Here is a 54468-nt window from a genome sequence, read left to right on the forward strand (position 1 = left end):
GCACTGCGCAGCCGCTTGCCGAGGCCGGGCGGCTGGATGGCGCATTTCCGCCGCTGGATGGCGCTGCCGATGGGCGTGACCGCGCTGGCGGTGCTGTGGCTGGCCGTGCGCATCGGCGGCTGGCCCTTTGCCGCCATCGGCCTTGCCATCGCGCTGGTGGTGATCGCCATGCTGATGGGGGCCGGGCGCCGCCAGCGCGGCGGCAGGCCCGTGGGCGGCGGGATGATCGCGGGCGGGCTCGCCGTGGTCCTCGCGCTGGCCGTCGTCGCGCCGCGCTGGATCGACGAGGTGGAGGCCGACGCCGGCGTGCTCGACCCGGCGGATTTCAGCGAGGCTACCCTCGCGCAGGCGAAGGCGACGGGCCGGCCGGTCTTCCTGTGGTTTACCGCCGACTGGTGCCTGACGTGCAAGGTCAACGAGAAGGTCGCGATCGAGCGCGAGGCCACGCGCGACGCCTTTGCCGATGCGGGCGTGATCGCGATCCGCGGCGACTGGACGCGCAGCAATCCTGCCATCACCCGCTACCTCGAAAGCAAGGGCGTGGCGGGTATCCCGCTCTATGTCTGGATCGACCGGGACGGTGAGGAACAGGTCCTGCCGCAGGTGCTCGGCCCCGACAGCCTCATCGATCTGGCAGGGGCGAGCCCGAAGACCCCGGCGCGCGGCACTCCGCAATAAGCCGGCCGAGAAGCGGGCTGGCGGGCAGGTCCAGCCGTCCGCCGCCGGGCAGTGTGGCGTAAAGGTCGCGGCTTCCGGTCAGCGGGTCGAGATCCGGCGAATCTGCCGCGACAGTCCCTTCCCAGCGCCAGCGATTGCCGCGCCAGGTGGCATCGACCGGGATGCGCGCCATCGTGCCGTTGCCGATGAAGGCGAAGAAAGCCTGCGCTTCCGCATCGGCGGCCAGGTGGCGCACGATGCGCACGGCGTTCGCGCCGCGCTCGCCCGGTTCGCAGGCGATCGAAAGGAACGGGCGCTCGCCGATATTGCCGAACAACAGCTGGCCGTCCGGCCCCGGGGACCAGATCGCTTCGCTCGTGTCGGGGGACTCGATCGGATCGGTGGCGCCGGCGTAGGCTTTTTCGAGGTCGATCCGCTGCTGCGCATTGTCCTGCTCCGGCTGCTGGCACGCGGCGAGGAGGAGCGGGAAAGCGAGGAAAGACAAGCGCATCGCGCGCCATCTAGGCACGCGGATTGCGATGGCCAAGCAGGCAGGCAGCCGCAGCGGCGGATAAGTGCTCAGCGCGGACCGAAGCGCTTCTTCTGCGTGCGGCCGTAGCGTGTCTTGCGCGTGCCCGGCTTGCCTTCGTTGCTGCGGCCCACGAGGGGGGCCTTTTTCTCGCCGTCGGGCAGGCCGAGCTCGTCCGCTTCCAGCTTGCGGATTTCGTCGCGCAGGCGGCCGGCTTCCTCGAATTCGAGGTCGGCTGCGGCAGCGCGCATCTTCTTTTCCAGATTTTCGATATAGGCGCGCAAGTTGTGGCCGACGAGGCTGGGCGCCTCGTCCTTCTCGATCAGGCCTTCCCCTGCCGGGCTGTGGGCGACGATATCCTGGATGCCGCGAATGATGGTCGTCGGCGTGATGCCGTGCTGCGCGTTGTATTCGCGCTGCTTTTCGCGCCGGCGTTCGGTTTCCGCCATCGCGCGCTCCATGCTGCCGGTGATCCGGTCGGCATAGAGGATGACCTTGCCATCGACGTTGCGCGCCGCGCGGCCGATGGTCTGGATCAGGCTGGTTTCGGACCGCAGGAAGCCTTCCTTGTCGGCGTCGAGGATACACACCAGCCCGCATTCCGGGATGTCGAGCCCTTCGCGCAGCAGGTTGATGCCGACCAGCACGTCGTAGACGCCGAGCCGCAGGTCGCGGATCAGCTCGATACGCTCCAGTGTTTCGACGTCGGAGTGCATGTAGCGGACCTTCACGCCCGCCTCATGCATGAATTCGGTAAGGTCCTCCGCCATCCGCTTGGTCAGCGTGGTGACGAGCGTGCGATAACCCTTCGCAGCGGTTTTCTTGCACTCCTCGATGCAGTCCTGGACCTGGTCCTCGACGGGGCGAATTTCGACCGGCGGGTCGATCAGGCCGGTCGGGCGGATGACCTGTTCGGCGAACACGCCGCCGGTTTGCTCCAGCTCCCACCCGCCGGGCGTGGCGGAGACGGCAAAGGTCTGCGGGCGCATCGCGTCCCACTCGTTGAAGCGCAAAGGGCGGTTGTCGATGCAGCTCGGCAGGCGGAAGCCGTATTCGGCCAGCGTCAGCTTGCGGCGATGGTCACCCTTGGCCATCGCACCGATCTGCGGCACGGTCTGGTGGCTTTCGTCGACGAACAGCAGCGCGTTTTCCGGCAAGTATTCGAACAAGGTCGGCGGCGGTTCGCCGGGCAAACGCCCGGTTAGGAAACGGCTGTAATTCTCGATGCCCGCGCACGAACCGGTCGCCGCGATCATTTCCAGGTCGAAATTCGTGCGCTGCTCCAGCCGCTGCGCTTCCAGCAGCAGGCCTTCTTCGTGCAACTCCTTCAGCCGCTCCTCCAGCTCGAACTTGATGGCCTGCGTCGCCTGTTTCATCGTCGGGCCGGGGGTGACGTAGTGGCTGTTGGCGTAGATGCGCACAGTCTTCAGCTCCGCGCCCTTCTTGCCGGTCAGCGGATCGAATTCGTGGATGCTCTCGATCTCGTCGCCGAAGAAGCTGACGCGCCAGGCCATGTCCTCGTAATGGCTGGGGAAGATTTCCAGGCTGTCGCCGCGCACGCGGAAGTTGCCGCGCGAAAAGCCCGCATCGTTGCGCTTGTACTGCAGCGCCACGAGCTTGCGGATCAGCTCGCGCTGGTCGACGCTCTCGTCCTTCTTGATGTCGAAGATCATGGCCGAATAGGTCTCGACCGAACCGATACCGTAGAGGCAGGAAACCGAAGCGACGATGATGACGTCGTCGCGTTCGAGCAGGGCGCGCGTGGCCGAATGGCGCATCCGGTCGATCGCCTCGTTCACCGAGCTTTCCTTCTCGATGTAGGTGTCCGACCGGGGCACGTAGGCTTCCGGCTGATAGTAGTCGTAATAGCTGACGAAATATTCGACCGCATTGTGCGGGAAGAAGCTCTTCATCTCGCCATAGAGCTGCGCGGCGAGGATCTTGTTGGGGGCGAGGATCAGCGCGGGCCGCTGCAGTTCCTCGATCACCTTGGCCATGGTGAAGGTCTTGCCGCTGCCGGTGACGCCCAGCAGGGTCTGCGTCTGCTCGCCATCCTTCGCACCTGCCACCAGTTCGGCGATGGCGGTGGGCTGGTCGCCGGCAGGCTCGTAATCGCTCACCAGCTCGAAGCGCTTGCCGCCCATCGATTTTTCCGGCCGCGCGGGCTTGTGCGGCACGAAGTCGCCGGTGGTGTCGGGCTCTTCCAGGCCGCGCCTGATGATCAGTTCTGCCATGGCGGACCATATGGGGAACGCGGCCGGATGGCGCAACATGGGACAGGGGGAAGGGCGCGCGGAATTCGGCCTTAGCTTTGCGGGCATTGTCTGCCATAAGGCACGCCAAGCCGCTTTTGGGCGCAAGAATAATCAGGGGAGTTTCACATGAACAAGTTTGCATCGATCGCAATCGGCCTGCCGCTCGGCCTTGCCCTGGCAGCCTGCGGCGGGAACGACGAAGCGGCGGAAGGTGCCGGCGAAACGGCATCGGCAGAGGCCGTGATGGCGCAGCCGGGCGAATATCGCACCACTGCCACGCTGGCCGACCTCAACGTACCCAGCGCCGATGCGGGCCAGCTGGAGCAGATCCGCGCCATCCTCAGCGAAGGGTTGGCCGAGGGCAAGACCTTCTGCCTCGCTGCGCAGGATGCCGAGGCCGCCGGCCGCGAACTGGCGAAGCAGCTGGCCGAAGGCGATTGCTCGGTCGAGGAATTCGCGCTCAACGGCGGGAACATGGACGCATCCATGATGTGCACCATCGATCTGGGCGAAGGCCGGACGTCCGAAGGCCCGGTCAGCGTGGAAGGCACGGTGCGCGAACAGAGCTCGTCCATGACCGTGGCAATGGACCAGGTGATGCCGGGCGCCGGCGGATCCGAAATGACCGCCAACATGACCATTCGCATGGATTCCCAGCGGATCGGCGAATGCACCGCCGACGCGGGTTGAAGGGAAAGATAATGAAAAGACTGGGTAAGTTCGTTCTGGCGGCCGCCGCGCCGGCCATGATGCTGGCAGGCTGCAACGCGAGCGACGGGTCGGCCGATGCCGACGGCGATGGCACCATCTCCGAAGAGGAAATGGCCGGCGCGACCGAGGGGCTGACCAAGCTGCAGCCGGGCGAATACAAGATGGCGATGGAACTGGTCTCCATCCAGGATGCCTCGCTGAGCGAAGAGGAAATCAAGCAGGCCAAGGAAGGCTTCGCGATGATGTCCAACATGGCGCCGCCGCGATGCATCACTGCCGAGGAAGGCGATGAAGGCATCATGGCGCTCGCCAAGGAAATGCAGCGCGGCGATTGCGAAACTACCAAGATGGTTTCCGACGCGAACAAGTTCGATGCCGAAATGACCTGCAAGGGGCCGCAGGGCGACGCGACCGTCGCCATGGAAGGCACCGCCACGGAAACCTCCTCATCAATAACCATGACCATGAGCCAGCCTGCCGGGCAGGACGCCGATGGCCCCAAGGGCGCGGTGATGCGCGTTTCGATGGAACGGACCGGCGATTGCGGTGCAGCGTCCGGCGGCGCGGCCAAGAAGGCCGGCTGATCGGCGCGCTGTCGCAACTTTTCTCGGAAACCTCGCCGCCCTGCCGCGTTCGGTCAGGGTGGCGGGTATGAATGGACAGACCGGGCCGGGCGCAATGCCCGATGCCGATAGCGGCGCGACTTCGGTCGCGGCGCTTTCGCATATGGCGCGCGAACGCCTGCGGCTGGCGTCCGAACCCTGCGAGGACGAGCGCGCCGGCGGTCCGACCCTGATCCGTTTCCTTGGCGAAGCGGGATGGATGATCGAGCCCTTCCGCCGCCCGTTCCGCACCATCGATATCGAACCGGCCATCGTGCCCAAGCGCGTGATGCTGCTGCCCGGTTTCGCCACCCACCCGGTGCGCATGCGCTATCTCGCCCGCCAGCTTGAACGCGGCGGCCATCGGGTCAAGCGCTGGGGGCTCGGCTTCAACTGGGGCCCCACGCAGGAAAATTTCGACAAACTCAACCAGCGGCTCGAGGATGTCTACCTCCGCAAGGGGGAGAAGCTCATCCTCGTCGGCTGGAGCTTGGGCGGGCTGTTCGCGCGCGAGCTTGCCAAGCACCATCCCGACAAGGTGGCCAAGGTCGTCACCATGGGATCGCCCTTTTCCTACAGCCCGCGCGCCAACAACATTTGGCGCATCTACCAGGCGATCGCCGGGCACCGGGTCGACGACCTGCCGATCGAGGCCGAAGTCGCCGAAAAGCCGCCGGTCCGCACCGTGGCCCTGTGGAGCCCGCGTGACGGCATCGTCCATTCGCGTGCAGCCTGCGGGCAGGCCGGCGAGCGCGACCGCGCCGTGGCCCTGCGTTGCACGCACATGGGCTTCAACTACCACCCGCAGGCGATCATGGCCGTTGCGCGAGAGCTCGACGCCGAACGCTATTTCCCCGACGAAGCAAGCGAAGACAGCGAGGCCACGACCCACTGATGGAAGACGGCGGCACCTTCGATGAAATGCACCGCGACGATGGCGACGTGCGCGAACCCTATCGCCGCTATGCCGAATGGTATTCCGAAGCCGACAAGAAATGGCTGCGGACCAAGGGCAAGGAAGCCGAGCGGCAGTTTCGCAAGACCGGCATCACCTTCAACGTTTATGGCGAGGACGATGCCGAGGAGCGGCTGATACCCTTCGACATGATCCCGCGCGTGATCGGCGCGGACGAATGGCGGCGATTGAGCAAGGGCATCGAGCAGCGGGTCAGCGCGCTCAACAGCTTCATGCACGATCTCTACCACCGGCAGGAGATCATCCGGTCGGGCCGCATCCCGCGCCGCCTGTTCGAGAACAACGAGGCATGGCTGCCGCAGATGGCGGGGTTCACCCCGCCGGGCGGCGTCTACACCCATATTGTCGGCATCGACCTCGTCCGCACCGGGCCGAATGAGTGGTACGTGCTGGAAGACAATGCCCGAACGCCCAGCGGCGTTTCCTACATGCTGGAAAACCGCGAGACGATGATGGCCATGTTCCCGGAGTTGTTCCAGCGCGCCCGGGTGGAGGAAGTCTCCAGCTATCCGCGCCGGCTCGCCCGCAGCCTTGCCGCCTGCGCGCCCGATTGCGCGGGCGAGAAGCCGAATGTCGCTGTGCTGACGCCGGGCATCTACAACTCGGCCTATTTCGAGCACGCCTTCCTTGCCGACCAGATGGGTGCGGAGCTGGTGGAAGGGAGCGACCTGCGCGTGATCGACGGCCGCGTCGCCATGCGTTGCACCACCGGATATGCGCCGATCGACGTATTGTATCGCCGCGTGGACGACGATTTCCTCGACCCGCTGACCTTCAATCCGGACAGCATGCTGGGCGTGCCCGGCATCATGGACGTGTACCGCGCCGGCGGCATCACCATCGCCAACGCGCCCGGCACCGGCGTGGCGGACGACAAGGCGATCTACAGCTTCATGCCGGAGATCGTGGAGTTCTACACGGGCGAGAAACCGCTGCTGCCGAACGTGCAGACTTGGCGCTGCGCAGAGGAAGACAGCCTCGCCTACGTCCTCGACAATCTCCACGAGATCGTGGTGAAGGAAGTCCACGGATCGGGCGGCTACGGCATGCTGATCGGCCCGACGGCCTCGAAGAAGGAAATCGAGCAATTCCGCGCCAAGCTTAAGGCGAAGCCGCACAATTACATCGCCCAGCCAACCCTGTCGCTTTCGACCTGTCCGATCCTGACGAAGCAGGGCCTGGCCCCGCGCCATGTCGACTTGCGGCCCTTCGTGCTCGTATCGCCCGAAGGGATCGACATCACGCCCGGCGGGCTGACCCGCGTCGCGCTGAAGGAAGGCAGCCTGGTGGTAAATTCCAGCCAGGGCGGCGGGACGAAAGACACGTGGGTGCTGAAGGAATGAGCGGGGGGGCAAGCTGATGCTGGGGCGGACCGCCAACGGCCTGTTCTGGATGTTCCGCTATCTCGAGCGGGCGGAGAACACCGCGCGCCTGCTCGATGCGGCGATGCGCATGGCGCTGACCCGTGACGATACGGCGGCGGAGGCGGAGTGGCGCTCCATCGTGGAGACGCTTTCGCTGCGGGAAGTCTACGAATCCGCGCACGAAAGCTACACCGGCGTGCAGGTGTGGAACTTCGTGCTGCGCGAGAAGAACAACCCGCGCAACGTCCTCTCCATGATGCAGAACATGCGCCAGAACGCGCGGCTGGCCCGCAACGCCATCAGCCGGGAGCTGTGGGAAGCGGTCAACGAAAGCTGGATGGAGCTGGAAAAGGCGCTGAAGCGCGCAGTCACGCCCGGCCAGCTGGGCGACGTTCTTGCGACCATCCGCCGAGCGGGCACCCAGGTCCACGGCGCGATGGAAGGCTCCATGCTGCGCGACGAAGGTTACCACTTCGCTCGCGCCGGCACGTTCATCGAACGCGGCGATGCCACCGCGCGCCTGATCGACGTGAAATATTTCCTGCTGCTGCCATCGCTGTCCTATGTCGGCTCCAGCCTCGACACGGGGCAGTGGGACCATATCCTGCGATCCGTCGGCGGGGACCGTTCCTACCGCTGGATCCACGCGGGACGGATCGACGCGCGCGGTATCGTGGAATTCATCATCCTCGACGACCGGTTCCCGCGCGGTCTTGCCTTCTGCCACGCCGAGCTGCGGGATTCGCTGCGCGAACTCGCCCGCATCCATGGGGAGGAATACCGTTCCAACGAGCTCATTCGCTCGGCGGACCAGAAACTTTCAGAGACCACTGTCGACAGCGTGTTCGATCGCGGGCTGCACGAATCGCTGGTCGATTTCATCGCCCGCAACAACGAGCTCGCCGGCGCCATTGCGGAGGATTTCCGCTTCACCGTCTGACTTATCAGGCAGAAACGAACACACCCATGCGCCTATCGATCCGCCACACCACCAGGTACGAATTCGCCCGCCCGGTCGCCCACGGCCTGCAGCGCCTGCGGCTGACCCCCAAGGAAACGCAGGGCCAAAAGATCCTCGACTGGACGATGGAATATTCCGGCGCGCGCGAGGAGCTTTGCTATGAAGACCAGCACGTCAACACGGTGGTGCTGGTGTCGGTGGAAGAGGGCGCGAGCGAGGTTACCGTGACGTGTCACGGGAAGGTCGACACCGAAGACCAGGCCGGAGTCATCGGCTGGCATTCGGGCAGCCTGCCGCTGTGGTCCTTCCTGTCGCAGACGGAACGCAGCCGCCCCGGCGCGAAGATGAACGCGCTGATCGCCGATGTGCGCGCGCAGGACAGCGATCCGATCGAGCGGCTCCACAGCCTGTCCGCGATGATCCGCGACCGGGTGGAATATCGCACCCACACCACCAGCGTGAACACCACGGCGGAAGAAGCGGTGCGCGACGGCAAGGGCGTGTGCCAGGACCACACCCATATCTTCTGCGGCGCGGCCCGCTCTCTCGGCATCCCGGCGCGCTACGTGTCCGGCTACCTGATGATGGACGACCGGATCGAGCAGGAAGCGACCCATGCCTGGGCGGAGGCGCATGTCGACGGCATCGGCTGGCTCGGCTTCGACATTTCCAACGGAATCAGCCCCGATGCACGCTATGTTCGCGTCGCCACCGGGCGCGACTATTCCGAGGCTGCGCCGGTCACCGGCATGAGCTATGGCGCCGGCGAACAGGCGCTCTACGTCGATCTGGCTGTAGAGCAGCAGATCGTGGAACAGTAAGGAAAATCAATGACCTATTGCTGCGGCATGGTGCTCGACAAGGGCCTCGTCCTCATGAGCGACACGCGCACGAATTCCGGCGTCGACAATGTTTCGGTGTTCCGCAAGATGTTCACCTGGGAAGTGCCGGGGGAGCGGATCATCTCGGTGATGACCGCCGGCAACCTTGCCACCACCCAGGCCGTCATCAGCAAGCTGGAGGAGCGCACCAAGGCGCCCGAAGACCGCCACGTATCGCTGCTGGAAGCGCCGACCATGTTCCAGGTCGCGACCGAAATGGGCCAGCTGCTGCGCGAGACGGTGCGCAAGACCCAAAGCGAGAACAACACCAAGTCGCGCTTCACCGCCTCGATGATCCTTGCCGGGCAGATCAAGGGCATGGAGCCGCGCCTCTTCATGGTTTATCCCGAAGGCAATTTCATCGAGGCGAGCAGCGACACGCCGTTCTTCCAGATCGGGGAGACCAAATACGGCCGCCCGATCCTGATCCGCGGCTACGATCGCGCGATGACCATGGAAGATGCGGTCAAGCTGCTGATGGTCAGCTTCGATTCCACTTTGAAGGCCAATCTGTCGGTCGGCATGCCGCTGGACCTGCTGGTGATCGAACGTGACGCGTTCGGGAAGAGCCACGAACAGCGCATCGATTCCCATAACCCCTATTTCACCGCGATTTCGGATGTCTGGGGCGAGAAATTGCGCGACGCATTCCACACCCTGCCGGACTTCAGCTTCGACGGATCGGGATAAGCATTAAAATTCCACTGAACCTGCTTGAGAGTATCATCCGTTCTGGCGGTATCGTACACTTGTACTAGGCTGTAATCCCTACGCTTTCCTACGAGATATATCTCCATTCCCGCGCAAACTACCTATGCATCTCTCCTTAATGTGAGGGCAATGCAGCGGAATGACAGGTCGCCAAACAATCCATATCGTCGACCGGGACGCACGCCAGCGTGCGGGCCTGGCCCACCAGCTCTTCTCGCTCGGCCACCATGCCGAGGTTTACGAGACACTGGCCGAATTACTCTCCAGACCGCCCTCGAGCGGCCTGGTTCTGGCCAGGGACGACCAGGCGCGATCGAACGGTATTCGCGGAGCGGCCTCGATCCTCGCGCAGATGGCAGAAGTTGGCGTATGGCTCCCGCTTGTCGCTACCTCGCTGGAGCGCGATGTCGATGCGGTCCGCGCGGCGATGAAGGCAGGGGCGCTCGACTTCTTCCTCCTTCCGCTGACGACCGGGCAGCTCGAAGAAGCGCTCGGCAGCGTCGAGGTGGAGGCGGAGCGCGCGACCGAACGCCAGCGCCGCATCGTCGAGGCGCGCGATGCGCTCGGCCGGCTGAGCAAGCGCGAAAACGAAGTGCTCAAGTTCCTCGCCGAAGGCTTCAGCAACAAGGAAATCGCCCGCGAACTGGAAATCAGCCCGCGCACGGTGGAAATCCACCGCGCCAACATGATGCTGAAACTATCGGCGCGGCACCCTTCCGATGCGGTGCGCACACGGTTCGAGGCGAGGCTGGACAACGACGGCGCGGCTGGCGCTACCCTGTTCCGCAGAGGCCGCCGGACGCCCCCCGGACCGAGCCCGGCGCACTAGCGGCAGAAACCGCCGCCGCCCTGTTCCAGGTGGAAGTGGTCGCGGTGCGCGGCGTTGTAATTGGGGCCTAGCACGGTCCCGAAGCGGCGACAGGCGCTGTCTTGTACGCGCTGGAGGAAGCGCAATTCCGCCCCGCCACGAGCCCAGCCGTCCTTGACCGTGATCCTGCGCCCGTCGGCAAGGACGAAGGCGGCAACGTCGATCGCCTGCGCTCTGGCATGGGCGCTGCGGCGGGAAGAGCCCGCAACGTTGCGACAGCTGTAGCTGCCGAATGTTTCGATCCGCACCAGCCTGCTACCCAGCATCTGCCGCGCCGCACGGTCGACGCCGTATTGCGCCCACGCGGCAAAATCGCTTGCCAGCGGGCAATAGACGGGGCCGAGATTGGTGACGAACAGCTCCCCGTCGTCCGCCGCCAGCGCGGTCAGGTTGACGCTGTTCACGGCAGAACAGCCGCGCTCGTAATAGGCATCCGTCAGCGGAGTGAAGCGCGCCTTGCGCTGCGACAGGTCGGCCAGGCACATGCGGCTTTCCGGGTTGCGCGCGATGGGCGGCGGCAGCGACCGGGTGTCCCGCGCCGTGCTCGTGCGTTCGGGCGCGCGCGATTCGGGCAGGACGGAGCAGCCGGCAGCCAGGATGGACAGGAGCATCATGAGGGTCAGTCGGGCCATGGCCCGATGGTGCAGCGCATATGGTTAAGATAGGCCTAACGGAACATTGCGCCGTCTCGCTGCTTGACTTCCTGCAGTGCAGCATTAGGCCCGCGAACGGGCCACGCGGTCCCAACGCCGCGCGTGCTCTCTGTGAGGAGAGTTTTGAAATGAACGACACGAATACGCCGCCGGCGCAAAAGCCTGCGCGCCCCTTTTTCTCTTCCGGACCCTGCGCCAAGCCGCCGGGCTGGTCTGCCGACAAGCTGCAAACCGACGTGCTCGGACGGTCGCACCGTTCGGGCCTCGGCAAGGCGCGGCTGCAATATTGCATCGACCTGATCCGCGAAGTGCTGGAAGTCCCCGACAGCCACCGCATCGGCATCGTTCCGGGTTCGGATACCGGCGCTGTCGAGATGGCGATGTGGACGATGCTGGGCGCGCGGCCCGTCACCACGCTGGCATGGGAAAGCTTCGGCTCCGGCTGGGTGACCGATGCGGTCAAGCAGCTGAAGATCGATCCCACGGTGATCGAAGCGCCTTACGGCCAGCTGCCCGACCTTTCGCAGGTCGACTGGTCGAACGACGTCGTCTTCACCTGGAACGGCACCACCAGCGGCGTGCGCGTTCCCGACAGCGAATGGATCGCCGCCGACCGCGAAGGCCTTTCCATCGCCGACGCAACCAGCGCCGTGTTTGCGCAGGACATCGCCTGGGACAAGGTCGATGTGCTGACCTTCAGCTGGCAGAAGGTGCTCGGCGGCGAAGGGGCGCACGGCATCCTGATCCTGGGCCCGCGCGCGGTCGAGCGGCTGGAAAGCTATACGCCCAGCTGGCCGCTTCCCAAGGTGTTCCGCCTGACGAAAGGCGGCGCGCTGATCGAAGGGATTTTCAAGGGCGAGACGATCAACACGCCTTCCATGCTGGCCGTGGAAGACGCGATCTTTGCGCTGGAATGGGGCAAGTCGCTGGGCGGCCTGTCGGCCATGAAAGCCCGCGCCAATGCCAATGCGGCGGCGCTCGATGCAATCGTGCAGGACCGCGAATGGCTCGGCCACCTTGCCGCCGATCCTGCGTCACGTTCCAACACCAGCGTCTGCCTGACGGTAGAGGGCGCGGACGGCGACAGGATCAAGGCCATGGCCAAGCTGCTCGAGCAGCACGAGGCCGCCTTCGACATCGCCGGCTATCGCGATGCCCCGCCGGGCCTGCGCATCTGGTGCGGCGCCACGGTCGACACCGCCGATATCGAGGCGCTCGGCCCGTGGCTCGACTGGGCCTACGCGGCAGTGACGGCTGAAGAGCAGCCGCTCCACTCCTAGTCAGCCTCACCCCGGCCTACGCGCCGGGGTCCCGCTCCCATTCTTCCCCGCACGCGACAAGCGGGACCCCGGATCAAGTCCGGGGTGACGCCTCAAGGATATTACACAATGACCAAACCCAAAGTTCTCATCAGCGACAAGATGGACCCCAACGCGGCGCGCATTTTCGAAGAGCGCGGCTGCGACGTCGATGTCATCACCGGCGAAACGCCCGAGGAACTGAAGGCGCGCATCGCCGATTACGACGGGCTGGCGATCCGGTCTTCCACCAAGGTGACGCCGGAAATCCTCGACGCGGCCGCCAACCTCAAGGTGATCGGCCGCGCCGGCATCGGGGTGGACAATGTCGACATTCCCTATGCCAGTTCGAAGGGCGTGGTGGTGATGAACACGCCGTTCGGCAATTCGATCACCACGGCGGAACACGCCATTGCGATGATCATGGCGCTCGCACGCCAGATCCCGCAGGCGAACGCCCGCACCCAGGCCGGCGAATGGCCGAAGAACGACTTCATGGGCGTGGAAGTCACCGCCAAGACTCTTGGCCTGATCGGCGCGGGCAATATCGGGTCGATCGTCGCCGCGCGCGCGCAGGGCCTGAAGATGAAGGTGATCGCCTTCGACCCGTTCCTGACGCCCGAGCGCGCGATCGAGATCGGGGTGGAGAAGGTCGACCTCGACACGCTGCTGGCGCGGGCGGACTTCATCACGCTGCACACGCCCCTGACGGACGAGACGCGCAATATCCTCTCGGCGGAAAACCTTGCGAAGACCAAGCCGGGCGTGCGCATCGTCAATTGCGCGCGCGGCGGGCTGATCGACGAGGCTGCGCTGGCGGAAAAGCTGGAGAGCGGCCACGTGGCGGGCGCGGCGCTGGACGTGTTCGAAAGCGAACCGGCGAAGGAAAGCCCGCTGTTCGGCCTGCCCAATTTCATCTGCACGCCGCACCTCGGCGCCTCCACCACCGAAGCGCAGGTCAACGTGGCATTGCAGGTGGCCGAACAGATGGCTGATTTCCTGGTCAATGGCGGCGTCACGAACGCGCTCAACATGCCGAGCCTTAGCGCGGAGGAAGCGCCCAAGCTGAAGCCGTACATGAAGCTCGCCGAAAACCTCGGCAGCCTTGTCGGGCAACTTGCGCACGGCAACCTCACGAAGATCAGCATCGAGCGTGAAGGCGCGGCAGCCGAACTGTCCGGCAAGCCTATCGAAGGCGCAGTTCTGGCCGGGCTGATGAAGCAGTATTCGGACACGGTGAACATGGTCAACGCGCCGTTTCTTGCCAAGGAACGCGGGCTCGATGTCCGCTCGGTCCGCCACCAGCGCGAAGGGGCCTACAACACGCTGCTGCGCGTCACCGTGGCGACGGAGCAGGGCGACCGCAGCGTGGCCGGAACGCTATTCGGCAACGAAGCGCCGCGGCTGGTCGAGATTTTCGGCATCGGCATCGAGGCGGAATTGAGCGGCCATATGCTCTACATCGTCAACGACGACGCGCCGGGCTTCATCGGCCGCATCGGGACGCTGCTGGGCGAAGCGGGCATCAACATCGGCACCTTCAACCTCGGCCGGCGGGAAACCGGCGGGGAAGCGGTGCTGCTGCTGAGCGTCGATAGCGCCATCCCGCAGGACGTCATCGACAAGGCCTGCGCGCTGCAGGGCGTCCGCGTGGTGAAGGCACTGGCATTCTGAGCCGGGTCGTCTAACCCGCTGCCGCGATGACCGAAACCAACGACCTCCTGCCCGAAGGGCTCGCCGACCGTTTGCCGGCAGCCGCCGCTGCCACCACCCGCGTGATGCGCGACGCGCTGCGGGTGATGGACAGCCACGGCTACGACCGGGTGATCCCGCCGCTGGCCGAATTCGAACAGTCGCTGGCGACGCGGATGGAAGGCGTGGGGACGGAGCGGATGATCCGCTTCACCGACCCGGCATCGCTGCGGACCATGGCGCTGCGCAGCGACATCACCGTGCAGGTCGGGCGGATCGCCGCGACCCGCATGGCCGATGCGCCGCGCCCGCTGCGCCTGTGCTATTCGGGCGAGGTCGCCACGCTCGACGGGCGCCAGCTAGACCCCAGGCGGCAGAAGCTGCAGCTCGGCGCGGAACTCGTCGGCAGCGACACGGTCGCGGCGGCGAGCGAGATCGTGGCGCTGGCGGTCGAGACGCTGCAGGCGGCGGGCGCCGAGGGGCTTACGGTCGACTTCACGCTCCCCGACCTTGTCGATACGCTGGCGCAGGATGGCCTGCCGCTGCCGGCCGACAGGATCGAGGCCGTGCGGCGCGAGCTCGACACGAAGGATGCCGGCGGCCTGCGCGACGTGGGCGGCGAGGCTTACCTGCCGCTGATCCATGCGGGCGGGCCTTTCGCCGACGCGATCGAGACGCTGGCCGGAATCGATGCGGGCGGGGCGCTTGCCACGCGCATCGCAGGCCTGAAGGAAATCGCCGCGCGGATCGATGGGCAGGCGCGGTTGACGCTCGACCCGTCCGAACGCCACGGCTTCGAATACCAGAGCTGGTTCGGCTTCAGCATCTATGCCGACGGCATGCCCGGCACGCTGGCGCGGGGCGGCACCTACCGGATCCGCGGGCTGGACGAGCCGGCGACCGGGTTCAGCTTCTATCCCGACCGGTTGATCGATGCGCTGGCGGAAGCGGGCGAGGCTGAGCCGGTCGTGTTCCTGCCGCCGGGCCACGACGGCGAAGCGGCTGCCCGCCTGCGCGAAGAAGGCTGGCGCACCCGGGCCGCACTGACCGGGTCTGACGATCCCGCCGCGCTCGGCTGCACCCATGTGCTCGAAGGCGGCGAGGCGAAACCGCTCTAGGCGGCCATGAAGCCCAGGTCCGCGCTGCCGAAGCGCGCGATGTTGGGCGCGACGGTCGGCAATTCGACCGGATCGACCCCGAACCAGTTCGCCAGCGTCGCCGACATCTGGTCCACTGCGACCGCCGGCAGCAACCGCCCGCGTCCGACCTGGTCGTCCGTGTCGACCGAGACGGCAGGCGCCCGCCCGTAATATCGCCCGCCGTTGACCGCGCCGCCGACGATGAAGTGGTGCGATCCCCAGCCGTGGTCGCTGCCGTCGCCGTTGGATGCGAGCGTGCGCCCGAAATCCGATGCCGTGAAGGTGGTGACCTGGTCTGCCACACCCAGCGCGGCCATCTGCCGCTGGAAGGCGTCGAGCGCGTAATCGAGCTGCCCCAGCAGCGCGCCGTGGCGGCCGATCAGCCCGTCGTGCGTGTCATAGCCGCCCATGCCGACCATGAAGACCTGCCGCCGGACACCCAGCTGCGCGCGCGCCGCGATCAGGCGGGCGACGATTTCCAGCTCCCCGGACAGGCGGTTGTTGCCGCTGTCGAAATCCACCGACAGGCTTGCGCCGGAAAGCGCTGCGTTGACGAAGCCCTCCAGTTCGATCGACCGGCGGGTGACGCGGCCATAGTCGGCCTGCAATATGTTGCTGCTGTCGGCGGTGATGAGCTGGCGCAGCGCATCGCTGCCCGCGCTCGAGCCATAGAGCCGCCGCGTGAGGTTCTCGACCGGAATCGCCCCGCCGCCCGCCACGCGGTAAGCCAGCGCATCCTCGCCGTTGAGGAACACGGCATTGCCGGTCGCCGAAATGCACGTGAACATCGAATTGGTGTTCGCCCCCAGCGCCAGGTCGCCGATGCGCCCACCCCAGCCGCTCGGCGCGCCTTCCGGCTTCGCGCTTTGCCAGGTCGATTGCTGGTCGTTGTGGGAGAACAACTTGGCCGGGCGCGGGAAGCGGCGGTGGTCGCTGCTGTCGTATTGCGCGCGGGTGAGCGGTGCGATCAACGGGCCGACATTGAGCAGCGGCGCCATGTCGCCGGCATCGAACAGGCGTTTCAGGCGCGGCAGCTCGGGCGCGAGAGCGTACTGGATGTCGTCGGTCAGCACCTGATCGTCAGGCGTCGCCAGCACCGTCCCGGCAAGTTCCGCTCGCGCCCGCGCGACCCCGCCTCCGGCTTCGCCATTGCCGCCGCGGATCGCGCTGTAGCGCGCGTAGTTCGCGGTATCGAAAGGGATAAGCGTATTGGCGTGGTCGTTCCCGCCATAAAGGAACACGCACACCAGCGCCTTATAGTCGCTGCCCGCGCTGAACGCGGCGGCTTCGCCCATGCCGGCAAGGCCGAGCGCGTAGGACGAGGCGACGCCCATGCCGCCCAACTGGGCGGACCGGCGCATGAAGGCGCGGCGGGTCATGTCGTCGAGTTTGGAGATGAACATCGCCCGCGCTCCTATTTCTGCACCAGGTAATCGGGGGCTGCCATCACCAGGAACACGCCGGTGTGGATGCGGCGCAGCTTGGCTTCCGCAGTGCTCGTGGCAGTGACCTCGTGCGCGTCGAGGGCGGCGCGGATGGTTGTCTTCGCGAAGTCCGACAGCTGGCCCCCGGTCAGCAGCAGGTCGAGGCGGTCGAGCAGCGCACCGGCGTCGTCCGCGATTGCGATTTCGTCAGGGTAGGCGCTTGTCACGTCGCGTAAGGTCCAGTGCGATCCTTCCACCGCACGGCGCAGGTAGTTGATGTACGCCGGCACAGTGGTTTCGTTCACGATCTGGAATTCCGGCGCGACCATGTCGTTGACCGAGGCTTGCGAGCGCGGAGGAATGAAGCCGGGCCGGAAGAAGTTGAAGACGGACGGGGAGCGCAGCGGGCTCTGGCCGAGCCTGTCGCTGTTGGACAGGTCGCGCACTTCCCAGTTGCCGCTGGCCGAGCGGACGCGGAACGTGCGCGCCCATTGCGCCAGCCGCACCATCGGTTCGCGCAGGCGGCCGTGGAACGGGTCGGCCACCTTGTCGAGCGACAGCGCTTCCTCGTCGAGCAGGATGGCCCTGAACACCGCGCCCAGATTGCCGCGCGCGCCGCTGCCGTCATTGTCGAAAACCGCGGCGACGCGGCCGACGTATGCGGGGCTGGGGTTGCTCGTCACCAGCCGCTGGATCATCTGCTTGCCGAAGAAGGGGCCGACATTGGGATGCGCGGTCAGCGCGTCGAGCGCGATACGTAGCGATTCAGCCGCCCCGCTTCCCGCGGGGATCACGGTGCCGAGGAAGCGTTTTTCCTCGCCCGAATGATAGGATTCGCCCCGCGGCCAGCGCCACTTCGACGCATCCGCCGTCATCGACTGGGTCACCCATTCGGGGCGCGGAACGGTCCAGTTCGCGTTGTCGGGATGCGGGAAAGTGCCGACGCCGGTGAAATCGAAATCGTAGCCGGTGAAGACCTTGGCCAGGCCTTCGACATCTTCGTTGGTGTAGGTCTCCAGCGGTTCGCCATCGCTGCCCGTCTTCACCGAACCGTCGGCGTTTAATTCATACAGGCCGATGCTGAACAACTGCATGACTTCGCGCGCGTAGTTCTCGTCCGGCACGCGGCCGCTCGACGGATCCGCCTTGCGATTGCCGCGCGTATTCAGGAAATCGCCCATCGCGGGGCTGAGCGTCACGTCTTCCAAGAGCGCGCGGAAACTGCCGAAGGCGTGCCGGTTGAGCAGGTCCCAGTAATGCGCGATGGCAAAGCTGCGCCAGGCGAAGTCGAGCGAGGAAAAGCCGACCACGAAGAATTCCGACAGGGCCAGCGCAGCGTGTTTGCGCACCTGGCTGCCGCCGGTCATCAGCTGGTTCCACAGCGCATGGTCGCCGGGATCGTGCCGGTTCCACAACTGCCGGTCGTCCACCGCATCGAAGTTACGCGCGCGCAGCCAGTCGATCGCAGTGCGGTCGTTGGGCAGTGCCATCTGGTCGCGCAGCCACGGCTCGAACCCTCGCGATTTCAGGGTGGAGATAGTCCCGTCCGATGCGCCCAGGGCGGCGCGGCCGATGAAGCGTGACGCTTCGCCATCGCTGGCAGGCTTGCGGACCGTGGCGGTGCCACCGGACGTCCCGCCTCCCGGAGAGCCGCTCCCGCCGCCGGAGCTGCCCGATCCGCCGCCACCGCACGCGGCAAGCGTTGCCGCCAGCGCGGGCATTGCCGCAACCTTTGCGATCTTCGTCGATCCGGTGGAGGAAAAGTCGGCTTCGACGCCGCCATCCTCCGCAACCCGTTCGGCAACCGCCGCTGCGGCGCTTTCGTCCCTCATCCGTCCAGTCCCGTCTTCGCCGACCCCCACAGCCGGTGCTCGAAGCCCCGGTGTCAGGTTTCAGGCTGAAGACGGGTTTGCCAAGCGCGGTTAACGCAGCCAACACTCACCGCGCGGCCAGCCGTTCGCGGCGGACGGTGGGTGGATAGGATCAGCCTTCGAAATTGCCGGGTTCGGGTCCAATCCGGCCATCCGCGTCGTCCAGCTCGTCGATCATCGCCATCTGATCGTCCGTCAGTTCGAACGACAGGGCGGAGAAGTTGCTGCGGATGTGATCCGGATTGGTCGAGCGCGGGATGACGCTGAAGCCGTGCTGGATATGCCAGCGGATGATGATCGCTGCGGGATCCTGACCGGTGTCTTCGGCGATGGACTGGATCGCATCGTTGTCCATCGTCGCGCCCTGGCCCAGCGGCGACCAGCTCTGCGTCACGATGCCCATGTCGTTATGGACCAGCCGCATGCCGCGCTGCTGGAAGGTCGGGTGCAGTTCGATCTGGTTGACGGCGGGAACGACTCCCGTCTCGTCTACCAGCCGCTTCAGGTCGTCCTCGCGGAAATTCGACACGCCGATGGACTTCGCGGTGCCTTCGTCGCGCAGCTCGATCATGGCTTTCCACGTGTCGACGAATTCGTTCTTCTGCGGGCAGGGCCAGTGGATCAGCAGCAGGTCGACATGTTCGCGTCCCAGCCGCTTCAGGCTGTTGGCAAAGGCTTTCTTGGTCCGGTCGAACCCCTGGCTCTCGTTCCATATCTTCGTGGTCAGGAAGATGTCGCTCCAGTTGCCGATCCCTTCGCCAACGCCTTCCTCGTTCTTGTAGATGGCGGCGGTGTCCACCAGCCAGTAGCCGGCTTCCAGCGCGGTCTTGACCGCATCGGCGGCATCGTCCTGCTCGATCTGCCAGGTCCCGAAGCCCAGCTGGGGAATCTGGCGGCCGTCGTTGAGGGTCAGGGTGGGTTGGTCGGTCATGGTTTCTCCTTGTGTTTCCCTGCCAACGCGGGCGGCGGCGTTAATATCCGCCGCTCGCCGCTTGCCTCGTCCCGCCCATCGGCCTAGGCCCCGCGCGTTTGCGCGCATTACCGGAAAAGACAGATGGCCAACGTTACCGTGATCGGTGCCCAGTGGGGCGATGAAGGCAAGGGGAAGATCGTCGACTGGCTCGCCAGCCGGGCCGATGCCGTCGTCCGTTTCCAGGGCGGCCACAACGCCGGCCATACGCTGGTGGTGGGCGACCAGACCTACAAGCTGTCCCTGCTGCCCAGCGGCATCGTGACCGGCACGCTCAGCATCGTCGGCAACGGGGTGGTGCTCGATCCGTGGCACCTGAAGGAAGAGGTCGCCAAGCTGGAAGGGCAGGGCGTCGCCATCACGCCCGACAATTTCGCCATTGCCGACAATTGCCCGCTGATCCTGCCGCTCCATCGCGACCTCGACGGCCTGCGCGAAGCGGCCGCGGGCAAGGGCAAGATCGGCACCACCGGGCGCGGCATCGGCCCCGCTTATGAAGACAAGGTCGGCCGGCGCGCGATCCGCGTGTGCGACCTCGCCCACCTCGACAGCCTGGAACCCCAGCTCGACCGCCTTTGCGCCCACCACGACGCGTTGCGCGCCGGGTTCGACGAGGCCCCCGTCGATCGTGCAAAACTGGTCGAGGAATTGCGGGAAGTCGCCGACTTCGTGCTGCAATTCGCACAGCCGGTGTGGAAGCGGCTGAAAAAGGTGCGCAAGGCGGGCGCGCGGATCCTGTTCGAAGGCGCGCAGGGCGTGCTGCTGGATGTCGATCACGGCACCTATCCCTTCGTCACCAGCTCCAACACCGTCAGCGGCACGGCGGCGAGCGGCAGCGGTTTGGGGCCCAACAGCACCGGCTTCGTGCTCGGCATCGTCAAGGCTTACACCACCCGCGTCGGCAGCGGCCCGTTCCCGACCGAGCTCGACGATGCGGACGGCCAGCGCCTGGGCGAAAGGGGCCACGAATTCGGCACCGTCACCGGCCGCCAGCGCCGCTGCGGCTGGTTCGATGCCGTGCTGGTGCGCCAGAGCTGCGCGATCAGCGGCGTGACCGGCATCGCGCTCACCAAGGTGGACGTGCTCGACGGGTTCGAGACGGTCAGGATCTGCACCGGCTATCGGCTGCGCGGCAAGATCATGGACTACTACCCCTCGCACAGCGCCGACCAGGCGGAGGTCGAGCCGATCTACGAAGAGATGGACGGCTGGCAGGAAACCACCGCCGGCGCGCGCAGCTGGGCGGACCTTCCGGCGAACGCGATCAAGTATATCCAGCGTATCCAGGAACTGATCGAAACGCCGGTGGCGCTGGTTTCCACTAGCCCGCAGCGCGACGATACCATTCTCGTGCGCGATCCGTTCGAGGACTGAGCCGGCAGGCGCCGCCCATGACCTCGCGCGAGAAGACCACCTTCATGCCGCGCAGCGACAGGGAAGCGCGGCCGACGCCGGCGGAGCGCGCGCTGGTGGCGGGCTGGGCGACGATCCAGTGGCCCTGGCTGCTCAAGAGCCTGTGGGGCGGGCGCAAGGCGGACAAGGCGGCGCTGCTGGACCGGCTGGGGCTGGCCCAGGACGCCTTGCCGCACCTCGGCAGCTGGAAGGCCGACACGATCTTCCTGAAGCGCATCGTCGACCATATAGAGCAGGCTAAACCCGCGCAGGTGGTGGAGCTCGGTTGCGGCGCGACCAGCCTGATCATCGGCAAGGCGCTGGAACGCTACACCGACGGCGGCCGTGTCGACAGTTACGACCAGCACGGCGAATTCTGCGCCGCGACCGGCGAATGGCTGGCGGCCAACGGGCTCGACCCGCATATCCACCACGCGCCGCTTGCACCTGCCAGCGGTCGCTGGGCCTCCCACTGGTACGACATGGGCGCGGTGCCCGACCGTATCGACATGCTGGTGATCGACGGGCCGGTGTGGACCTTCAACCCCTTCATCCGCGGTTCGGCCGAGCGCCTGTTCGAGCGGATCCCGGTGGGCGGCGTGATCCTGCTCGACGATGGCGCACGGCCCGGGGAGCGGATGGTCGCCAATCGTTGGCGAAAGGCATGGCCGGATTTCCGCTTCGACCTCTTGCCGGGGCCGGCCGGCACGCTGCGGGGTGAGAGGATTTCTTGACATAGTCCCGCTTTGTTCTACGTGTGTTCCCCTAATTGGGGAGAATCGCGATGGCGCAGGCCGGTTTCCAGCATTCGGGTGATGACGCGGGCAGGCATGCTGCCGCGATCGATGCGCCGTTCGACCTGTCGGTCTCCGTCTTCGCCGACCGGGCGCATGTCCGCGATACGATCCGCGACGATGCGCTGGCGGCGGGCTTCCGGCTGCAGGAAGCGGGTTCGGTAGAAATACTGGTAGAGGGCAGTGCACGGCCCATCGGCGACGTGGTGCTGCTCGATTGCCCGGTGATGGACGGGCGCGCTTGCGCCGCCCTGTCCCGGCTCGACATGCGCGCGGCGAATGCCGGCTCCCAGCTGGTGGTGTCCACCTCGCTGGAAGCGCTGGAGGACGTGTTCGCCTGCCTCGACCAGTCGCAGCCGCAGATCCTCGTAAATCCCACCAGGGGAGAACGCGTAATTGCGCTTGGCCGGGTGCTCGGCACCATGCCCCGAATGCGTGCAAGGGAACTTTCGGGAGACGACCGGCTGACGCTGCTTCGGCTGACCGAACAGGTCGGCCAGATCGCGGAGCGGCTCGAGGCGTTGTCGGAAAAGGACGCGGCCGGCAGCGCCTTCCTTCTCGGTTCGCCTAGCCCAACCTATCGCGGGCCGCAGGATGCTTCCAAGGCGCTGGTCAAGCCGCCGCGTCCGCCACTGCCGGACCCGCGTCTCGTGCGGCGGATCATTCGCCAGCGGCAGCTGCGCGGCGAATTCTTCGACCGCGATCTCTTCGCCGATCCGGCATGGGACATGCTGCTCGACCTGACCGCAGCCCGCGCCGAGCATACGCGGGTGTCCGTCACCAGCCTGTGCATCGCCAGCGGCGTGCCGCCCACCACCGCGCTGCGCTGGATCGGGCAGATGACCGAAGCGGGGCTGATGGAGAGGGTGGAAGACGAGACCGACCGCCGCCGCGCGTTCATCGCGCTGAGCGACAAGGCTGCCGACGGCATGGCGCGCTATTTCGAAAAAGTCGGGGCGGACGCGCTGGCCTTCGCCTGACGGCGCTGCCTAGCGGTGATCGAAGGCCGCCTGCACGTCGGCAGGGCCCGCCAGGCCGTTCGCCAGCAAGACCTGCAGCAGGATGCGCGATTTAGCGGGGCCGAGCGCGCGGGCGGCGACGAAGCCGTCGGTGTCGTCAGCCGGTTCGCGGTCGACGAGCCCTTCGTCCACCCTGCTCGACCGGACCACGATCACCCCGCGCGCTGCCGCCTCCGCCAGAGCGCGCCTGACACCCTGCGGCATGGTCCCGGCGCCGAAGCCGGCCATCACCATGCCCGCCGGATTGCGCGACAGCACGTGGTCGACCGCGTCGGCTTCCATGCAGGCGCGGGCATAGAGGATCGGCACTGTCGGCCAGGTTTCCGGAAAGGCGAAGCGCGCGGCCTCGCCGCTGCGCCATGGCGCGCCGAACCATTCGAGCGAGCTTGGGGTCACCGCAGCGACCGCATCGCGCGGGTAGCCGCGAAACGCATCGGTCCCGCCGGTGCGCGCCTTGCGGGCATCGCGCGCGGCGATCACCCGGTCGCTCATCACCAGCAGCACGCCCCGGCCGGCCGCATCGGCATCGCCCGCCACGCGCACCGCGTTGGCGAAGTTGCGCAGCCCGTCGCTCCCGACCGCGTCGGCAGGGCGCATCGCGCCGACCAGCACCGCGGGCTTGGTCGCCGGCAAGGTGAGGTCGAGCAGCAGCGCGGTTTCCTCGGCGGTATCCGTGCCGTGGGTGATGACGATGCCGTCAACCGCCAGATCGTCCATCGCCTCCGCACAAGCGGTGTGCAGGGCGCGCCAGATGTCGGGGGTGATATCTTCCGAACCGATCGCCGCGACCTGCCGCCCGTCGAGCTGCGCTTCCAGCCCCAGCGGCCCCGCCATGTCGAGGAAACTGCCGATCTCGATCTGCCCGGGCCGGTAATCGGCCCTCGTCGCCGATCCGGCCTGCCCGGCAATCGTGCCGCCCGTTGCCAGGACGATGATGTTGGGAGCGAGCAAGGTGTGGAAACCTATGGTTAGGGGCTGTTATGGCAATGCCCGCTCAATTTCCTGCGGAGTGGGATCGCGAGGAGCTTCCATAAATGTGAGTGGGAAGGCGACATACCGAAAGTCCGATTCTGTCTCAGTGGCCGGTTCGAACAAAGCGTTGGCCTGCATTATCGTGCAGGCTTCCTGATCCAACGCGAGCGAGCCGCTTGATTGGAGGATCGCACAATCGGAAACTAAGCCCTCCCGATCAACAGTGAGCAGGGTTTTCACAAAGCCCTCTTCGCCAGGATTGTCCGCTCCGCGCGCTAGCAAGGGCACCATCTCCCGGCCCCAAATCTCGAAATCGCGCGGAATGGTCGAGAGTGGCGCGCTACTGCTGCTGCCATTCGGCAATTGATAGCGAATGGCAGTGACGTACTCCGATTCAATCTCGCGGCCTTGCTTGTCCCGTGCGGGCCAGAAACGAGCATATGTTGTCATTCCGATGCACGCGGCCTCGTCGAGCGCGGCGCTGCCGCTCGATCCGGTCACGGTGCAGGACGCCACCTTTCCGGTCTTGTCTACGGTGACCGTCAGCCTGACGGTGCCCTCCAATCCCTCGCGCAGCGCCGATGCCGGATAGTTGCGTTGGATGGCGCTTGCCCATTCACCCATATCACGCGGGGCAACGCCCCGTTCCTTAAAGTTCTTTCGGTCTGACGGTTGCGGCGGCGCAGACGGAACTGATATCGGCGTTGAGATGTCGGGTTCGGCAGATTTCGCCGAATCTTGTGCGTGGGCCGAACTTGCCGAGAAAGCCAGAGCCACGCTGATCGAAATTACGGCCGAATGAAGTGATTTTATCATGGTCGACTAATGGCTTGACACAAAGCTTCGGTCAACCGGGCCAACTCGCGGCTTGACCCTGCTGCCATCGGCGCGGTAACGGCGCGGCACCCGAGCAGGGGCGGTTAGCTCAGCTGGTAGAGCATCTCGTTTACACCGAGAGGGTCGGCGGTTCGAACCCGTCACCGCCCACCAGTTTCAGCAAGACAATTTTATCTGGGGGATGGAATTGCGCTGAAACTCCCGAGCGAAGCGAAGGCAAGCCGACCTCGACCGATCAGCTGATTTTCATTCGCCGCCAAGCGCCTCTTCCACCAGCGCCCGCGATTCCGCGTCGGTCCAGTCGCGGTCGCCGGAATAGCGCCACAGCTCGCGCCCGGCGGCATCGTACAGCACGGTCAGCGGCAGGCCGACGTTGACGCCGTACGCGCCGGCAAAATCGGCGTCCGGGTCCAGCCACGGCTCCAGCAGCGTGAAGCCGGCCTCTTCGAAATAGGGGACCACGGCCTGGGCACCGGTCAGGTCCTGGCTCACGGTCAGCACCTTCAGCTCGCCCGCATACTCGCCGGCCAGCGCGTCCAGAGTCGGCATCTCCGCCTTGCACGGCGCGCACCATGTCGCCCACAGGTTCACCAGCACCGGCGTGCCTTCCAGCGAGGCGGGGTCGAGCGTGCGTCCGGCGGGATCGGTCAGGACGGCGCCGGGCAGTGGGCTTCCCGCGGCGCTGCGATCCAGCCCGACAACGCCCTGCTTGGCCGGGGCGGAGTTTTCCTTCGGTTGCGCGCCCCTGTCGCTTTGCCTATCGCAAGCCGTCATCGGCACGGCGAGCAGCGCGGCCAGCAAAAGGGCGGACATGGCAGAGGACGACAGCGACATTCCGGGCTCCGGCTCTGCCGCCAGCAACAGCATGTGGGGCGGCAGGTTCGCCGGTGGACCTAGCGCGATCATGCGCGAAATCAACGCCTCGATCCCGTTCGACAAGCGGCTTTGGCGCGAAGATATCGAGGCGAGCAAGGCGCATGTCGCCATGCTGGGCAGGCAGGGCGTGCTGACGGCAAGTGACGCTCAGGCGATCGCCGAGGGGCTGGACCGGGTCGCCGCCGAGTACGAGGCGAACGGCGTGCCTGAGGACTGGGACCTCGAAGACATCCACATGACCACCGAGAGCCGGCTGGCCGAACTGATCGGGCCGGTTGCCGGGCGCCTCCACACCGGGCGCAGCCGCAACGACCAGGTGGCGACGGATTTCAAGATGTGGGTGCGCGGCGCATGTCGCTCTGCGGATGCGGGCCTCGCCGCAATCCAGCGCGCGTTGCTGGCCCGCGCGGATGAGCATGCCGACAGCATCATGCCCGGCTTCACCCATTTGCAGACCGCGCAGCCGGTGACGCTGGGCCACCACTTGATGGCCTATTTCGAGATGCTCGCACGCGACCGAGCGCGGTTTGCTTCTGCGCTGGACCGGCTCGGCGAATGCCCGCTCGGCAGCGCGGCGCTGGCGGGCACGGGATATGATCTCGACCGCGAATTCACCGCAGACTTGCTCGGCTTTGCCAAGGGGCCGACGCGCAACAGCCTCGATGCCGTCAGCGACCGCGATTTCGCGCTGGATTACCTCCACGCCGCCAGCACCTGCGCCATCCACCTGTCGCGCCTGGCGGAGGAGTTCATTATCTGGGCAAGCCAGCCCTTCGGCTTCGTGCAGATGCCCGATACGCTGAGTACCGGCAGCTCGATCATGCCGCAGAAGAAGAACCCCGATGCGGCGGAGCTGGTGCGCGGCCATGCAGGGCGGATCATCGGCTGCGCCACCGCGCTGATGGTGACGATGAAGGGCCTGCCGCTCGCCTATTCGAAAGACATGCAGGACGACAAGCCGCCGGTCTTCGAAGCCGCGGACCTGCTGACCCTGTGCCTCGCCGCGATGGAAGGCATGGTGGCTGGCGCGACGTTCCGCACGGCGCGCATGCGGCAGGCGGCGGAACTGGGCTATGCCACCGCGACCGACCTTGCCGACTGGCTGGTAACGAAGGCGAATGTGCCGTTCCGCGAGGCGCATCACATCACCGGCGCGCTGGTGCGAATGGCGGAGGAACGCGGCTGCGCGCTCGACCAGCTGCCGCTCGGGGACATGCAGCAGGTCGACGCTCGCATCGACGCCAGCGTCTTCGATGCGCTGTCGGTCGACGCATCGGTCGCGGCCCGCAAGAGCTTCGGCGGAACCGCGCCGGACCAGGTGCGCGCCCGGATCGCCGAAGCGCGCGAGGCGCTTTCAATGGAGGACGAGGAATGAGCGGCAGGCCCCTGATATTGCTCGCTGCACTGGCGATCGCCGCCTGCGGTTCGAAAGCCCCGCTTGAACCGGTGGCGGGGGAGGCGCTGCCGCCGCGGCCCTATGGCGCGGACTATACGCCCGATAGCGAGGAGCTGCTCGAACCGGCGGTAACCGCCGTGCCCGCCCGCGACATCGAACTGCGCGAACGATCGGAGGAGCGCGAGGACGACCCGTTCGACCTCCCGCCCGAATAATGGACCACTTCGCCCTTCGTGACGGCGTCCTCCATGCAGAGGACGTGCCGCTGCCGGCCATCGCGGACGCGGTGGGCACGCCGGTCTATGTCTATTCTCGCGCCACGCTGGAACGCCACGCCCGCGTGTTCCGCGCGGCCGTGGCGGGGCTGGGCGAGGGCGAGCCGCTGGTCGCCTTCGCGGTCAAGGCCAACCCCAACCTCGCCGTGCTTAAAGTGCTGGCGCGCGAGGGGCTGGGGGCCGACGTCGTCTCCGGCGGGGAGCTGGCCCGCGCGCTCGCCGCCGACATGCCGCCGGAAAAGATCGTCTTCAGCGGAGTCGGCAAGACCCGCGCGGAGCTGGAGCAGGGGCTGGATGCCGGCATCTTCCAGTTCAATCTCGAAAGCGAGGAAGAAGGCGTTGAATTGGCAGGGATCGCCCGCGCGCGCGGGGTCGAGGCCCGCTGCGCCTTGCGGATCAACCCCGATGTCGATGCGGGCACGCACGACAAGATTTCCACCGGCAAGGCGGACAACAAGTTCGGCGTGCCCATTGGCGAAGCGGAGGGCATCTTTGCCCGCCTCTCCGCGCTCGGCGGGCTGCGCCTGCGCGGCATCGCGCTCCACATCGGCAGCCAGCTGGGCGAACTCGAACCGCTCGAAACGGCGTTTGCAAAGGTCGGCAAGCTGCTGGAATCCTTGCGCGCGGCGGGCCACGACATGCGCCATGTCGACCTCGGCGGCGGGCTCGGCGTACCCTACAAGGACGGCGAGCGCTTTCCGAGCCCGGCGGAGTATGGCGCGATGGTGGCGCGGGCGACTGCGGGCTGGGGCGTGCGGCTGGTGTTCGAACCGGGCCGCGTGATCGCCGGCAATGCGGGCGTGCTGCTGACGCGGGTTATCCGCAAGAAGCAGGGGGTACGCGACCCGTTCCTGGTCGTGGACGCAGCGATGAACGACCTCGCGCGCCCGGCGCTCTACGGCGCGTATCACCACTTCGTCGCGGTCGAGCCGCGCGGCGCGATGGAAACCGCGAACATCGTCGGCCCGATCTGCGAAACCGGCGACACGTTTGCCATGGGCCGCGAATGCGACGCGCTGGAGGCAGGCGATCTCGCGGTCTTCCGCACCGCCGGCGCTTATGGGGCGACGATGGCGTCGAGCTACAACTCGCGCGGCTTCGTGGCCGAGGTGCTGGTCGATGGCGACAGGTTCGCGGTGGTCGCGGACCGGATCGCCGCGGCCGCGATCATGGATGCGGAGCGCGTGCCCGAATGGCTGGCATAGGCAGCCTGCCGCTGTTCCACCGCGTGGAGGGCGCGCCCGTGATCGTCCTGGGGGAAGGGCCTGCCGCAGAACCGAAACGGCGGCTGGTCGAACGGGCCGGCGGGCGGATCGTTGGCGACCTCCAGGCCGGTGTGGACGAAGGCGCGCGTCTGGCATTCGTGGCGCATGACGATGCCGCCCGGTGCGAGGCGGACGCGATCCGCCTGCGCTGCGCAGGCATCCTGGTCAACGTGGTCGACCGCCCCGAACTGTGCGATTTCACCACTCCCAGCATCCTCGACCGCGATCCGGTGCTGGTCGCCATCGGCACCGGCGGCGCATCGGCGGGTCTCGCCAAGCAGCTGCGCCTGCGGCTTGAAGGGTTACTGCCCGATAGTCTCGGTACGCTCGCCAACGGCCTTCATGCCGCGCGGGGCCGCCTGCGCGCCCGTTGGCCGGACAGCGGCGAGCGCAGGCGCGCACTCGATGCAGCCCTGTCGGCAGGCGGCCCGCTCGATCCGCTGGAGGAAGGCGCGCACGCTCGGCTTGGCGACTGGCTGGCGGGAGAAGCGATGCCGATGCCAACCGGGCGGCGCGAAATCGTGCCGGTGTCGGACGATCCCGACGACCTGACGCTGCGCCAGCTGAAATGGCTTGGCGCCGCCGATGCGATCGTGGTCGAGGACGGGGCGCCCGCCCGCATACTCGACCGCGCCCGCGCCGATGCGCCGCGCCTGCCTCTGGCTTCCGGGGTGCCCGAAGAGGGCCTGGTCGTGGTGGTGCGCGCTACGCGTCCGACAGGATGAAGTTCATCACTGCCGTGGCGACGGGTTTCGCGCGGTCGGACTGCCATGCCTCGATATCGACATTGGCCGTGCGTCCCCCGGCGCGGGTGACGCGGCCGACCGCATAAGTCGTTTCCGAGCGCGCGCCGCGCAGGAATTGCACCGTCACATTGACCGGCTTCAGCTTCGCGGCGCGGTCCTGCAGCGCGAGATGGGTCTGCAGCGCGGTGAAGCCGGCGATTTCGAGCAGACCGCTCGACGATCCGCCGTGGAGGTAGCCGGGCCGCCCCTCGACCCGCTGGCCGAACGGCATGGCGATCACCGGCATGCGGCCCTCGACTCGATCGACCGACAGGCCCAGCCCCTGCGCATAGGGGGGCAGCGCATCGGCGATGCGGGCGATGATCTCCTCTTCGCTCACGATCCGGGCTTGTCCACGAACATGAATTCGCCCGCCACGTGCGCGACCGGATCGTCCGGATCGCCGTCATGCGCAAAGCCGCGCACGAAGGCGATGGACTTCGTCTGCGTGTAGCATTCGCCGTGCCCGACCACGGTCGCGCCCTTGCGCGCGGGGCGCATGTAATCGACGCGCAGGTCCACCGTCACCATCGAGATGAAGCGGCGGTTGCGGTGCCAGATCGCGCTGGCGGTGGAGATGTCCATCAGCGAAACGATGGGGCCGGAGGCGAGGATGCCGCTGTCCGGCTGGCCGACGAGGTCTTCGCGCCAGGGCAGCTGCAGTTCCACCCAGTTTTCCCCGTGGTCGCGGTACTGGATGCCGAGCCAGCCCATGTGGCCGGACGACAGCATCATCGGCGCCGCGCGCGCAATGTCGAAACCCGAATTGTTGGCTGGCCTGCCGCTCATGGCGGTGCCGTTATCGGTTCCTGTCACCAATGCAAGGCCTAGAACGCGGCGCCGGCAATGCGGTCGATCGCGCCTTGCAGGATCACTGCCGCGGCGTGGCTGTCGATCATCGCGCGCCGTTTCGCGCGGCTGGTGTCCTGCGCGATCAGGTCGCGCTCCGCACTCAGGGTGCTCCAGCGTTCGTCCCACAGCAGTACCGGCAATTCGAGCGCTGCGGCGAGGTTGCGGGCATAGGCGCGGCTGGCCTGTGCGCGCGGGCCTTCGGTCCCGTCCATGTTGAGCGGCAGGCCGATCACGACCCCCGCAATACCGCGCGCCCTGGCAAGTTCCCCCAAGGCCTCCCGGTCGCGGCCGAACTTGCCTCGAGGCAGCGTCTTGCCCGCCGTTGCAAAGGCCCAGCCGGCATCGCATGTGGCCGTGCCGATGGTCTTGGTGCCGAGGTCGAGCGCAAGCAGCACGCCGCCATCGGGCAGCGCATCGGCGAACGCGCGCGTATCGTCGGTGATCAGCGGGCCGCCAGCCATGCGGACACCCGGCGCTCCACGTCGCTGCGCAGGTCCTGCCAGAACAGCGGGATGTCGTAGACATGGTAATTGTTGCCCGGCAGCACCGCGCTGCCCATCTCAGGCGGGTCGGTGATCAGCAGCAGCCCGCGCCCGTCGCAGCGCGCGCCCACCGCCTGCGGCTGCAGGGTGGCGGAAGAGAAGCTGCCGTCCGGCACCAGCGTGCCCGTGTTGGCGCTGGCGGGGGCCGAGCCACCGACGCTACCGGTGATCGGGTTGACGCACAGGATCGGGCTGTCGCCGCGTACCTGGCCATCGTACCCCTGCGTCATCGAATAGCGCTGCAGGACCATGCGCGGATCGGCCGGCTCTGCGAAGCTGACCCATGCGCTGAGACAGGCGGGCTGGTCCGGCGTGGCGCAGGCGGGGAAGCCCACTTGCGGCAGGTCGCGATCGACCGAGATCGGCCAGCCGACCGGGTAGACGGCGGCGATACGGCCTTCGAGATCGGTACCGCGCACCTTTTCGCGCAGCAGGGTCAGGATGTGGAGCGCACCCTGGCTATGCCCGGCAAGGACGATGGGCGTGTCCGCATCGACCGTCTCGGCAAACAGGTCGAAGGCCATTTCGACGTCGCGGTAGGCGGCGTCGATCGCCATCTGCGCCTCCGGCTGGTCGGTCAGGAAGGCGCCGACATGGGCTTGCCGGTACTTGGGAATCCAGATCTCGCGCGCTTCGCCGAAGGGGCTGGCGAGGCCGCGGATGAACAGGCGCGCGCGGTCTTCCGCCTCCCTATTGCCCAGCTCGGCATTCCATTGCGCACCGCCGGCGATGGCATCGGGAATATAGCTGGTCGGATGGACGAAGAAGAGCGCGAAGCCGGTGCCGTCCGGCGCGGCGATGTCGGGCGTGGCGGCCGGTGAGGGCGAGGGTGAGAGCGAAGGCTCGCTTGGCGTGGGCAGCAGCGACCGCTCCGCCGCCGGGCGATCCGGCGTGGGCGCTACATCGCCTGCCGAAGCTACGTCGGGTCGGTAGCGCGCCGGGTTGTTGCCGAGCCCGGGCCGCGCGTACCACATGTCCGGGTCTTCGTAGGCGTTGGCCGCCAGCGCATCCTGCTCCACGAATTCGCCGCGGGGGACAAATGTGAACTCGGTCGCTTCCTTCGACCAGATGTTGAGCGCCACCATCGCTGCGATCACGACGACGATGCAGAAGGTGACGAAATAAAGGAACTTGCGCGCCACCCGGTCAGCCCTCCGCCGCCGGTCGGACCGCTTCGGGCGCATTTTCCTCGTTCCGCTTCGCGCGCCGTTCCAGCGCGACCTTCAGCATCGCCATGATCGGATCGGCCAGCGCCAGGCCGATGAGGCCGAACAACACGCCAAGGATCAGCTGGGAGGCGAGCACCAGCGCCGGGGCGAGATCCACCGTCTTTTTCGCGATCAGCGGGATCAGCAAATACCCGTCGATGGTCTGGACGAAGAAATAGACGAAGATCGTGTAGATGCCGGTGTCCACCCCGGCGGAAAAACCCACCAGTACCATCAGCAGGCCGGAAATGACCGCGCCGATATTCGGGATAAAGGCGAGGATACCGGTCAGCAGGCCGAGCAGCGCCGCCATCGGCACGCCATAGAACGCCAGCATCGCCCAGGTGAAGATGCCTTCCACCACCATGCCGACCAGCCGCCCGAACATCAGGCGGCGCAGGTTGAAGGCCATCTCGTCCAGCGTGCCGCGCAGGTAATCGCGGTCCTCGGTCCACGCGATCCACTCGACGCCGCGTTCGTAGATGCGCGGTTCCACCGCCACGTAGATGCCGATGATGACGATGAGGACGAGGGTCGTGAGCCCGCCGATGACGCCGCCGACCGCGCGGGTGACCGTGCCGATCCCGCTCGACAGCTGGCTGGCCATTTGCTGGACGTTGTTCGGGTCGATGGCGATGCCGCGCGCCTCCGCCCATTCCGCCAGCCGGCCGAGTTGTTCGGTGAGGATCTGCGGCAAGGTGGCCGCTTCGGACGCGATGGTCGTGCCGGCAAAATAGAATAGCCAGGCGAAGAAGGCGGCCACCAGCAGCATCGTCAGCACGACGCGCAGCGAGCGGCCGATGGGCAGGACGCGGCCCAGCAGGCGCGCCCCGCCGTCCAGCATCGCGGCAAACACCAGCGCGCCGAAGATCACCAAGAGCGATTGCGACAGCAGCACGAACAGCGCGATGCCGCCGATCACGATGGCCCAGACGAAGGCCTTCTTGGCCTCCATCCTGAGGCCCGGATCCGCAATCCGCGTGGGGCTGGCGCCGATGGCTTCTTCGTCCTCGTTCTGCTTGCTCATGCCCCTGCTCCCCTGTTCAGTCCTCGCCCCGCGCCGCGATCGGCCGGGTCACCGGTCGCAGGCTGGTCCAAGCGCGCCCTTCGCGCAAGGCCGGCCACCATGTCAGCGGGTTCCAGCCGAAGCTGCCGTCCAGCGAAAAGGTGATAAATTCGGCGCGGCCGCCGATGTCGGTCAGCGGGATCGGCCCGTGCAGCCCGCCCATCGCGGCCGGTGCGCGGCTGTCCGAACTGTTGTCGCGGTTGTCGCCCATCAGGAACACGTGGCCTGCGGGAATCTCGATCTCGGCGAAATTGTCGAGCAGGTTGTCGTCCTGCGTATCGAGCACGCGGTAGCTGGCGCCGTTGGGCATGGTCTCGCGATAGGTCGGCAATTCGCACACGACCTTCCCCGAAGGCAGGCGCACCTTGCCGCCGGGATAGAGGAAGCCATCGCAGGTGTTATTGGCGTCGACCGGCAGCTGGTCGGGCACTTCCGTCTCGCGCGGGACGGGCTTGCCGTTGAGCACGATCTGCCCGTTCACCACCGCGATCCGGTCTCCCGGCAGGGCGACGACGCGCTTGATCCAGTCGATTCCGCTGTCGTTCACGTCCCGCGGCGGCTGCAGGATCACGATGTCGCCGTATTCGGGCGTCTTGGGCAGCAGGCGCCAGTCGCCACGGCCGAGCGCGTGGAAGCTGACCGAGGACCAGTTCCACCCATAGGGGAACTTGCTCACGATCAGCCGGTCGCCCTTGACCAAGCCCGGCATCATCGAGCCGGAGGGGATGTAGAACGGCTTGGCGATGAACGTGTGGAAGGCCAGCACGGCGAGCAGCATCAGCGCCAGGCCGCGCAGTTCCGCCCACCAGTTGACCCTTTCCCCGTCGTCCTTTGCGGCAGGTTTTGCCTCGGCGGGCGCATCGCGCGTGTCCGCCGGTGCCGCGTCCTGAATGTCCGTCATGCCTTCGGAATGGCCTCGATAATCACGAATGCCTGCGCCCATGGGTGGTCATCGGTGAGGGTGAGATGAATGGCCGCCTCGTAGCCGTCCGGAATCATCGCGTCGAGCCGTTCTTTCGCCCCGCCCTCCAGCGCCAGCGTGGGCGCGCCCGAGGGGGCGTTGACGACGCCGATGTCCTTCATGAAGACCCCGCGGCGGAAGCCCGTGCCGACCGCCTTGCTGAAAGCCTCCTTGGCCGCGAACCGCTTGGCATAGGTGCCCGCGATGGTGAACGGCCGCCGCCGCGCCTTGGCCCGCTCCACGTCGGTGAAGACGCGGTTCTCGAACCGCTCGCCGAAACGGTCGAGCGAGTTCTGGATCCGCTCGATATTGCACAGGTCGCTGCCGAGGCCGATGATCATTTCGGATACCGCCATTTACAGACTTCCTCGCCCGCGAGAAAGTTAAACCATCGCCGAAGTCCAGAAACCAGGAGAACGCCGAATAGCATCATCAGAGAAAGGTAGAGCAGCAGCTCCCATGGCCACGGCTCGTTCCTTTGAGCAGCATTGGTGAATTTGCTTATGCCATGCAGCGGCAGCAAGATTAGCCATGCTAAGAGAAATGCACGAGCAGCTTTCCATTGCTGTACGTAAACCTTGTTGGATTTTCTAAACATCGCTGCCTCGAATTTGCTTTTCACGCAACGCCCCTCGCCAGCATCGCGACCAGCAGGACCAGCACCAGCCAGTGCAGCACGACCTGCGTGTGGACGAGCGGGTGGTCGACCTCGCCTTTCGCGAAGCGCAGGGCGCCGGCATAGCCGAACAGCTGCAGGACCGGCCAGCCGATGGCGAAGGCGTAGGCGGAGCGTTCGGACAGGGCGATGGCGAGGAGCAGGATGCTCGCCAGCCACGGGATCGCGCCGGCGAGCAGCACCAGCTTCTCCCGCCGGGTGAGCTGCCGCACGATCACCACGGGTTTCGCACCGAAGTCACCGGGCGTCGTCCATCAGCTCGCGCATCCGGCGCACGGCGTTCTCCAGGCCGACGAAAACGGCCTCGCCGACGAGGTAGTGGCCGATGTTGAGCTCGGCCAGCTGCGGGATGGCGGCGATGGGCTGCACGTTCTCGTACGTCAGGCCGTGCCCCGCGTGCGGCTCGGTCCCGTTCTTGGCGGCGAGCGCAGCCATGTCGGCGATGCGCTTGAGCTCGGCTGACAGGCGCTCGCTGTCGCCGTCCAGATGCGCGTGGGCGTATTCGCCGGTGTGGAATTCGACCACCGGCGCGCCGAGGCGCAGGGCGGCGTCGAGCTGGCGCTCGCTCGCCTCGATAAACAGCGAAACGCGAATGTCCGCCTCGCGCAGTCGGTCGACGATGGGGACGAGGCTGTTATGCAGCCCTGCGGCATCCAACCCGCCTTCGGTCGTGCGCTCCTCGCGCTTTTCGGGGACGATGCAGGCGGCGTGCGGCTTGTGCGCAAGGGCGATGGCGAGCATTTCCTCGGTCGCCGCCATTTCGAGGTTGAGCGGCAGGTCGGTCGCGTCCTGGATGCGTTTCAGGTCGTCGTCGCGAATGTGGCGGCGGTCTTCGCGCAAGTGAGCGGTAATCCCGTCGCCGCCGACCGCCGCGACGATTTCCGCCGCGCGCACCGGATCGGGATGGTCGCCGCCGCGCGCATTGCGGATGGTGGCGACGTGGTCGATGTTGACGCCCAGTCTCAGGGTGTGCGGATGGTGGGAGCTGCTCATCGCTGCCGCATCTAGGGCAGGCGGCCGGGCAATTCTACCCGCAAGCGACGGTGGAGAGCAGCCGGTGCATGGTGCCGCTGCCCGACCAGATTTCGCCGAAGTCGAACTCCGCCTGGTCCGTCGCCAGCGCAACCGCGATGCCGAGGTCGGGCAGGATGATGTTGCGGACCCGGTAGCGGCCGATGGCGCCGTTGCGCTCCACGATCCGCTGCGACCCCTCGCATCCTTCGAGTGGGGCCTCGAACACCCACTGGCCGAGCGCCATGTAGCCTGCGCCCGGATCGGCATTCCACAGCGTGGCCAGCGCCTCGTCCCCCAGAAGGTCCCCTTCCATCAGCGCGCGGTCGAACAACAGCATGTCGTCGAGCGGGCCGACCAGCGCGCCGGAAGCGCCATATCCGGCAAGGATGCGCGCATCGCCGGGCCGCGCCTTGGCGAATGCGCGGTCGCTGCCCGCCTCTAGAAAATCGGTGTTGATCCAGTCCGCGGACAGGCCGACCCCCTGCGCGAGCAGCAGGTCGAGGCTGGTCCCCGTCACCTGCTCCAGCACTTCGCCCAGCACGATGTAGTCGCAGTTGTTGTAGGACCACGTGCCTTCCTCGCGCGCGGCCCCCTGGCCGGTGCAATAGCGCAGCGCATCGCCGCCATCGGTGTAGAAGGCTGGTATCCCCTGGTCGTCGGGCGGAGTATCGTCGGGATTGGGCAAGTCGCTGCGGTGGCGCAGCAGGTCCTCGACCGTCAGTCCCCGGCCGCGCAGGCGCGGCACGATTGCGCCGACATCGCTGTCCAGCGCCAGCGTCCCGTCCTCCACCTCGCGCATGACGAGGACGGCGACGACTTGCTTGGTCACCGATGCCCACGGCCATCCCTCGATCGCGTGTTCGCCGGCTGCTTCGGGCTCCGGACCGCCGTAATAGATGGTGAAGGGCTCGCCCGGCAGGCTGACGGCGAGGTCGCCCGTGAAGCCGCTGTCCGCAAGGTCGGCATAGGCGCGCGATGCGGGCGTATCCTCGAAAGCCTGCGGGCCGAGCAGGCTGGCGCAGCCGCCCAGGGCGAATGCCAGCGCGAGCGCGGCACCCCGGGCGGCGCGCACCATCACTTCCGGCTGCCCGGCTTGGTCACCGGCACGGCGGCGAGAGCTTCGGGCACCTCGTCTTCGGCGTAGGTCGGGAAGTTGATGTCGATCAGCGGGAAGAACGGCACGCCGAGGTCCACCGCGCCGCCGCTGCGATCGACCAGCGCGACTTCGGCGAGGACTTCGCCGCCTTCGCGCTTCACCGCCTCGATCGCCTCGCGGCTGGAAAGACCGGTGGTGACGACGTCCTCCACCATCAGCACCTTCGCGCCTTCTTCCAGCCGGAAGCCGCGGCGCAGTTCGAACGTGCCGGTCGGGCGTTCCAGGAAAATGGCGTCCTTGCCGAGCGCTCGGCCCATCTCGTGCCCGATGATCAGCCCGCCCATCGCCGGGCTGACGACGGTATCGATCTGGCTGCGGATGTCGCGCGGGATCTTCTGGGCGAGCGCGCGGGCCAACTCTCCGGCGCGTTCCGCATTCATCAGCACGCGGGCGCATTGCAAATAATGGCCGCTGTGCCGGCCGGAGGAGAGGACGAAATGGCCTTCCAGCAGCGCCTCGCTGGCGCGGAAGGCATGCAGGACGTCGTCGTCGGTCATATTCGTTCGGTTTCTCGCAAGAGGGATTGCACTTTATCGCACCGTCGTCGTCGCCGGATCGGACCGGGCGCGCACGGTGTGGTAAAAAACTCCTAGAGACGCTTGAGACACCGGGCAAGCCTGCGTATAGGCGGGCGGATTTCGCAGCGCATCGCCCTTTTTGCGAGGGGTTGCGCCTGCCGGCAACGACACTCGGAAAGATCACGCTATGGCCTTTGCCAAACTTGCCACAACCGTTCGCGCAGCCGCTTTCGCGCTGGCGCTCGCCGCCGTTCCGGGCGCGGTCGCCGCGCAGGACGAGCCGGTGCAGACGCAGGTCGAAGAACCCGCCGGTGCGACCGCGCGGGCCGAAGGCGAGCCCGCCGATTCGCAGGCTGCCGCCGCGCTCGAGCCGGACAATGCGCCGCTGATCGATGCGCGCAGCACGATCAACGGCGAGCCGGCGATCAAGGGCCAGCCGGTCTCCGCCGAGGAAGACCTGATCGGTTCGATGAGCTTCCAGCCGCAGCACAATGCGATCGGCGAACAGGCCATCTTCATGCACGATTACATCCTGCTGCCGATCATCGTGGCGATCAGCCTGTTCGTGCTCGGCCTGCTGCTGTTCGTGATCGTGAAATACCGTCGCCGTGCGGGCCGCGAACCGTCCAAGACCAGCCACAACACGCTGGTGGAAGTGATCTGGACGCTGGTCCCGGCGCTGATCCTGGTCGGCATCGCGATCCCCTCGATCAGCCTGCTGGCGAACCAGTATGAAACCCCGCCGGAAGACGCGATCACCATCAAGGCGACCGGCTACCAGTGGTACTGGGGCTACACCTATGTCGACAACGGCGGCTTCGAAGTCATTTCGAACATGCTGGATGCCGACGAGGCGGAAGCCCGCGGCGAGCCGCACCAGCTGGCCGCCGACAACCGCCTGGTCCTGCCGGTCGGCGTGCCGATCCGCATGCAGATCATCGGCGCCGACGTGATCCACTCGTTCGCCGTGCCGAGCCTGTGGTTCAAGATGGACGCCGTGCCCGGCCGCCTGAACGAAAAGATGCTGACCATCGACGAGCCCGGCATCTACTACGGCCAGTGTATGGAACTGTGCGGCGCACGCCACGCCTACATGCCGATCGCCGTCGAAGCCGTGCCGATGGACCAGTTCCGCGCATGGGTCGCCAGCAAGGGCGGCACTTTCGGCGACGAGGAAACGGTCGCGGAAGAAGACGCGCAATCGGCCGAAGACGCCGCCGAAGCGGGCGACACGGAAGCGGCCGAAGAGGCTGTCGAAGCCGAAGCCGCCGCCGAATAACGAACGTATTTAGATAGAACGACAGGTCGAGAGACAGATCATGGCAACCACAGCAGACGGCTTCCAGGCGCATCACGACGATCATGCGCACGCACATGATGCCGACCACAAGCCGGCGTTCTTCGCCCGCTGGTTCATGTCCACCAACCACAAGGACATCGGCACGCTGTACCTGATCTTCGCGATCATCGCGGGCATCATCGGTGGCGCCATTTCGGGCGTCATGCGCGCCGAACTGGCCGAGCCGGGCATCCAGATCCTGAATTCCTCGATCCCGTTCGTGGGCGTCGGCGGCGTGGACATCAACGAAGCCCTGCACCACTGGAACGTGCTGATCACCGCGCACGGCCTGATCATGGTCTTCTTCATGGTCATGCCGGCCATGATCGGCGGCTTCGGCAACTGGTTCGTGCCGCTGATGATCGGCGCGCCGGACATGGCGTTCCCGCGCATGAACAACATCTCGTTCTGGCTGACGGTGATGGCCTTCTTCAGCCTGCTGGCATCCACCTTCATGCCGGGCGGCACGGGGACGGGCGCGGGCACGGGCTGGACGGTCTATGCGCCGCTGTCCACGTCGGGCAGCCAGGGCCCCGCGGTCGATTTCGCCATCTTCTCGCTGCACCTTGCCGGTGCCGCCTCGATCATGGGCGCGATCAACTTCATCACCACGATTTTCAACATGCGCGCGCCGGGGATGACCCTGCACCGCATGCCGCTGTTCGTGTGGTCGGTGCTGGTCACCGCATTCCTGCTGCTGCTGGCGCTGCCGGTGCTGGCCGCCGCCATCACCATGCTGCTGACGGACCGTAACTTCGGCACGACCTTCTTCGATGCGGCCGGCGGCGGCGATCCGGTGCTCTACCAGCACCTGTTCTGGTTCTTCGGCCACCCGGAGGTCTACATCATGATCCTGCCGGGCTTCGGCATGATCAGCCAGATCGTGGCGACCTTCAGCCGCAAGCCGGTGTTCGGCTACCTCGGCATGGCCTACGCCATGGTCCTGATCGGCGTGATCGGCTTCATCGTGTGGGCGCACCACATGTATACCGTCGGCCTCGACGTGAACACGAAGATGTATTTCACCGCCGCGACGATGGTGATCGCCGTGCCGACCGGGGTGAAGATCTTCAGCTGGATCGCCACGATGTGGGGCGGCAGCCTGGAGTTCAAGTCGCCGATGGTCTGGGCGCTGGGCTTCATCTTCCTGTTCACCGTGGGCGGCGTCACCGGCGTGGTGCTGGCCAACGGCGGCGTCGACGACAACCTGCACGACAGTTACTACGTGGTGGCGCATTTCCACTACGTGCTGTCGATGGGCGCGGTCTTCAGCCTGTTCGCCGGCTTCTACTACTGGTTCCCGAAGATGAGCGGCCGCTGGCACAGCGAATTCCTGAGCCACGTCCACTTCTGGATGTTCTTCGTCGGCGTGAACGTGATCTTCTTCCCGCAGCACTTCCTGGGCATCAACGGCATGGCGCGTCGCTATCCCGACTATCCCGATGCCTTCCAGTACTGGAACGAGATCAGCTCGGTCGGCTACATGATCATGGCCGCATCGATGGTCGTGTTCTTCGCCAACCTCGTCTACGCCTTCACGGCGGGCAAGAAGGCGGAAGCCAACTACTGGGGCGAAGGCGCAACGACGCTCGAATGGGCGCTGTCGAGCCCGCCGCCGTTCCACCAGTTCAACGAACTGCCGGTGATCGAGGACCACCACGGTCACCACCACCACGCCAAGGCCGTCGGCTGAACCGATAGTCTGGCAGGCAGGCGCGCCACTCAAGAGCGCGCCGCCGGAAACCGAACATGGGGGGCGTGCTGGCAACGGCGCGCCCCCGTTTCGCAAGACAGGACATGAGCATCTCCACCGCAGTCCCACCCACCACAGCTTCGACCGGCGCCCGGATGCCGGCGGACTGGCGCGATTTCTACGCGCTGACGAAGCCGCGGGTGATGACGCTGGTGATCTTCACCGGCCTGTGCGGCCTGCTTGCCGCGCCGGGCAGCATCCATCCGGTGCTGGGGTTCGTGACCGTGCTGTGCATCGCGCTGGGCGCGGGCGGGGCGGCCAGCCTCAACCAGTGGTGGGAAGCGGACCTCGACGCCAAGATGAAGCGGACCTCCGGCCGCCCGCTGCCTGCCGGGCGGATGCAGCGAACCGACGCGCGCGATTTCGGCTTCTTCCTGTCGGGCCTGTCGGTGATGATCATGGGTCTCGCGGTCCACTGGCTCGCCGCGATCATCCTGGCGATCTCGATCGTCTACTACGCCGTCGTCTACACTATTTGGCTGAAGCCGCGCACGCCGCAGAACATCGTCATCGGCGGCGGGGCAGGGGCCTTCCCGCCGATGATCGGCTGGGTCGCGGTGACGGGCGAGGTCACGCTGATGCCCGTGCTGCTGTTCGCCATCATCTTCTTCTGGACACCGCCGCATTTCTGGGCGCTCGCCCTGTTCGTGGAAAGCGATTACGCCAAGGCCGGCATCCCGATGCTGCCGGTGGTGAAGGGCGAGGTGGCGACCCGCCGCCAGATCCTCGCTTACAGCGTGCTCCTGATCCCGATTGCGATCGCGCCATGGCTTATCGGCGGGACCGGCGCGATCTACGGCATCGCGGCGCTCGTCCTCAGCCTTGGCTTCCTCGCGCTGGCCGTTCCCGTCTTCACCCGCCGCCGTGGGGAAGAGGACCGGATGCTCCCCGAAAAGCGCCTGTTCGGCTATAGCGTGATATATCTCTTCGCCCTGTTCGGCGCGCTGGTCGCCGACCGGCTGCTCGCCCATTCTGGAGTTTTCGCATGACGCCCGAAGAACAACGCGAATACCGCGCCCGCCAGATCGCCCGGTCCAAGGTCTTCGGCCTCGGCCTCGCGGCGCTGGCCGTCCTGTTCTACGTCATCACGATCGTTCGGATGGATTAAACCATGACTGCCGTCTTCGCCCCCGATAGTTCGAAGAACCTCAAGACCGGCCTCATCTTCCTTGCCGTGGCGATCGGCATGCTCGGCCTTGGCTATGCGGCCGTCCCGCTTTACCGCCTGTTCTGCCAGGTCACCGGCTTCGGCGGCACCACACAGGTGGCGAGCGAAAGCGACGCGGCGCTGGCGGAGCAATTCGCCCTGTCCGGCGCCACGAAACCCATCTCGATCCGCTTCGATGCCAATATCGCGCCCGGCGTGCCGTGGTATTTCGAACCCGAGCAGCGCACCCAAAGCGCACAGATCGGCCAGCGCCAGCTCGCCATCTATGTCGCGCGCAACAACAGCGACCAGCCGGTGACGGGCACCGCCACCTTCAACGTGGAGCCGGAGCAGGCGGGCGCCTATTTCAACAAGATCCAGTGTTTCTGCTTTACCGAGCAGACGCTGGAGCCGGGCGCGGAAGTGCGCATGCCGGTGCTGTATTACGTCGACCCCGCCGCCCTCGACGATCCCAATATGGACGGGGTCGAGCAGGTCACGCTCAGCTACACATTCCACAAGGCGCCCGAGCAAGAGGCGGCTAAACCCTAGACCCCGCGCGCCGAGGCCATTAAGGGCCAAGCGCACATATCCGATTCAAACCCAATCCAGGATCACGCCATGGCCGGTAAACCAGCCCACGAATATCACATCCTGCCGCCCGACATCTGGCCGCTGGTCACGTCGGTTTCGGCGCTCGTCTTTACCACCGGCATGGTGTTCTACATGCACGAGATGGCGAATGCCTGGCTTGTGCTGGGCCTCGGCATCGCCGGTGTGATCGCCAGCTTCTTCGGCTGGTTCTCGAAAATCATCGCGGAAGCGCAGGCCGGCGACCATACGCCGGTTGTGCAGCTGCACCTGCGCTATGGCATGATCCTGTTCATCGCGTCGGAAGTCATGTTCTTCGTCGGCTGGTTCTGGGCGTGGTTCGATTTCTCGCTGTTCCCTGCGCCGCTGGCGTATGACGAGGGCGCGGGCCTGTGGTCGAACCTCATCGGGCAGGAAGGCGCTGCAGCGCTGGCCAAGTTCCCGCCGGAAGGCATCGAAGTGCTCAACGCCTTCGAACTGCCGCTGATGAATACGCTGATCCTGCTGTGTTCGGGCACCACCGTGACCTGGGCGCACCATTCGCTGATCGAAGGCGACCGCGAAGGCCTGAAGCAGGGCCTGTGGGCCACGATCCTGCTCGGCATCCTGTTCTCCTTCGTACAGGCCTACGAGTATGGCGCGGCGCCCTTCGGCTTCGGCGGCAACACCTACAGCTCGGCATTCTACATGGCGACCGGCTTCCACGGCTTCCACGTGATCGTCGGCACGATCATGCTGATCGTCTGCCTCGTGCGCGCCTACAAGGGCCACTTCACGCCCCGCCAGCACTTCGGTTTCGAAGCGGCCGCGTGGTACTGGCACTTCGTCGACGTGGTGTGGCTGTTCCTCTTCGTCGCAGTCTACGTCTGGGGCGGCTGGGGCGCACCGATCCATTGATCGCGCTTCCCGCATGACGGCGGAAACGCCTGACCGAGAAATGTCTTACCGACAGGGGCAGCCCGCACAGCGCGTGGCTGCCCTTTTCGGTTCGTGCCCGCACTGCGGCGCAGCGACGCTGTTCGACGGGCCGGTGTCCTTCGCCCCGGAGTGCGCGCAATGCGGGCTCGATTTCTCGCGCTTCAACGTGGGCGACGGGCCGGCGGCGTTCCTCACTTTTGGCGTCGGCGGCCTCGTAACCGCGCTGGCCATCTGGCTGGAGCTTGCGGCGGGTCCGCCGTTCTGGGTCCACATCCTGCTGTGGGTGCCGCTGACCGCGGCGCTGGTGATCGGCGGTCTGCGGGTCGCCAAGGCCTGGCTGCTGCGCGCCGAATACCGCCAGCGGGCCAGCGAAGCCCGGACTGACGAGACGCGCCCGGACACTACGCAAATCGACGAGACTAGCTGATGCGCTTCCCCCTCATCCCCTCCATCATCGTCGCCGGTGCCATCGCGACGATGATCGCGCTCGGCATCTGGCAGCTGGGCCGGGCGGACGAGAAGGAGGCGCTGCTGGCCAGCTACGCCGCGGCGCAGGACAATCCCGACCCGGTCGCCTTTCCTTCCCCCGGGGAGGAAGCGGAGCTGGCGCTTTACCGCCGCGCATCGGTCGACTGCGCGACGGTCCGCGCCATCGAGACCCGCGGCGCCACCTCGGAAAGCGGCGCCAAGGGCTGGGCCCATTACGCCGAATGCACACTGGCCGATGGCGGCGAGGCAGAAGTCGCGCTCGGCTTCAGCCGCGACCCGCAGGCGATCGCGTGGGATGGCGGTGAGGCCACGGGCATCATCGGTCCCGGTCCGAAGCTGGTCGCCGATCCGGCGCTGGCGGGGCTGGACCCGCTGGCGAAGCCCGACCCGGCCGACATTCCGAACAACCACCTCGCCTACGCCGGTCAGTGGTTCTTCTTCGCGCTCACCGCGCTGATCATCTTCGTGCTCGCCGTGCGCCGCAAATCGCGCGGGCTTTAGCCGCACCAACACCCTCTTTCTTGCCGCGCCCTGCGGCCCGCGCTACGCCGCAGCGCAGCATGGACTATATCTCGACCCGCGGCTCCGCGCCCACACTCGACTTCGCCGGCGTCACCCTTGCCGGCCTCGCCAGCGACGGTGGGCTGTACCTGCCTGCCGAGTGGCCGGGCTTCTCGGGCGACCACATCCGCGACATGCGCGGGCTACCCTATGCGGAGCTGGCCGCGCGCGTGATGCAGCCCTTTGTCGGCGACAGCCTGTCGCCGGAGCGGCTGCGCGAATTGTGCGAGGCCGCCTATGGACGCTTCAGCCACGATGCAGTGACCCCGCTCGTCCAGCTCGACCAGCGGCACTGGCTGCTGGAGCTGTTCCACGGCCCCACGCTCGCCTTCAAGGACGTGGCGCTGCAATTGCTCGGCCTGCTTTTCGAGGAATTCCTCGCGCGCGAGGACAAGCACCTGACCATCGTCGGGGCGACCAGCGGGGACACCGGCAGTGCGGCGATCGATGCGGTTGCGGGACGGGAGCGGATCGAGATATTCATGCTCCATCCCGATGGACGGGTCAGCGACGTGCAGCGCCGCCAGATGACCACCATCCGCGCGCCGAACGTCCACAATATCGCCATCGGTGGCAGCTTCGACGACGCGCAGGCGATGGTGAAGCGCATGTTCGCCGATCCGGGCATGGCGGCAGTCAACCTCGGCGCGGTCAATTCCATCAACTGGGCGCGGCTGATGGCGCAGGTGGTCTATTACTTCGCTGCCGCGGTTGGGCTGGGCGCGCCCGACCGCCAGGTCGCCTTCAGCGTGCCGACGGGCAATTTCGGCGACGTCTTTGCCGGCTATGTCGCGGCGCAAATGGGCCTGCCGATCGCGCGGCTGGTGGTCGCCACCAATGTCAACGACATCCTCCACCGCGCCATTGCCAACGGGGACTACTCGGCGGGCGAGGTCACCCCGACCGCCAGCCCCAGCATGGATATCCAGGTCAGCAGCAATTTCGAACGCATGCTGTTCGACGCCGGGGGCCGCGACGGGGCGGCGATGGCGGAGCAGATGCGCGGCTTCGATGCGTCCCGCGCGATGCAGCTTACGAACCTGCAGCGCGAGGGCGTGGCAGGCCTGATGTCCTCGGCCCGGGCCGATGCGACCGACATGAGCCAGGCGATGCGCTGGGCGTTCGACCATGCGGGGCAGGTCATCGACCCGCACACCGCCATCGGCCTGCACGCCGCGCGGGAGCTGGATATCGATGGGGACATTCCCGTCGTCACGCTCGCCACCGCGCACCCGGCGAAGTTCCGCGATCCGGTGGAACGCGCGACCGGCATCCGCCCGGCCTTGCCCGCGCGGATCGGCAATCTCTTCGAGCGTGAAGAGGCGTACGAGACCCTGCCGGGCGATTACGACGCGGTCCGCGATTACGTGCTGCAAGGCGCCGCGCCGCATGGCTGACCTGGTGGAACAGCCGGTCGTGATGGCCGGCAGCGCGTGGGAGGACTACGGCCTCATCGACAGCGGGCACGGGCGCAAGCTGGAACGCTATGGCCGATTCCGTTTCATCCGGCCGGAAGGGCAGGCGCTGTGGGCGCCGCGCTCCGATGACTGGCAGGCGGACGGCGAATTCGTCCCCGCGTCGGACGAGGACGGCGGCGGACGCTGGCAGCTAGGCGCCCACGTACCGGAGGACGGCTGGCCGCTCGCATGGCAGGACGGCGTCCGCTTCACCGCGCAATGCACGCCCTTCCGTCACCTCGGCTTCTTCCCCGACATGGCCCCTGTGTGGGACTGGATGGGCGAGCGGCTAACAGGGCGCGACGACGCCGAAACGATGAACCTGTTCGGCTACACCGGCGTTGGCAGCCTGGCGCTCAGCCGGTTCGGCAAGGTCACCCATGTCGATGCGAGCAAGAAATCGGTCGCCCAGGCGCGCGAGAATGCGGCGCTGTCCGGCATGGAAGACCGCCCGATCCGCTGGCTGGTGGACGATGCCGCGAAGTTCGCCGCCCGCGAAGTGCGGCGGGGCAATCGCTACGACGGGATCATCCTCGACCCGCCCAAGTTCGGGCGCGGGCCGAAAGGGGAAACCTGGCGGCTGGAAGATGCGCTGCCCGGCCTGATCGCCGATTGCCGCAAGCTGCTGGACGGTGACAGCCGGTTCCTGTTCCTGACAGTCTACGCGGTGCGGATGAGCAGCCTTGCCATCGGGGCGATGCTGGCCGAACATTTCGCCGACCTTCCGGGCAGGATCGAGCACGGGGACCTCGCCATGCGGGAAGAGCCCATTGGGCAGGCTCAGGACGATCGAAAGGGCGCGCGCCTGCTGCCCACCGCGATCTTCGCCCGCTGGAGCCGGTGAAGCGGCATCCCGCTGCGGTACACCGCGCGATTGGCGGATTCGCGCCATTGCCCCGCACGCCGCGCGCCGCCATGACACGCCCAAACGATTCGTATTGGGGAAGATACGGCGATGAATCGACTTGCCTCGCAAAGCCAGCTGCGCGCCAGCCTGCTGCGCTGGTCGCTGGTGTGCGTACCGGCGGTCATGCTGCTGGGCTTCCTGTCCGGCATGCTCGGCAGCGATCCGTCGGGGCCGTGGTTCCAGTCGCTCACCAAGCCCGACATCTTCCCGCCGCCCGCCACCTTCGGCATCGTGTGGAGCATCCTGTTCGCCCTGATCGGCTTCGCGCTGGCGCTGGTCTGCGCGGCCTGGGGCGCGCGGGGGCGGGGCATCGCCATCGCCGCCTTCATCGTCCAGTTCGCGCTGGCACTGGCATGGTCGCCGACCTTCTTTGCCGCCCACCAGATCGAAACCGCGCTTTACGTCATCTTCTTCCTCGATGTCGCCGCGATCGTCGCCACGGTGCTGATGTGGCGGGTGCGCAAGCTGGCCGGCGTTCTGATGCTGCCCTATGTCGCGTGGATCCTGTTCGCCACGGTTCTCAATTACCAGTTCCTCCAGGCCAATCCCGATGGCGGTGCGGCGGAGCCGACCGGCGCGGTGCAGACTTTCGAGCTGTGACCTTGCGCAAAGCGGCGGCGCGCGCCATCTAGCCCCTCATGCAGAGCCAGAACCCCCTGATAGCCGATTTCGTGAAGATGGTGAACGGTGCCGCGGGCACCTTTGCCGGCATGACGCGCGAGGCGCGCGAAGCGGCGCGGGAACGCGCGCGGGAAGCCTTCGGCGGCGTGGATTTCGTCAGCCGCGAGGAATTCGACGCGGTGAAGGCGATGGCCGCAAAGGCCCGCGACGAGAACGAAGCGCTGGCGAAGCGCATCGAAGCGCTGGAAGCCGAGCACAAGTGAACCCCTGCGCAGGGGCGGAGGCTACCCTCCCGTGCACCTGAGTGCCCCTGCCATCATAGTCGCCGCGCGGCCGCATGGCGAGACTGCGGTGATTGCCCGCATGCTGACGGAACAGGCCGGCCTCGTCGCCGCCTACATCGCCGGCGGCCGCGGGCGGCAGCTTCGCCCCGTCGTGATCCCCGGCAATGTCGTGGCGGCGGAAATCCGCGCGAAGTCGGCCGGCCAGCTGCCCTATGCGCGGCTGGAACTGGTCGAGAGCCGCGGGCCTTTTCTCACCGAGCCGCTGCCGGCCGCTGCGATCGGCTGGGCCACTTCCCTCACCGCCGCGTCCCTGCCGGAGCTCGAAGCCTACCCTGAGCTCTACGAGGCGCTTGGCGCACTGTTGGCCGCGATCTGCAATGCGGGCGCGGCGCGCGAATGGCTGCGCGCCATCGTCGCCTACGAAGTGCTGGTGCTGCGGGCGCTCGGCTTCGGCGGGGGCGCGCCGCCGCGGGGCGAAACGCTGGAAGGGCTGGTCGCGCGCTTCCGCGAGCAGCGCAAGCCGCTCGCCCGGCATATCTTTGCCGACCGGCGCGGCGACATACTGGCCGCCCGCGACCTTTTGGCAGAGCGGCTGGCGAAGCTGGTCTAGATTTACGCCTAGGCCCAGCTCTTGAGCCAGGTGTAATCCTCGAAGCTGCGCTCCCCCTCCAGCGCGGCGGCGCTCAGGGCGGGCCAGAAATAGGCGAACATCAGCGCGCTGATCGCGAGGATGCCGGCGGCGAGCCATTTCCACCCGCGCTGCCACATCGCGTCGAGCCACAACGCCACGCAGCCCATCAGCAGCGTGTGCGGCACAAGGTAGTGGTAATAGAACTGGATGGGCTTCGCGGCGACGATCCAGAACCCGATGCTGACCGCATAAAGCACCGCCAGCGCGAGCGCGGCACGGTTGCCTTTCCATCCGGCCCACGCGCACCAGCCGAAGCCGATCAGCCCGACCAGCGAACTGAACGGATTGCCCAGCAGCACCACCGCGCGCTGTGCCCCGTCGACATTCTCGTATAGGTACCAGATCGCGCGCCAGTTCCCGACCCACTGGTACCACACGCTCTGGTAGGGATGCGGTTCGATCACCTGTCCCTGCAGGTCGAGCATGTCCCACTGCAGCGAGACGATATCGGTGAAGCCGAGCGCGTAATTCTCGTAGACGAGGTAGGGCCAGAAGCTGACGAAATAGGTCAGCAGCGGCACCACGCCGAGCCACAGTCCGGCCTCCAGCAGCGAGATGCCAGGCACCGGCGCGCCGCGGCGGCAGGTGAGGATATTGCCGTGATAATGCATCGCCCGGACGGCGAGGAAGGCGAGGCCCGGCACCGGCATCAGCGCCAGCACGCTCCATTTCGCGCCCATGGCGAGGCCCATGAACACGCCCGCGAGCGCCAGCCGCCAGCGCGCCGTCTCCGCCTCCCTGACCGCTGCGGCGAGCTGCCACAGGGCCAGCAGCAGGAAACCGACCATGAAGCTGTCGAGCATGGCAATACGGGCGTGAACCACCAGCGGGAAACCGGTCGCGAGCAAGATGCCGAAAGCGACCGTGGCGAAGCGCGAACAGCTGGCGAACCACATGGCGCGCAGGCCGGCGAAGAAGCCGATCACGCCGAACAGCGCGGCCATGACGCGCCAGCCGAAGGGCTCGTCGCCGAACAACCAGATGCCTAGCGCGATCAGCTGCTTGCCGACCATCGGGTGCTCGACATTTGCCGGTCCGGACAGCTCCATCAGCGTGCGCGCGGCGGGCACGTAATGGACCTCGTCGAACATGATGATGCCGGGGATGGCCAGCCGGGTGAAGCACAGAGCGGCAAACCCGGCGGTGAGCAGCAGGCTCCAGCCGATCGGATCGCGGGGATGGGCCGGTGCGTGCGACATCGGCGCGCAGGCTTAGCAGCGCGCCGACGAGGTGCAAGGGGTCAGGGGCGCGCAGGCTTATGATCGCGCCGACGAGGTGCAAGGGGTCAGCGGTTGCCTATCCCGCGCGAACGAACGCCGCGGTGCAGCGCTGGCCGGCAGACGTGCTGCCGAGCGATGCACCGTCCAGCGTCAGCGCGTCGCCTTCCACCGTCACGGATCCCGCCGCGATGTCCCCGGGTATGAAATTGCCGCCGGTCGGGTTGACCGACAGCGTGCCGCTGGTCGCGTCGTATTCGTAGCCGCCCCAGTAATCGACGTAGCGTTCGAATGGCTGGAAGGTGAGCGACATCGAGCCGTCCGCGCGGAACACGAGTTCGCCGACACGCCCGCCACCGGGACAATCCTCGCGCCGCTGGCTCCACCGTCCCACAAGCGGATTGGCCGCCGCGTCATAGGCGAGCACCGCGCCCTTGATAGGCTTCATCGCCCAAGTGCCCTCGATCGTCGTTTCGCCTTCGGGCGCAGGGGTCAGCCACAGCTGGCCATCGCGCCATTCGAGGCTGGCGGAAGCGGGCGAGACCTGGAGGCTGCGCAGGCATCCGACCTCGACCGGGTACCACAGGTGCGATCCGACCACCCATTGCGGCTCGAGCGCAACAGCCGTGCCCGCCGCGACAGATGGCCGGTCGAACCAGAAGATCGGCGTGCCCGGCTGTCCGCGCGTGTCGCATTGCGAAAGCTCCGCTGCGGGGAAGCCTTCGGGCATGGTCTCGAGGCTGCCGTAACCGGGTGCAGGCGGGGTGCTCGCCGGCTCGCCGCCGCCGGTCGACGTATGGCAGGCCGCCAGCGAAAGGCACGCAAGAATGGCGGTCAAGCGCATGAAATCTCTCCCCAGACGCGACCCGGGTGGGGGGAGGCTACCAGCCCGTGCGCAGGATGCAAATCAGCCCGCCGTGCGCTTCTCCGCCGCGAGCACGCGGGCGAGGAAGGCAAGGAGGCCGATGCTGCCCGTAAAGCAGGTGAGCAGGATATAGGGCACCGGCGAGATGCCCTGCGCCCGTGCGCGCGGTGCCAGGAGGAACAGCGCGATGCCGAGCGCGATGACCAGGTCGTACCACACCTGGATGCCCCAGAAGTTCGTCGAATGGTTGGCGTAGAAACCGGTCACGCCCTCCTGCGCCACGGTCAGCACGGTGTAGGCGGCAAAGGCGGTGCAGGTCGCGGCGGCCAGCGCGGCGCTGCCGCGTGCATCCTTGGCCAGCAGTATGTAGAGATAGGCGATGCCGCCGGCGACGAGGCCGGCCCAGAAGAGGATTTCGAACGACGTCATGGCAAGTCTCCGTGCTGCGATTCGTGTAGCGGGTGCTACACAACTAGCGGATTGTAGCAGGTGCTACAAGTGCGTAGGCTGCCGCCGATGATGGCCGCGCAGAATCGCAAGGAGGAATGGCTCCCGCTGATTGCCAATTACGTCGCGCAGCACGGGCTGGGCGGGGCGAGCCTGCGGCCGTTGGCCAAGGCGATCGGCACCAGCGACCGGATGCTCATCTATCACTTCGGCTCGAAGGACGGGCTGATGACCGAGCTGCTCGGCTTCGTGTCGGCGCAGGTGATGGCGATGCTCGATGCCGCTGCGCAGGGCAGCCGTGCGGAGAGCCGCCACGCCTGCCTCGTCATGCTCGGCACGCTGATGCGCAACCCCATGCTGCGGCCGTTCCTGCGCACCTGGGGGGAGATGCTAGTCGAGGCGGAAGGCGGCAACGCGCTCTATCGCGACAGCGCGCAGGCGATCGTCGCCCGGCTCGACCGCTGGATCCGCGACCACTTGCCCGAGGACGATCCCGATCCCGATGCGGCAGCGGCGCAGATCCTGGCGCTGGTGGAGGGGATCGGCGTGCTAGACATGGCGGGCTGCAGCGACATCGCCGACCGCGTGCTGGCCGCGCCGCTCGCCTGATTGCCAAGCGCGCGCGCCTGCCATAGGGCGCGAAGGCGATGAAGAAGACCACCGGAATGGACCGCGCGACGACGCGCAACTGGCGCCCCGCAACGCAGGCCGTGCGCGGCGGCACGTGGCGCAGCGAGCATGGCGAGACGAGCGAGGCGCTTTTCCTCACCTCCGGCTATACCTATGACGATGCTGCCACGGTCGCGGCGCGCTTTGCGGGCGACGAGCCGGGCATGACCTATTCGCGCCTGCAGAACCCCACCGTGGCGATGCTGGAAGAACGCATCGCGTTGATGGAAGGGGCGGAGGCCTGCCGCACCCAAGCCAGCGGGATGGCGGCGATGACCGCGGCGCTGCTGTGCCAGCTGGAGACAGGCGACCACGTCGTCGCGGCGAAGGCGGCGTTCGGTTCGTGCCGCTGGCTGGTCGACCAGCTGCTGCCGAAATTCGGCATCGAGACCTCCGTGATCGACAGCGCCGACAACGACGCGTGGGAGGCCGCGATCCGCCCGAACACCAAGGTGTTCTTCTTCGAAACCCCGGCCAACCCCACGCTGGATGTGGTGGACCTCGCCCATGTGTGCGCGGTGGCGAAGGCGCATGGCATCGTGACGGTGGTCGACAACGCCTTTGCCAGCCCTGCCTTGCAGCGGCCGATGGAATTCGGCGCGGACGTTGTCGCCTACAGCGCGACGAAGCTGATGGACGGTCAGGGCCGCGTGCTCGCCGGCGCGGTGTGCGGGACGGAAGAGTGGATTACCGAAACACTGCTGCCGTTCCAGCGCAACACCGGGCCGAACCTGTCGCCCTTCAACGCATGGGTCGTCCACAAGGGACTGGAAACGCTCGACATGCGCGCCCGGCGCCAGAGCGAAAATGCGGTCGAGCTCGGCCGTTTCATCGAAGGCCGCGTGGCGGGAATGCGCCATCCGGGCTTGCCCAGCCATCCGCGCCACGAACTCGCGATGAAGCAGATGGTCGCGACCGGGCCGATCTTCGCTTTCGACGTGGCCGACCGGGCCCAGGCCTTCGCGCTGCTCGATGCGCTGGAGCTGGTCGATATCTCGAACAATATCGGCGATGCGCGCAGCCTGATGTGCCATCCCGCCAGCACCACCCATGCCAACATGAGCGAGGACGCGCGCGAGGACATGGGCGTGACCGAAGGCCTGCTGCGGATCAACGTCGGGCTGGAAGATATCGAGGACCTGAAGGAAGACCTCGACCGGGCGCTGGCGAAAGCGGGGCTCTGACGCCCCGCCCCGCGCTGGCTCTCAGCGCTTGCCCACCATCAGCTGGCACAGGCACACACACAGCATGGCATAGCTTTTCAGGAAGCTTTGGGCGCGGGCCATCTGTGTCATTCGTGTTCTCCTGTTAGACTGAAATTAACCATGAAACCGCGCGGGAAACGGGCGCAGCTTCAGGTGGGAAGCCAGGACTGCCGCGTTTCTTCGAGCTTGATCGCAGGGATCGGGGCGAAGGGGATGACCGGCGTCATTTCGTATTTCATCGTCACGCGGCCGTATGTGGCAGCGCCGGACGTGCCCTTGGTATAGGTGACCGATTTCACGCCCTTGGGATCGATGCCGACCAGCGCGGCCTTGGTCGCGTCGGTGATTTCGGTGTCGGTCGCGTCCCAGTCCACCTTGGCAAGGCGGATGCCTTCGCCCAGCGCATGGCGCATCGCGCCATTGGCGTGCAGGACCATGCCGAACTGCAGGATGCCGATCATGATCGTCACCAGCACGGGAATGGCAAAGGCGTATTCGACGCCGAGCGAGCCGTTCTCGTCGCGGCGGAGGCGGACCAGCACGCTCACTGGAAGCGCACCACGCTGTCGCCGACCACGCTGACGCTGGTGGTCGAGCCTTCCTGCCGGCTGGCGCCGAAATTGGCGAAGGCCTTCCAGTTGAACTGCGTCTTCACCGCGCGCGTGATGGCAATGCTGGCGAAGCGGGCCTGGGCCTGGCCGGCAGGGCAGGCGGTGTTGAAATCGGTCTGCTTGACGCCGTTGCATTCCAGGAACAGCTCGACGGTCACGTCCTTGGCCGGCACGCCGGCGGCGGCGGCCGCTTCGGTAACAAGGTAGCTGCCGTTGTTGCTGGTCGGGCGGCGCGACAGGGCGAAGTCGGTGGTGCGCTGCGCCGCCTGTTCGAGGTCGATCTTCGCGGAGACTAGGCGCGAGACATCGACCATGCCGAGGCACAGGAGCATCAGGATCGGCGCGACCAGCGCCAGTTCCAGCAGGCCGACGCCCGCTTCGTCCCGGCGCAGGCGGCGCAGCAAGGGGGATAGGGTAAGCTTCGTCATGGCGTTTACTCCACCACCCGGATGACGCGGGCGGCCCGGTCGTAATCGTCGTAATCGCTGCTGCACTGGTTGCGGACCTTGCCGCTGCCGGTCATTTCGATCCGGTAGGTGACCAGCATCAGGCACTTCGAATCGTGGTTCGACCCGCCGTTGAACTTCATCTCGCCCATCGGGAAATAGACGATCCCGTCGAGCAGTATGTCCGCCCCGCCGTTGATCGTGTTGCCGGTCGTGAGCGCGGCCGGATCCTGGTAGAACAAAATATTGGCCCAAGTCGCATCGACGCTGGAATCGGGCGCGGCAAGGTCGACTTGCGCGCCTGCCGAAATGTCCAGCGTGGCGATGTTGCTGCCCGGGCCGGTCAGGATGAATGTCACGTCCGTGCCGGTGATCTTGGCCTGCGAGTTGATCTTCAGGTCGCCGCCGTCGATGATGTAGACGCCGGGATCGAAATGGACCGTCCCGCGGATCGTCAGCCCGTTGCAATACCGGCCCTCCGTCAGCGTGACGCTGGTGTTCGGCTGCACGGTCTTGTTGTTGAACAGGCAGCTGGCGGGCGATGCCGGCGGCTGCAGCATGCGCGAGGCCAGCGGGTCTTTCACCGGCTGGCCATAGGGGATCAGCGTGGTGCCCGGATCGATGTTGTCGTTGCTGCCCACGTTGATGCCGCCGCGGGCCGAAATCGGGTTGGCGCGCAGCTTGCTCGAGCCGCCGATGTCGACCGAGGTGTTGAAGGCGGAGTTGGAGATGACGCCGCAGCCGAAGTCGAGATCGGCATCGCCGCTCACGTCCACGCCCTTGCCGCTCGGCGCCAGCGCATAGACGCAGTTCTCGCCGTCGTTGATGCTGGCCGCGACGGATCGCACGCGGATGCTGGGCGCAGCGTTCAGGAACAGGCTGGAAAAGGGCAGGCGCTGCGTGGTGGTGGCGACCACTTCCACGGCCAGCGTATTGTCCTTCCAGCTGCCCGAAGTCGGCGGGTTCGTCATGCTGACGATCGAATAGGCGGTGTTGGCGGTGCGCTTCAGCTCGCTTTCGGCGGCTGTTTTCCAGCCGGCGCCTTGGCTCTGGTTGAGCGCGCCGGCGAGGGCCGAACTGTCGA

The 54468-nt window shown here is 66.6% G+C and carries 61 protein-coding genes and 1 tRNA gene (2 of these 62 running past the window's edge); 35 read left to right on the forward strand and 27 right to left on the reverse strand.

Translation table 11 applies throughout. The features are described 5' to 3' along the window. Window positions 1-678: the 3' portion of a protein-disulfide reductase DsbD family protein gene (locus VCJ71_RS00265; RefSeq protein ID WP_324638317.1), read on the forward strand. It extends 1389 nt beyond the left edge of the window; 678 of the gene's 2067 nt are visible here — the last part of the coding sequence; its start codon lies off the left edge, out of view; it ends in the stop codon at window positions 676-678. Here VCJ71_RS00265 and VCJ71_RS00270 read toward each other — a convergent pair. Continuing rightward, window positions 623-1168 (reverse strand): hypothetical protein, encoded by a 546-nt coding sequence (locus VCJ71_RS00270; RefSeq protein ID WP_324638319.1) that lies wholly within the window; start codon window positions 1166-1168, stop codon window positions 623-625. The genes VCJ71_RS00265 and VCJ71_RS00270 overlap by 56 nt on opposite strands. A gap of 68 nt (window positions 1169-1236) precedes the next feature. Next, on the reverse strand, window positions 1237-3420 hold the full coding sequence (uvrB, locus tag VCJ71_RS00275) for an excinuclease ABC subunit UvrB (RefSeq protein WP_324638320.1): 2184 nt from the start codon (window positions 3418-3420) through the stop codon (window positions 1237-1239). A gap of 147 nt (window positions 3421-3567) precedes the next feature. Between uvrB and VCJ71_RS00280 the strand changes: the two genes are divergently transcribed. From VCJ71_RS00280 to VCJ71_RS00315, 8 genes are all read left to right on the forward strand, one after another. After that, window positions 3568-4131 carry a DUF3617 domain-containing protein gene (locus VCJ71_RS00280; RefSeq protein WP_324638323.1) on the forward strand — a complete coding sequence of 188 codons (564 nt, stop codon included), beginning with the start codon at window positions 3568-3570 and terminating at the stop codon, window positions 4129-4131. A gap of 11 nt (window positions 4132-4142) precedes the next feature. After that, the gene (locus tag VCJ71_RS00285) at window positions 4143-4736 is read left to right on the forward strand and encodes a DUF3617 domain-containing protein (RefSeq protein ID WP_324638325.1); all 594 of its coding nucleotides are present in this window, start codon (window positions 4143-4145) and stop codon (window positions 4734-4736) included. A gap of 67 nt (window positions 4737-4803) precedes the next feature. Next, window positions 4804-5649 (forward strand): esterase/lipase family protein, encoded by an 846-nt coding sequence (locus tag VCJ71_RS00290; protein WP_324638326.1) that lies wholly within the window; start codon window positions 4804-4806, stop codon window positions 5647-5649. Then, window positions 5649-7073, forward strand: a complete 1425-nt coding sequence (locus tag VCJ71_RS00295; protein WP_324638328.1) for a circularly permuted type 2 ATP-grasp protein — start codon at window positions 5649-5651, stop codon at window positions 7071-7073. Before VCJ71_RS00290 ends, VCJ71_RS00295 begins: the two co-directional genes overlap by 1 nt. A 16-nt stretch (window positions 7074-7089) precedes the next feature. Beyond that, window positions 7090-8034: an alpha-E domain-containing protein gene (locus tag VCJ71_RS00300; protein ID WP_324638329.1), complete on the forward strand. Its 945-nt coding sequence runs from the start codon at window positions 7090-7092 to the stop codon at window positions 8032-8034. Between the two features lie 26 nt (window positions 8035-8060). Then, complete coding sequence (locus VCJ71_RS00305; RefSeq protein WP_324638331.1) at window positions 8061-8876, forward strand: transglutaminase family protein; 816 nt, start codon at window positions 8061-8063, stop codon at window positions 8874-8876. Between the two features lie 9 nt (window positions 8877-8885). Beyond that, window positions 8886-9626 carry a proteasome-type protease gene (locus tag VCJ71_RS00310; protein WP_324638333.1) on the forward strand — a complete coding sequence of 247 codons (741 nt, stop codon included), beginning with the start codon at window positions 8886-8888 and terminating at the stop codon, window positions 9624-9626. Between the two features lie 160 nt (window positions 9627-9786). Beyond that, window positions 9787-10476, forward strand: a complete 690-nt coding sequence (locus VCJ71_RS00315) for a response regulator transcription factor (protein WP_324638334.1) — start codon at window positions 9787-9789, stop codon at window positions 10474-10476. Here the strand turns inward: VCJ71_RS00315 and VCJ71_RS00320 are convergent. Continuing rightward, the gene (locus VCJ71_RS00320) at window positions 10473-11147 is read right to left on the reverse strand and encodes an extensin family protein (protein WP_324638336.1); all 675 of its coding nucleotides are present in this window, start codon (window positions 11145-11147) and stop codon (window positions 10473-10475) included. The two genes, VCJ71_RS00315 and VCJ71_RS00320, sit on opposite strands and share 4 nt — an antisense overlap. A 149-nt stretch (window positions 11148-11296) precedes the next feature. Here VCJ71_RS00320 and VCJ71_RS00325 point away from each other — a divergent pair, with 149 nt between their 5' ends. From VCJ71_RS00325 to VCJ71_RS00335, 3 genes are all read left to right on the forward strand, one after another. Next, a complete protein-coding gene (locus tag VCJ71_RS00325; protein WP_324638338.1) occupies window positions 11297-12448 on the forward strand; it encodes a phosphoserine transaminase in 1152 nt (383 codons plus the stop codon). Between the two features lie 108 nt (window positions 12449-12556). Then, window positions 12557-14140, forward strand: a complete 1584-nt coding sequence (gene serA, locus VCJ71_RS00330; RefSeq protein WP_324638340.1) for a phosphoglycerate dehydrogenase — start codon at window positions 12557-12559, stop codon at window positions 14138-14140. A 26-nt stretch (window positions 14141-14166) separates the two neighbouring features. Continuing rightward, window positions 14167-15276: an ATP phosphoribosyltransferase regulatory subunit gene (locus VCJ71_RS00335; protein ID WP_324638343.1), complete on the forward strand. Its 1110-nt coding sequence runs from the start codon at window positions 14167-14169 to the stop codon at window positions 15274-15276. Here the strand turns inward: VCJ71_RS00335 and VCJ71_RS00340 are convergent. From VCJ71_RS00340 to VCJ71_RS00350, 3 genes are all read right to left on the reverse strand, one after another. Next, on the reverse strand, window positions 15273-16700 hold the full coding sequence (locus VCJ71_RS00340) for a DUF1501 domain-containing protein (RefSeq protein WP_324638344.1): 1428 nt from the start codon (window positions 16698-16700) through the stop codon (window positions 15273-15275). The two genes, VCJ71_RS00335 and VCJ71_RS00340, sit on opposite strands and share 4 nt — an antisense overlap. A gap of 11 nt (window positions 16701-16711) precedes the next feature. After that, window positions 16712-18553 (reverse strand): DUF1800 domain-containing protein, encoded by a 1842-nt coding sequence (locus VCJ71_RS00345; protein WP_324638346.1) that lies wholly within the window; start codon window positions 18551-18553, stop codon window positions 16712-16714. Between the two features lie 151 nt (window positions 18554-18704). Then, window positions 18705-19523, reverse strand: a complete 819-nt coding sequence (locus VCJ71_RS00350) for an aldo/keto reductase (protein WP_324638348.1) — start codon at window positions 19521-19523, stop codon at window positions 18705-18707. Between the two features lie 123 nt (window positions 19524-19646). Here VCJ71_RS00350 and VCJ71_RS00355 point away from each other — a divergent pair, with 123 nt between their 5' ends. From VCJ71_RS00355 to VCJ71_RS00365, 3 genes are read left to right on the forward strand one after another with little or no spacing between them, the layout of a single operon-like run. Next, a complete protein-coding gene (locus VCJ71_RS00355) occupies window positions 19647-20936 on the forward strand; it encodes an adenylosuccinate synthase (protein WP_324638350.1) in 1290 nt (429 codons plus the stop codon). A 17-nt stretch (window positions 20937-20953) separates the two neighbouring features. Beyond that, on the forward strand, window positions 20954-21688 hold the full coding sequence (locus tag VCJ71_RS00360) for a class I SAM-dependent methyltransferase (protein ID WP_324638351.1): 735 nt from the start codon (window positions 20954-20956) through the stop codon (window positions 21686-21688). 50 nt (window positions 21689-21738) lie between these two features. Beyond that, a complete protein-coding gene (locus VCJ71_RS00365; RefSeq protein ID WP_324638352.1) occupies window positions 21739-22728 on the forward strand; it encodes a winged helix DNA-binding protein in 990 nt (329 codons plus the stop codon). A 9-nt stretch (window positions 22729-22737) separates the two neighbouring features. On the opposite strand, the gene VCJ71_RS00370 is transcribed toward VCJ71_RS00365, so the two are convergent. Further along, entirely contained in the window at window positions 22738-23718 is a 981-nt protein-coding gene (locus VCJ71_RS00370; RefSeq protein WP_324638353.1) for an asparaginase, read from the reverse strand. 27 nt (window positions 23719-23745) lie between these two features. Beyond that, the gene (locus VCJ71_RS00375; protein WP_324638354.1) at window positions 23746-24555 is read right to left on the reverse strand and encodes a TonB family protein; all 810 of its coding nucleotides are present in this window, start codon (window positions 24553-24555) and stop codon (window positions 23746-23748) included. A gap of 98 nt (window positions 24556-24653) precedes the next feature. Here VCJ71_RS00375 and VCJ71_RS00380 point away from each other — a divergent pair. Then, window positions 24654-24729: transfer RNA gene (locus VCJ71_RS00380), tRNA-Val, on the forward strand. Window positions 24730-24822: 93 nt separating this feature from the next. Here the strand turns inward: VCJ71_RS00380 and VCJ71_RS00385 are convergent. Continuing rightward, a complete protein-coding gene (locus tag VCJ71_RS00385; RefSeq protein ID WP_324638355.1) occupies window positions 24823-25389 on the reverse strand; it encodes a TlpA family protein disulfide reductase in 567 nt (188 codons plus the stop codon). Here VCJ71_RS00385 and argH point away from each other — a divergent pair. Genes argH through VCJ71_RS00405 form a run of 4 tightly spaced genes read left to right on the forward strand, consistent with a single transcriptional unit; the run spans window position 25388 to window position 29113 of the window. Continuing rightward, entirely contained in the window at window positions 25388-26827 is a 1440-nt protein-coding gene (gene argH / locus VCJ71_RS00390; protein ID WP_416379134.1) for an argininosuccinate lyase, read from the forward strand. The two genes, VCJ71_RS00385 and argH, sit on opposite strands and share 2 nt — an antisense overlap. After that, on the forward strand, window positions 26824-27063 hold the full coding sequence (locus tag VCJ71_RS00395; RefSeq protein WP_324638356.1) for a hypothetical protein: 240 nt from the start codon (window positions 26824-26826) through the stop codon (window positions 27061-27063). The genes argH and VCJ71_RS00395 overlap by 4 nt, the downstream gene beginning before the upstream one ends. Continuing rightward, a complete protein-coding gene (gene lysA / locus VCJ71_RS00400; protein ID WP_324638357.1) occupies window positions 27063-28328 on the forward strand; it encodes a diaminopimelate decarboxylase in 1266 nt (421 codons plus the stop codon). Before VCJ71_RS00395 ends, lysA begins: the two co-directional genes overlap by 1 nt. After that, window positions 28316-29113, forward strand: coding sequence for a precorrin-2 dehydrogenase/sirohydrochlorin ferrochelatase family protein (locus tag VCJ71_RS00405; protein WP_324638358.1), 798 nt, complete (start codon window positions 28316-28318; stop codon window positions 29111-29113). The genes lysA and VCJ71_RS00405 overlap by 13 nt, the downstream gene beginning before the upstream one ends. Here the strand turns inward: VCJ71_RS00405 and VCJ71_RS00410 are convergent. The 12 genes from VCJ71_RS00410 to pyrE are packed head-to-tail and all read right to left on the reverse strand — an operon-like array spanning window position 29094 to window position 37145. Continuing rightward, window positions 29094-29513, reverse strand: a complete 420-nt coding sequence (locus tag VCJ71_RS00410; RefSeq protein WP_324638359.1) for a PaaI family thioesterase — start codon at window positions 29511-29513, stop codon at window positions 29094-29096. The two genes, VCJ71_RS00405 and VCJ71_RS00410, sit on opposite strands and share 20 nt — an antisense overlap. Next, complete coding sequence (locus tag VCJ71_RS00415; RefSeq protein WP_324638360.1) at window positions 29510-29962, reverse strand: PaaI family thioesterase; 453 nt, start codon at window positions 29960-29962, stop codon at window positions 29510-29512. Before VCJ71_RS00415 ends, VCJ71_RS00410 begins: the two co-directional genes overlap by 4 nt. A gap of 38 nt (window positions 29963-30000) precedes the next feature. Then, window positions 30001-30486 carry a Holliday junction resolvase RuvX gene (ruvX, locus tag VCJ71_RS00420; RefSeq protein ID WP_324638361.1) on the reverse strand — a complete coding sequence of 162 codons (486 nt, stop codon included), beginning with the start codon at window positions 30484-30486 and terminating at the stop codon, window positions 30001-30003. Further along, entirely contained in the window at window positions 30468-31709 is a 1242-nt protein-coding gene (locus tag VCJ71_RS00425) for a DUF3089 domain-containing protein (RefSeq protein WP_324638362.1), read from the reverse strand. Before VCJ71_RS00425 ends, ruvX begins: the two co-directional genes overlap by 19 nt. A gap of 4 nt (window positions 31710-31713) precedes the next feature. Beyond that, window positions 31714-32802, reverse strand: a complete 1089-nt coding sequence (locus tag VCJ71_RS00430; protein WP_324638363.1) for an AI-2E family transporter — start codon at window positions 32800-32802, stop codon at window positions 31714-31716. Window positions 32803-32818: 16 nt separating this feature from the next. Continuing rightward, entirely contained in the window at window positions 32819-33742 is a 924-nt protein-coding gene (gene lepB, locus VCJ71_RS00435) for a signal peptidase I (RefSeq protein WP_324638364.1), read from the reverse strand. After that, a complete protein-coding gene (gene acpS, locus VCJ71_RS00440) occupies window positions 33739-34143 on the reverse strand; it encodes a holo-ACP synthase (RefSeq protein ID WP_290134728.1) in 405 nt (134 codons plus the stop codon). Before acpS ends, lepB begins: the two co-directional genes overlap by 4 nt. Then, entirely contained in the window at window positions 34140-34424 is a 285-nt protein-coding gene (locus tag VCJ71_RS00445; protein ID WP_324638365.1) for a hypothetical protein, read from the reverse strand. Before VCJ71_RS00445 ends, acpS begins: the two co-directional genes overlap by 4 nt. Beyond that, a complete protein-coding gene (locus VCJ71_RS00450) occupies window positions 34421-34696 on the reverse strand; it encodes a pyridoxal phosphate biosynthetic protein (RefSeq protein WP_324638366.1) in 276 nt (91 codons plus the stop codon). Before VCJ71_RS00450 ends, VCJ71_RS00445 begins: the two co-directional genes overlap by 4 nt. Before the next feature lie 19 nt (window positions 34697-34715). Continuing rightward, entirely contained in the window at window positions 34716-35471 is a 756-nt protein-coding gene (locus tag VCJ71_RS00455; RefSeq protein WP_324638367.1) for a pyridoxine 5'-phosphate synthase, read from the reverse strand. A 34-nt stretch (window positions 35472-35505) separates the two neighbouring features. Further along, the gene (locus tag VCJ71_RS00460; protein ID WP_324640844.1) at window positions 35506-36567 is read right to left on the reverse strand and encodes a serine hydrolase domain-containing protein; all 1062 of its coding nucleotides are present in this window, start codon (window positions 36565-36567) and stop codon (window positions 35506-35508) included. Next, window positions 36567-37145, reverse strand: a complete 579-nt coding sequence (gene pyrE / locus VCJ71_RS00465) for an orotate phosphoribosyltransferase (protein WP_324638369.1) — start codon at window positions 37143-37145, stop codon at window positions 36567-36569. Before pyrE ends, VCJ71_RS00460 begins: the two co-directional genes overlap by 1 nt. Window positions 37146-37353: 208 nt before the next feature. Between pyrE and coxB the strand changes: the two genes are divergently transcribed. The 13 genes from coxB (at window position 37354) to recO (ending at window position 47843) form a co-directional block, all read left to right on the forward strand. Further along, a complete protein-coding gene (gene coxB, locus VCJ71_RS00470) occupies window positions 37354-38445 on the forward strand; it encodes a cytochrome c oxidase subunit II (RefSeq protein WP_324638370.1) in 1092 nt (363 codons plus the stop codon). 40 nt (window positions 38446-38485) lie between these two features. Then, window positions 38486-40198 carry a cytochrome c oxidase subunit I gene (gene ctaD, locus VCJ71_RS00475; protein WP_324638371.1) on the forward strand — a complete coding sequence of 571 codons (1713 nt, stop codon included), beginning with the start codon at window positions 38486-38488 and terminating at the stop codon, window positions 40196-40198. A gap of 104 nt (window positions 40199-40302) precedes the next feature. Further along, the gene (locus VCJ71_RS00480; RefSeq protein WP_324638372.1) at window positions 40303-41247 is read left to right on the forward strand and encodes a heme o synthase; all 945 of its coding nucleotides are present in this window, start codon (window positions 40303-40305) and stop codon (window positions 41245-41247) included. After that, window positions 41244-41366, forward strand: a complete 123-nt coding sequence (locus tag VCJ71_RS00485) for a hypothetical protein (RefSeq protein ID WP_290134736.1) — start codon at window positions 41244-41246, stop codon at window positions 41364-41366. Before VCJ71_RS00480 ends, VCJ71_RS00485 begins: the two co-directional genes overlap by 4 nt. 3 nt (window positions 41367-41369) lie before the next feature. Next, window positions 41370-41957 (forward strand): cytochrome c oxidase assembly protein, encoded by a 588-nt coding sequence (locus tag VCJ71_RS00490; RefSeq protein ID WP_324638373.1) that lies wholly within the window; start codon window positions 41370-41372, stop codon window positions 41955-41957. A gap of 69 nt (window positions 41958-42026) precedes the next feature. After that, on the forward strand, window positions 42027-42893 hold the full coding sequence (locus VCJ71_RS00495) for a cytochrome c oxidase subunit 3 (protein ID WP_324638374.1): 867 nt from the start codon (window positions 42027-42029) through the stop codon (window positions 42891-42893). A 40-nt stretch (window positions 42894-42933) separates the two neighbouring features. Next, a complete protein-coding gene (locus tag VCJ71_RS00500) occupies window positions 42934-43341 on the forward strand; it encodes a DUF983 domain-containing protein (protein ID WP_324638375.1) in 408 nt (135 codons plus the stop codon). Continuing rightward, window positions 43341-43904 carry an SURF1 family protein gene (locus tag VCJ71_RS00505; RefSeq protein ID WP_324638377.1) on the forward strand — a complete coding sequence of 188 codons (564 nt, stop codon included), beginning with the start codon at window positions 43341-43343 and terminating at the stop codon, window positions 43902-43904. Before VCJ71_RS00500 ends, VCJ71_RS00505 begins: the two co-directional genes overlap by 1 nt. A gap of 59 nt (window positions 43905-43963) precedes the next feature. Next, complete coding sequence (thrC, locus tag VCJ71_RS00510; RefSeq protein WP_324638378.1) at window positions 43964-45361, forward strand: threonine synthase; 1398 nt, start codon at window positions 43964-43966, stop codon at window positions 45359-45361. Continuing rightward, entirely contained in the window at window positions 45354-46265 is a 912-nt protein-coding gene (locus tag VCJ71_RS00515; protein WP_324638379.1) for a class I SAM-dependent methyltransferase, read from the forward strand. Before thrC ends, VCJ71_RS00515 begins: the two co-directional genes overlap by 8 nt. A 111-nt stretch (window positions 46266-46376) precedes the next feature. Beyond that, window positions 46377-46928, forward strand: coding sequence for a TspO/MBR family protein (locus VCJ71_RS00520; protein WP_324638380.1), 552 nt, complete (start codon window positions 46377-46379; stop codon window positions 46926-46928). Window positions 46929-46966: 38 nt separating this feature from the next. Beyond that, the gene (locus VCJ71_RS00525; RefSeq protein WP_324638382.1) at window positions 46967-47212 is read left to right on the forward strand and encodes an accessory factor UbiK family protein; all 246 of its coding nucleotides are present in this window, start codon (window positions 46967-46969) and stop codon (window positions 47210-47212) included. A gap of 31 nt (window positions 47213-47243) precedes the next feature. Continuing rightward, complete coding sequence (gene recO, locus VCJ71_RS00530) at window positions 47244-47843, forward strand: DNA repair protein RecO (protein ID WP_324638384.1); 600 nt, start codon at window positions 47244-47246, stop codon at window positions 47841-47843. An 8-nt stretch (window positions 47844-47851) separates the two neighbouring features. Here the strand turns inward: recO and VCJ71_RS00535 are convergent, their stop codons facing one another. From VCJ71_RS00535 to VCJ71_RS00545, 3 genes are all read right to left on the reverse strand, one after another. After that, window positions 47852-49123 (reverse strand): glycosyltransferase family 39 protein, encoded by a 1272-nt coding sequence (locus VCJ71_RS00535; RefSeq protein WP_324638385.1) that lies wholly within the window; start codon window positions 49121-49123, stop codon window positions 47852-47854. A gap of 97 nt (window positions 49124-49220) precedes the next feature. Further along, window positions 49221-49985 (reverse strand): hypothetical protein, encoded by a 765-nt coding sequence (locus tag VCJ71_RS00540; RefSeq protein ID WP_324638386.1) that lies wholly within the window; start codon window positions 49983-49985, stop codon window positions 49221-49223. A 63-nt stretch (window positions 49986-50048) separates the two neighbouring features. Continuing rightward, window positions 50049-50435, reverse strand: a complete 387-nt coding sequence (locus tag VCJ71_RS00545; RefSeq protein WP_324638387.1) for a hypothetical protein — start codon at window positions 50433-50435, stop codon at window positions 50049-50051. Window positions 50436-50522: 87 nt separating this feature from the next. Between VCJ71_RS00545 and VCJ71_RS00550 the strand changes: the two genes are divergently transcribed. Further along, entirely contained in the window at window positions 50523-51062 is a 540-nt protein-coding gene (locus VCJ71_RS00550; protein WP_324638389.1) for a TetR/AcrR family transcriptional regulator, read from the forward strand. Between the two features lie 38 nt (window positions 51063-51100). Next, entirely contained in the window at window positions 51101-52306 is a 1206-nt protein-coding gene (locus tag VCJ71_RS00555) for a trans-sulfuration enzyme family protein (protein ID WP_324638390.1), read from the forward strand. A gap of 170 nt (window positions 52307-52476) precedes the next feature. Here the strand turns inward: VCJ71_RS00555 and VCJ71_RS00560 are convergent, their stop codons facing one another. The 3 genes in view from VCJ71_RS00560 to VCJ71_RS00570 are tightly spaced (at most 5 nt apart) and all read right to left on the reverse strand, a layout consistent with a single transcriptional unit that may run on beyond the window. After that, window positions 52477-52875, reverse strand: coding sequence for a TadE/TadG family type IV pilus assembly protein (locus VCJ71_RS00560; RefSeq protein WP_324638391.1), 399 nt, complete (start codon window positions 52873-52875; stop codon window positions 52477-52479). Beyond that, on the reverse strand, window positions 52872-53366 hold the full coding sequence (locus VCJ71_RS00565; RefSeq protein ID WP_324638392.1) for a TadE family protein: 495 nt from the start codon (window positions 53364-53366) through the stop codon (window positions 52872-52874). Before VCJ71_RS00565 ends, VCJ71_RS00560 begins: the two co-directional genes overlap by 4 nt. A gap of 5 nt (window positions 53367-53371) precedes the next feature. Then, window positions 53372-54468 carry the 3' portion of a TadE/TadG family type IV pilus assembly protein gene (locus tag VCJ71_RS00570; protein ID WP_324638393.1) on the reverse strand. 151 nt of this gene lie beyond the right edge of the window, so 1097 of the gene's 1248 nt are visible here — the last part of the coding sequence; the start codon falls outside the window, past its right edge; it ends in the stop codon at window positions 53372-53374.

The organism is Pseudoblastomonas aquimaris, assembly GCF_035481675.1.
Taxonomy (GTDB): domain Bacteria; phylum Pseudomonadota; class Alphaproteobacteria; order Sphingomonadales; family Sphingomonadaceae; genus Alteriqipengyuania_B.

Bases quoted from the DNA above. Each gene is read 5' to 3' on its own strand.
- VCJ71_RS00270 (WP_324638319.1), bottom strand. From the start codon at position 1,168: ATGCGCTTGTCTTTCCTCGCTTTCCCGCTCCTCCTCGCCGCGTGCCAG.
- uvrB (WP_324638320.1), bottom strand. From the start codon at position 3,420: ATGGCAGAACTGATCATCAGGCGCGGCCTGGAAGAGCCCGACACCACC.
- VCJ71_RS00280 (WP_324638323.1), top strand. From the start codon at position 3,568: ATGAACAAGTTTGCATCGATCGCAATCGGCCTGCCGCTCGGCCTTGCC.
- VCJ71_RS00285 (WP_324638325.1), top strand. From the start codon at position 4,143: ATGAAAAGACTGGGTAAGTTCGTTCTGGCGGCCGCCGCGCCGGCCATG.
- VCJ71_RS00290 (WP_324638326.1), top strand. From the start codon at position 4,804: ATGAATGGACAGACCGGGCCGGGCGCAATGCCCGATGCCGATAGCGGC.
- VCJ71_RS00295 (WP_324638328.1), top strand. From the start codon at position 5,649: ATGGAAGACGGCGGCACCTTCGATGAAATGCACCGCGACGATGGCGAC.
- VCJ71_RS00300 (WP_324638329.1), top strand. From the start codon at position 7,090: ATGCTGGGGCGGACCGCCAACGGCCTGTTCTGGATGTTCCGCTATCTC.
- VCJ71_RS00305 (WP_324638331.1), top strand. From the start codon at position 8,061: ATGCGCCTATCGATCCGCCACACCACCAGGTACGAATTCGCCCGCCCG.
- VCJ71_RS00310 (WP_324638333.1), top strand. From the start codon at position 8,886: ATGACCTATTGCTGCGGCATGGTGCTCGACAAGGGCCTCGTCCTCATG.
- VCJ71_RS00315 (WP_324638334.1), top strand. From the start codon at position 9,787: ATGACAGGTCGCCAAACAATCCATATCGTCGACCGGGACGCACGCCAG.
- VCJ71_RS00320 (WP_324638336.1), bottom strand. From the start codon at position 11,147: ATGGCCCGACTGACCCTCATGATGCTCCTGTCCATCCTGGCTGCCGGC.
- VCJ71_RS00325 (WP_324638338.1), top strand. From the start codon at position 11,297: ATGAACGACACGAATACGCCGCCGGCGCAAAAGCCTGCGCGCCCCTTT.
- serA (WP_324638340.1), top strand. From the start codon at position 12,557: ATGACCAAACCCAAAGTTCTCATCAGCGACAAGATGGACCCCAACGCG.
- VCJ71_RS00335 (WP_324638343.1), top strand. From the start codon at position 14,167: ATGACCGAAACCAACGACCTCCTGCCCGAAGGGCTCGCCGACCGTTTG.
- VCJ71_RS00340 (WP_324638344.1), bottom strand. From the start codon at position 16,700: ATGTTCATCTCCAAACTCGACGACATGACCCGCCGCGCCTTCATGCGC.
- VCJ71_RS00345 (WP_324638346.1), bottom strand. From the start codon at position 18,553: ATGAGGGACGAAAGCGCCGCAGCGGCGGTTGCCGAACGGGTTGCGGAG.
- VCJ71_RS00350 (WP_324638348.1), bottom strand. From the start codon at position 19,523: ATGACCGACCAACCCACCCTGACCCTCAACGACGGCCGCCAGATTCCC.
- VCJ71_RS00355 (WP_324638350.1), top strand. From the start codon at position 19,647: ATGGCCAACGTTACCGTGATCGGTGCCCAGTGGGGCGATGAAGGCAAG.
- VCJ71_RS00360 (WP_324638351.1), top strand. From the start codon at position 20,954: ATGACCTCGCGCGAGAAGACCACCTTCATGCCGCGCAGCGACAGGGAA.
- VCJ71_RS00365 (WP_324638352.1), top strand. From the start codon at position 21,739: ATGGCGCAGGCCGGTTTCCAGCATTCGGGTGATGACGCGGGCAGGCAT.
- VCJ71_RS00375 (WP_324638354.1), bottom strand. From the start codon at position 24,555: ATGATAAAATCACTTCATTCGGCCGTAATTTCGATCAGCGTGGCTCTG.
- argH (WP_416379134.1), top strand. From the start codon at position 25,388: ATGGCAGAGGACGACAGCGACATTCCGGGCTCCGGCTCTGCCGCCAGC.
- VCJ71_RS00385 (WP_324638355.1), bottom strand. From the start codon at position 25,389: ATGTCCGCCCTTTTGCTGGCCGCGCTGCTCGCCGTGCCGATGACGGCT.
- VCJ71_RS00395 (WP_324638356.1), top strand. From the start codon at position 26,824: ATGAGCGGCAGGCCCCTGATATTGCTCGCTGCACTGGCGATCGCCGCC.
- lysA (WP_324638357.1), top strand. From the start codon at position 27,063: ATGGACCACTTCGCCCTTCGTGACGGCGTCCTCCATGCAGAGGACGTG.
- VCJ71_RS00405 (WP_324638358.1), top strand. From the start codon at position 28,316: ATGGCTGGCATAGGCAGCCTGCCGCTGTTCCACCGCGTGGAGGGCGCG.
- VCJ71_RS00415 (WP_324638360.1), bottom strand. From the start codon at position 29,962: ATGAGCGGCAGGCCAGCCAACAATTCGGGTTTCGACATTGCGCGCGCG.
- ruvX (WP_324638361.1), bottom strand. From the start codon at position 30,486: ATGGCTGGCGGCCCGCTGATCACCGACGATACGCGCGCGTTCGCCGAT.
- VCJ71_RS00430 (WP_324638363.1), bottom strand. From the start codon at position 32,802: ATGAGCAAGCAGAACGAGGACGAAGAAGCCATCGGCGCCAGCCCCACG.
- lepB (WP_324638364.1), bottom strand. From the start codon at position 33,742: ATGACGGACATTCAGGACGCGGCACCGGCGGACACGCGCGATGCGCCC.
- acpS (WP_290134728.1), bottom strand. From the start codon at position 34,143: ATGATCATCGGCCTCGGCAGCGACCTGTGCAATATCGAGCGGATCCAG.
- VCJ71_RS00455 (WP_324638367.1), bottom strand. From the start codon at position 35,471: ATGAGCAGCTCCCACCATCCGCACACCCTGAGACTGGGCGTCAACATC.
- VCJ71_RS00460 (WP_324640844.1), bottom strand. From the start codon at position 36,567: ATGGTGCGCGCCGCCCGGGGTGCCGCGCTCGCGCTGGCATTCGCCCTG.
- pyrE (WP_324638369.1), bottom strand. From the start codon at position 37,145: ATGACCGACGACGACGTCCTGCATGCCTTCCGCGCCAGCGAGGCGCTG.
- coxB (WP_324638370.1), top strand. From the start codon at position 37,354: ATGGCCTTTGCCAAACTTGCCACAACCGTTCGCGCAGCCGCTTTCGCG.
- ctaD (WP_324638371.1), top strand. From the start codon at position 38,486: ATGGCAACCACAGCAGACGGCTTCCAGGCGCATCACGACGATCATGCG.
- VCJ71_RS00480 (WP_324638372.1), top strand. From the start codon at position 40,303: ATGAGCATCTCCACCGCAGTCCCACCCACCACAGCTTCGACCGGCGCC.
- VCJ71_RS00485 (WP_290134736.1), top strand. From the start codon at position 41,244: ATGACGCCCGAAGAACAACGCGAATACCGCGCCCGCCAGATCGCCCGG.
- VCJ71_RS00490 (WP_324638373.1), top strand. From the start codon at position 41,370: ATGACTGCCGTCTTCGCCCCCGATAGTTCGAAGAACCTCAAGACCGGC.
- VCJ71_RS00495 (WP_324638374.1), top strand. From the start codon at position 42,027: ATGGCCGGTAAACCAGCCCACGAATATCACATCCTGCCGCCCGACATC.
- VCJ71_RS00500 (WP_324638375.1), top strand. From the start codon at position 42,934: ATGTCTTACCGACAGGGGCAGCCCGCACAGCGCGTGGCTGCCCTTTTC.
- VCJ71_RS00505 (WP_324638377.1), top strand. From the start codon at position 43,341: ATGCGCTTCCCCCTCATCCCCTCCATCATCGTCGCCGGTGCCATCGCG.
- thrC (WP_324638378.1), top strand. From the start codon at position 43,964: ATGGACTATATCTCGACCCGCGGCTCCGCGCCCACACTCGACTTCGCC.
- VCJ71_RS00515 (WP_324638379.1), top strand. From the start codon at position 45,354: ATGGCTGACCTGGTGGAACAGCCGGTCGTGATGGCCGGCAGCGCGTGG.
- VCJ71_RS00520 (WP_324638380.1), top strand. From the start codon at position 46,377: ATGAATCGACTTGCCTCGCAAAGCCAGCTGCGCGCCAGCCTGCTGCGC.
- VCJ71_RS00525 (WP_324638382.1), top strand. From the start codon at position 46,967: ATGCAGAGCCAGAACCCCCTGATAGCCGATTTCGTGAAGATGGTGAAC.
- VCJ71_RS00535 (WP_324638385.1), bottom strand. From the start codon at position 49,123: ATGTCGCACGCACCGGCCCATCCCCGCGATCCGATCGGCTGGAGCCTG.
- VCJ71_RS00540 (WP_324638386.1), bottom strand. From the start codon at position 49,985: ATGCGCTTGACCGCCATTCTTGCGTGCCTTTCGCTGGCGGCCTGCCAT.
- VCJ71_RS00545 (WP_324638387.1), bottom strand. From the start codon at position 50,435: ATGACGTCGTTCGAAATCCTCTTCTGGGCCGGCCTCGTCGCCGGCGGC.
- VCJ71_RS00550 (WP_324638389.1), top strand. From the start codon at position 50,523: ATGATGGCCGCGCAGAATCGCAAGGAGGAATGGCTCCCGCTGATTGCC.
- VCJ71_RS00555 (WP_324638390.1), top strand. From the start codon at position 51,101: ATGAAGAAGACCACCGGAATGGACCGCGCGACGACGCGCAACTGGCGC.
- VCJ71_RS00565 (WP_324638392.1), bottom strand. From the start codon at position 53,366: ATGACGAAGCTTACCCTATCCCCCTTGCTGCGCCGCCTGCGCCGGGAC.